General features: G+C 66.3%; 53 protein-coding genes, 3 pseudogenes and 2 other annotated features (2 of these 58 only partly in view). Of the genes and pseudogenes, 20 read left to right on the plus strand and 36 right to left on the minus strand.

Annotated features, from left to right (window positions below; translation table 11 throughout):
- The 12 genes from ABC728_RS08475 to ABC728_RS08530 form a co-directional block, all read right to left on the minus strand.
- A protein-coding gene (locus ABC728_RS08475) for an SDR family NAD(P)-dependent oxidoreductase (protein WP_416622049.1) crosses the window boundary here: on the minus strand, positions 1-437 show its 5' portion. The gene continues 325 nt to the left of window position 1, outside the view; the window shows 437 of its 762 coding nt (coding positions 1-437); it begins with the start codon at positions 435-437; its stop codon lies beyond the left edge, outside the window.
- A gap of 9 nt (positions 438-446) precedes the next feature.
- Complete coding sequence (locus tag ABC728_RS08480) at positions 447-1,619, minus strand: acetyl-CoA C-acetyltransferase (protein ID WP_416622048.1); 1,173 nt, start codon at positions 1,617-1,619, stop codon at positions 447-449.
- 77 nt (positions 1,620-1,696) lie between these two features.
- Complete coding sequence (locus ABC728_RS08485) at positions 1,697-2,668, minus strand: amidohydrolase family protein (RefSeq protein WP_416622047.1); 972 nt, start codon at positions 2,666-2,668, stop codon at positions 1,697-1,699.
- Positions 2,661-4,277, minus strand: a complete 1,617-nt coding sequence (locus ABC728_RS08490; RefSeq protein ID WP_416622046.1) for an AMP-binding protein — start codon at positions 4,275-4,277, stop codon at positions 2,661-2,663. The genes ABC728_RS08485 and ABC728_RS08490 overlap by 8 nt, the downstream gene beginning before the upstream one ends.
- A 4-nt stretch (positions 4,278-4,281) precedes the next feature.
- Entirely contained in the window at positions 4,282-5,091 is an 810-nt protein-coding gene (locus ABC728_RS08495; RefSeq protein WP_416622045.1) for an enoyl-CoA hydratase/isomerase family protein, read from the minus strand.
- Positions 5,075-5,905, minus strand: coding sequence for an SDR family NAD(P)-dependent oxidoreductase (locus ABC728_RS08500; protein WP_416622044.1), 831 nt, complete (start codon positions 5,903-5,905; stop codon positions 5,075-5,077). Before ABC728_RS08500 ends, ABC728_RS08495 begins: the two co-directional genes overlap by 17 nt.
- Positions 5,905-6,657 (minus strand): SDR family NAD(P)-dependent oxidoreductase, encoded by a 753-nt coding sequence (locus ABC728_RS08505; RefSeq protein ID WP_416622043.1) that lies wholly within the window; start codon positions 6,655-6,657, stop codon positions 5,905-5,907. The genes ABC728_RS08500 and ABC728_RS08505 overlap by 1 nt, the downstream gene beginning before the upstream one ends.
- On the minus strand, positions 6,654-7,412 hold the full coding sequence (locus ABC728_RS08510) for an SDR family NAD(P)-dependent oxidoreductase (protein WP_416622042.1): 759 nt from the start codon (positions 7,410-7,412) through the stop codon (positions 6,654-6,656). The genes ABC728_RS08505 and ABC728_RS08510 overlap by 4 nt, the downstream gene beginning before the upstream one ends.
- Positions 7,409-8,164 carry an SDR family NAD(P)-dependent oxidoreductase gene (locus tag ABC728_RS08515; RefSeq protein ID WP_416622041.1) on the minus strand — a complete coding sequence of 252 codons (756 nt, stop codon included), beginning with the start codon at positions 8,162-8,164 and terminating at the stop codon, positions 7,409-7,411. Before ABC728_RS08515 ends, ABC728_RS08510 begins: the two co-directional genes overlap by 4 nt.
- Positions 8,161-9,180, minus strand: a complete 1,020-nt coding sequence (locus ABC728_RS08520) for a hypothetical protein (protein WP_416622040.1) — start codon at positions 9,178-9,180, stop codon at positions 8,161-8,163. Before ABC728_RS08520 ends, ABC728_RS08515 begins: the two co-directional genes overlap by 4 nt.
- Positions 9,181-9,203: 23 nt before the next feature.
- Positions 9,204-9,623: a Zn-ribbon domain-containing OB-fold protein gene (locus tag ABC728_RS08525; RefSeq protein WP_416622039.1), complete on the minus strand. Its 420-nt coding sequence runs from the start codon at positions 9,621-9,623 to the stop codon at positions 9,204-9,206.
- Between the two features lie 2 nt (positions 9,624-9,625).
- A complete protein-coding gene (locus ABC728_RS08530) occupies positions 9,626-10,765 on the minus strand; it encodes a thiolase family protein (RefSeq protein ID WP_416622038.1) in 1,140 nt (379 codons plus the stop codon).
- Between the two features lie 192 nt (positions 10,766-10,957).
- Between ABC728_RS08530 and ABC728_RS08535 the strand changes: the two genes are divergently transcribed.
- Complete coding sequence (locus ABC728_RS08535; RefSeq protein WP_416622037.1) at positions 10,958-12,625, plus strand: CocE/NonD family hydrolase; 1,668 nt, start codon at positions 10,958-10,960, stop codon at positions 12,623-12,625.
- On the opposite strand, the gene ABC728_RS08540 is transcribed toward ABC728_RS08535, so the two are convergent.
- Entirely contained in the window at positions 12,617-13,321 is a 705-nt protein-coding gene (locus ABC728_RS08540; protein ID WP_416622036.1) for a TetR/AcrR family transcriptional regulator, read from the minus strand. The two genes, ABC728_RS08535 and ABC728_RS08540, sit on opposite strands and share 9 nt — an antisense overlap.
- Positions 13,322-13,544: 223 nt before the next feature.
- On the opposite strand from ABC728_RS08540, the gene ABC728_RS08545 reads away from it, so the two are divergent.
- Both ABC728_RS08545 and ABC728_RS08550 read left to right on the plus strand, forming a co-directional pair.
- On the plus strand, positions 13,545-15,722 hold the full coding sequence (locus ABC728_RS08545; RefSeq protein ID WP_416622035.1) for a TonB-dependent receptor: 2,178 nt from the start codon (positions 13,545-13,547) through the stop codon (positions 15,720-15,722).
- A gap of 1 nt (position 15,723) precedes the next feature.
- Positions 15,724-16,542 (plus strand): alpha/beta fold hydrolase, encoded by an 819-nt coding sequence (locus tag ABC728_RS08550; protein WP_416622034.1) that lies wholly within the window; start codon positions 15,724-15,726, stop codon positions 16,540-16,542.
- A 372-nt stretch (positions 16,543-16,914) separates the two neighbouring features.
- Here ABC728_RS08550 and ABC728_RS08555 read toward each other — a convergent pair.
- The 10 genes and pseudogenes from ABC728_RS08555 to ABC728_RS08600 form a co-directional block, all read right to left on the minus strand.
- Positions 16,915-18,135: pseudogene (locus ABC728_RS08555) on the minus strand (IS256 family transposase).
- A gap of 132 nt (positions 18,136-18,267) precedes the next feature.
- A protein-coding gene (locus ABC728_RS08560; RefSeq protein ID WP_445376347.1) for an IS3 family transposase occupies positions 18,268-19,496 on the minus strand; the annotation gives its coding sequence in 2 pieces (ribosomal slippage) (positions 18,268-19,202 and positions 19,202-19,496; 1,230 coding nt in all).
- Positions 19,099-19,215: a sequence feature (AL1L pseudoknot), on the minus strand. (Overlaps the previous gene by 117 nt.)
- Positions 19,497-19,935: 439 nt before the next feature.
- A complete protein-coding gene (locus tag ABC728_RS08565) occupies positions 19,936-20,424 on the minus strand; it encodes a MarR family winged helix-turn-helix transcriptional regulator (protein ID WP_416621901.1) in 489 nt (162 codons plus the stop codon).
- 73 nt (positions 20,425-20,497) lie between these two features.
- Positions 20,498-21,256, minus strand: coding sequence for a 2-keto-4-pentenoate hydratase (locus tag ABC728_RS08570; protein WP_416621900.1), 759 nt, complete (start codon positions 21,254-21,256; stop codon positions 20,498-20,500).
- Positions 21,257-21,415: 159 nt separating this feature from the next.
- Positions 21,416-22,213, minus strand: coding sequence for a 2-keto-4-pentenoate hydratase (locus ABC728_RS08575; protein ID WP_445376402.1), 798 nt, complete (start codon positions 22,211-22,213; stop codon positions 21,416-21,418).
- Between the two features lie 8 nt (positions 22,214-22,221).
- Positions 22,222-22,908, minus strand: a complete 687-nt coding sequence (locus tag ABC728_RS08580; protein WP_292905334.1) for a class II aldolase/adducin family protein — start codon at positions 22,906-22,908, stop codon at positions 22,222-22,224.
- A complete protein-coding gene (locus ABC728_RS08585) occupies positions 22,898-23,803 on the minus strand; it encodes a VOC family protein (protein WP_416621898.1) in 906 nt (301 codons plus the stop codon). The genes ABC728_RS08580 and ABC728_RS08585 overlap by 11 nt, the downstream gene beginning before the upstream one ends.
- Before the next feature lies 1 nt (position 23,804).
- Complete coding sequence (locus ABC728_RS08590; protein ID WP_416621897.1) at positions 23,805-24,341, minus strand: VOC family protein; 537 nt, start codon at positions 24,339-24,341, stop codon at positions 23,805-23,807.
- A 174-nt stretch (positions 24,342-24,515) separates the two neighbouring features.
- Positions 24,516-25,988, minus strand: a complete 1,473-nt coding sequence (locus ABC728_RS08595; protein WP_416621896.1) for a 2-hydroxymuconic semialdehyde dehydrogenase — start codon at positions 25,986-25,988, stop codon at positions 24,516-24,518.
- Positions 25,989-26,475: 487 nt separating this feature from the next.
- A complete protein-coding gene (locus ABC728_RS08600; protein ID WP_445376348.1) occupies positions 26,476-27,243 on the minus strand; it encodes a GntR family transcriptional regulator in 768 nt (255 codons plus the stop codon).
- 192 nt (positions 27,244-27,435) lie between these two features.
- Between ABC728_RS08600 and wrbA the strand changes: the two genes are divergently transcribed.
- From wrbA to ABC728_RS08660, 12 genes are all read left to right on the plus strand, one after another.
- Positions 27,436-28,035, plus strand: coding sequence for an NAD(P)H:quinone oxidoreductase (wrbA, locus tag ABC728_RS08605; protein ID WP_416621894.1), 600 nt, complete (start codon positions 27,436-27,438; stop codon positions 28,033-28,035).
- 19 nt (positions 28,036-28,054) lie between these two features.
- Positions 28,055-28,372: a 2Fe-2S iron-sulfur cluster-binding protein gene (locus ABC728_RS08610; RefSeq protein WP_292905342.1), complete on the plus strand. Its 318-nt coding sequence runs from the start codon at positions 28,055-28,057 to the stop codon at positions 28,370-28,372.
- A 12-nt stretch (positions 28,373-28,384) separates the two neighbouring features.
- Complete coding sequence (locus ABC728_RS08615) at positions 28,385-28,567, plus strand: tautomerase family protein (RefSeq protein WP_416621893.1); 183 nt, start codon at positions 28,385-28,387, stop codon at positions 28,565-28,567.
- 161 nt (positions 28,568-28,728) lie between these two features.
- On the plus strand, positions 28,729-29,184 hold the full coding sequence (locus ABC728_RS08620) for an SRPBCC family protein (protein WP_416621892.1): 456 nt from the start codon (positions 28,729-28,731) through the stop codon (positions 29,182-29,184).
- Between the two features lie 11 nt (positions 29,185-29,195).
- Complete coding sequence (locus tag ABC728_RS08625) at positions 29,196-29,597, plus strand: nuclear transport factor 2 family protein (RefSeq protein ID WP_416621891.1); 402 nt, start codon at positions 29,196-29,198, stop codon at positions 29,595-29,597.
- A gap of 17 nt (positions 29,598-29,614) precedes the next feature.
- Positions 29,615-30,157, plus strand: coding sequence for a VOC family protein (locus tag ABC728_RS08630; protein ID WP_416621890.1), 543 nt, complete (start codon positions 29,615-29,617; stop codon positions 30,155-30,157).
- On the plus strand, positions 30,151-31,314 hold the full coding sequence (locus tag ABC728_RS08635) for an epoxide hydrolase family protein (RefSeq protein ID WP_445376403.1): 1,164 nt from the start codon (positions 30,151-30,153) through the stop codon (positions 31,312-31,314). The genes ABC728_RS08630 and ABC728_RS08635 overlap by 7 nt, the downstream gene beginning before the upstream one ends.
- Positions 31,315-31,494: 180 nt before the next feature.
- The gene (locus ABC728_RS08640; protein WP_416621888.1) at positions 31,495-32,682 is read left to right on the plus strand and encodes a cytochrome P450; all 1,188 of its coding nucleotides are present in this window, start codon (positions 31,495-31,497) and stop codon (positions 32,680-32,682) included.
- Between the two features lie 91 nt (positions 32,683-32,773).
- Positions 32,774-33,670, plus strand: coding sequence for a fumarylacetoacetate hydrolase family protein (locus ABC728_RS08645; RefSeq protein WP_416621887.1), 897 nt, complete (start codon positions 32,774-32,776; stop codon positions 33,668-33,670).
- Positions 33,671-33,684: 14 nt separating this feature from the next.
- A complete protein-coding gene (locus tag ABC728_RS08650; protein WP_416621886.1) occupies positions 33,685-34,146 on the plus strand; it encodes an HtaA domain-containing protein in 462 nt (153 codons plus the stop codon).
- Entirely contained in the window at positions 34,143-35,075 is a 933-nt protein-coding gene (locus tag ABC728_RS08655) for an alpha/beta fold hydrolase (RefSeq protein ID WP_416621885.1), read from the plus strand. The genes ABC728_RS08650 and ABC728_RS08655 overlap by 4 nt, the downstream gene beginning before the upstream one ends.
- A gap of 25 nt (positions 35,076-35,100) precedes the next feature.
- Entirely contained in the window at positions 35,101-35,865 is a 765-nt protein-coding gene (locus ABC728_RS08660) for an SDR family NAD(P)-dependent oxidoreductase (RefSeq protein ID WP_416621884.1), read from the plus strand.
- A gap of 88 nt (positions 35,866-35,953) precedes the next feature.
- Here ABC728_RS08660 and ABC728_RS08665 read toward each other — a convergent pair whose 3' ends face one another.
- From ABC728_RS08665 to ABC728_RS08675, 3 genes are all read right to left on the minus strand, one after another.
- The gene (locus tag ABC728_RS08665) at positions 35,954-37,009 is read right to left on the minus strand and encodes an MBL fold metallo-hydrolase (protein ID WP_416621883.1); all 1,056 of its coding nucleotides are present in this window, start codon (positions 37,007-37,009) and stop codon (positions 35,954-35,956) included.
- A 165-nt stretch (positions 37,010-37,174) separates the two neighbouring features.
- Positions 37,175-39,520, minus strand: coding sequence for a TonB-dependent receptor (locus ABC728_RS08670; RefSeq protein WP_416621882.1), 2,346 nt, complete (start codon positions 39,518-39,520; stop codon positions 37,175-37,177).
- A 261-nt stretch (positions 39,521-39,781) separates the two neighbouring features.
- Entirely contained in the window at positions 39,782-41,026 is a 1,245-nt protein-coding gene (locus ABC728_RS08675) for an NAD(P)/FAD-dependent oxidoreductase (protein WP_416621881.1), read from the minus strand.
- A gap of 329 nt (positions 41,027-41,355) precedes the next feature.
- Here ABC728_RS08675 and ABC728_RS08680 point away from each other — a divergent pair, with 329 nt between their 5' ends.
- From ABC728_RS08680 to ABC728_RS08690, 3 genes are all read left to right on the plus strand, one after another.
- Positions 41,356-42,126 carry an SDR family NAD(P)-dependent oxidoreductase gene (locus tag ABC728_RS08680; protein ID WP_416621880.1) on the plus strand — a complete coding sequence of 257 codons (771 nt, stop codon included), beginning with the start codon at positions 41,356-41,358 and terminating at the stop codon, positions 42,124-42,126.
- Between the two features lie 35 nt (positions 42,127-42,161).
- Positions 42,162-42,689, plus strand: coding sequence for a nuclear transport factor 2 family protein (locus tag ABC728_RS08685; protein ID WP_416621879.1), 528 nt, complete (start codon positions 42,162-42,164; stop codon positions 42,687-42,689).
- A gap of 396 nt (positions 42,690-43,085) precedes the next feature.
- Positions 43,086-43,997, plus strand: a complete 912-nt coding sequence (locus ABC728_RS08690; RefSeq protein WP_416621878.1) for a LysR family transcriptional regulator — start codon at positions 43,086-43,088, stop codon at positions 43,995-43,997.
- Here ABC728_RS08690 and ABC728_RS08695 read toward each other — a convergent pair.
- The 7 genes and pseudogenes from ABC728_RS08695 to ABC728_RS08725 all read right to left on the minus strand — a co-directional run.
- Positions 43,957-45,138 carry a TrbI/VirB10 family protein gene (locus tag ABC728_RS08695; protein WP_416621877.1) on the minus strand — a complete coding sequence of 394 codons (1,182 nt, stop codon included), beginning with the start codon at positions 45,136-45,138 and terminating at the stop codon, positions 43,957-43,959. The two genes, ABC728_RS08690 and ABC728_RS08695, sit on opposite strands and share 41 nt — an antisense overlap.
- Complete coding sequence (gene trbG / locus ABC728_RS08700; protein ID WP_416621876.1) at positions 45,135-46,118, minus strand: P-type conjugative transfer protein TrbG; 984 nt, start codon at positions 46,116-46,118, stop codon at positions 45,135-45,137. The genes ABC728_RS08695 and trbG overlap by 4 nt, the downstream gene beginning before the upstream one ends.
- On the minus strand, positions 46,115-46,804 hold the full coding sequence (gene trbF / locus ABC728_RS08705; protein WP_416621902.1) for a conjugal transfer protein TrbF: 690 nt from the start codon (positions 46,802-46,804) through the stop codon (positions 46,115-46,117). Before trbF ends, trbG begins: the two co-directional genes overlap by 4 nt.
- Entirely contained in the window at positions 46,804-48,054 is a 1,251-nt protein-coding gene (gene trbL / locus ABC728_RS08710) for a P-type conjugative transfer protein TrbL (protein WP_416621875.1), read from the minus strand. The genes trbF and trbL overlap by 1 nt, the downstream gene beginning before the upstream one ends.
- Entirely contained in the window at positions 48,051-48,311 is a 261-nt protein-coding gene (gene trbK-alt, locus ABC728_RS08715; protein ID WP_416621874.1) for a putative entry exclusion protein TrbK-alt, read from the minus strand. Before trbK-alt ends, trbL begins: the two co-directional genes overlap by 4 nt.
- Positions 48,312-48,322: 11 nt before the next feature.
- Entirely contained in the window at positions 48,323-49,048 is a 726-nt protein-coding gene (gene trbJ / locus ABC728_RS08720; protein WP_416621873.1) for a P-type conjugative transfer protein TrbJ, read from the minus strand.
- Positions 49,045-49,914, minus strand: a pseudogene (locus ABC728_RS08725) (TraG/VirB4 family ATPase); the annotation flags it as partial. The gene trbJ and the pseudogene ABC728_RS08725, both read right to left, overlap by 4 nt.
- Before the next feature lie 120 nt (positions 49,915-50,034).
- Here ABC728_RS08725 and istA point away from each other — a divergent pair.
- Positions 50,035-51,123, plus strand: a pseudogene (gene istA / locus ABC728_RS08730) (IS21 family transposase); the annotation flags it as partial.
- Between the two features lie 49 nt (positions 51,124-51,172).
- A protein-coding gene (locus ABC728_RS08735; protein ID WP_445376347.1) for an IS3 family transposase occupies positions 51,173-52,401 on the plus strand; the annotation gives its coding sequence in 2 pieces (ribosomal slippage) (positions 51,173-51,467 and positions 51,467-52,401; 1,230 coding nt in all).
- Positions 51,454-51,570, plus strand: a sequence feature (AL1L pseudoknot). Its footprint overlaps the gene before it by 117 nt.
- Position 52,402: 1 nt before the next feature.
- Here the strand turns inward: ABC728_RS08735 and ABC728_RS08740 are convergent.
- The 3 genes from ABC728_RS08740 to ABC728_RS08750 all read right to left on the minus strand — a co-directional run.
- Positions 52,403-52,654: a hypothetical protein gene (locus ABC728_RS08740; protein WP_445376349.1), complete on the minus strand. Its 252-nt coding sequence runs from the start codon at positions 52,652-52,654 to the stop codon at positions 52,403-52,405.
- A gap of 381 nt (positions 52,655-53,035) precedes the next feature.
- Positions 53,036-54,031: a pyridoxamine 5'-phosphate oxidase family protein gene (locus ABC728_RS08745; RefSeq protein WP_416621302.1), complete on the minus strand. Its 996-nt coding sequence runs from the start codon at positions 54,029-54,031 to the stop codon at positions 53,036-53,038.
- 214 nt (positions 54,032-54,245) lie between these two features.
- A protein-coding gene (locus ABC728_RS08750; protein WP_416621301.1) for a TonB-dependent siderophore receptor crosses the window boundary here: on the minus strand, positions 54,246-56,106 show its 3' portion. Its footprint extends 278 nt past the window's final position; the window shows 1,861 of its 2,139 coding nt (coding positions 279-2,139); its start codon lies beyond the right edge, outside the window; the stop codon is at positions 54,246-54,248.

Below are 56,106 nucleotides of genomic sequence, written 5' to 3' on the forward strand. Positions count from 1 at the left end.
GACGCAGTGTTGATGATGACGCCCCGCTCCTCCCCGATGGGATCGGCACCGGCCAGCCGCGCCGCAGCCTTCGACAGCAGGTTGAAGCTGCCGACAAGGTTGATGTCGATGATGCGCCGGAAATCCGCCAGCGGATGCGGCGTGCCGTGCCGGTCCACGGTCTTGATGGGCGGCCCGATCCCGGCGCAGTTGACCAGGATGCGCGCCGTGCCGTGCAGCCCCTCCGCCGCCGTCAGGGCGGCGTCGACACCATCGTCATCGGTGACGTCTGTCTTGAAATAGGCGCCCCCCACCTCAGCGGCCAGATCGGTGCCCAGCGCGTCGTTCAGGTCCAGGATGGCCACCCGGGCGCCGCCGGCCGCCAGCCGCCGCACCGTCGCCGCGCCCAGTCCCGAGGCGCCGCCCGTGACGATGGCGGCGATGTCCTTCAGTTCCATGTCTGATCCTCACATCGCTTCGATGATGGTGACGTTGGCGATACCGCCCGCCTCGCACATGGTCAGCAGCCCCCGCCGTCCGCTCCGCGCGGCAAGCGCATGGACCAGCGTGGCCATCAGCTTGGCCCCCGTGGCGCCCAGCGGATGGCCAAGCGCGATGGAGCCGCCATTGACGTTCAGGCGGGCAGGGTCGGCCCCCGTCGCCGCCAGCCAGGCCAGCGGCACCACGGCAAAGGCCTCGTTCACCTCGAACAGGTCGATATCATCGATGGACAGGCCGGCCCGCTGCAGCGCCTTGCGCGCGGCATGAATCGGTTCCTCCAGCATGATGACGGGATCGCCGGCCGTGACGCAGAGATGGCGGATGCGGGCCAGCGGCGTCAGGCCATGCGTCTTCAGCGCCGCGCCGCTGGCAATCAGCAAGCCGGCGGCCCCGTCGCAAATCTGGCTGGCATTGGCGGCCGTCACCGTGCCGCCCGGCGTCAGGGTCTTCACCCCCGCCACCCCTTCCAGGCTGGCATCGGCGCGCACCCCTTCGTCACGGGCATGCAATTCGGCCGTTCCGTCGGGGCCGGTGACCGGAAGGGGGATGATCTCGCGCGTGAAGGCCCCCGCCGCCGTGGCCTGTGCGGCCTTGCGATGGCTGTCCACGGCGAACGCATCCAGTTGCGCCCGGCCGATGCCGTGGCGTTCGGCCATCATCTCAGCCCCCGTGAACTGGCTGAAGGCGTCAACGCCAAAGCGCGCGCGGATGCTGTCGCTCCAGGGGGAGCCATAGCCATGGGCCTCGGCCAGGGTGGTGGCCGTCAGCATGGGCACCCGCGTCATGGATTCCACGCCCGCCGCGATGACCAGATCCTGCGTGCCCGACATCACCGCCTGGGCCGCGAAATGCACCGATTGCTGGGAGGAACCGCATTGCCGGTCGATATTGACGGCCGGAACGCTGGCCGGCAGCTTCGACGCCAGGACGCAATTGCGCCCGATATGGAAGCTCTGCTGCCCCACCTGGCTGACGCAGCCCATGATCACATCATCGATGGCGGCGGGGTCCACGCCCGTGCGGTCCACCAGCGCGTCCAGAACGGCGGCGCCCAGGTCGGCGGGATGCCAGTCCTTCAGACGCCCGCCCCGCCGCCCGCCGGCCGTGCGAACCGCGTCCACGATATAAGCCTCTGCCATCTCACATCCTCCATCGGCAGGCACCAGGGTCCGCAGGCGCATCCGCGCACCCGCCGCCACCGCGCCATCCCTGTCAATCAAAGCGGCCGGCCGGCCCCGGCCAGCAGCCGCGCGGCATTGCCGTGCAGCCATTCATCGGCCACCCCGTCCGGCAGGGGCAGGTCCGCCACCTCCGCCGCCAGGGCCGCCGCGTCCAGCCGCGACACCCAGAAGGCGGACCCGAACATCACCCGGCCCCGCAGGGCGCCGCCCGCCTGCAGCAGCACCCCTTCCCAGCCCGATCCGGCACGCGCCATGAAGCGGGGCCGGTGGCTGGAAAATTCCAGACAGACGTTGGCATGCCTTTGCAGGATGGCCACGCTATCCGCCATCCACGGCCAGCCGCCATGACCGATCACGATACGCAGATCGGGAAAGGCGGCTGCCACCCGGTCGATATGCCGGACATCAGAAATATCCAGGGGCAGCGTATTGTTGAAATTCTGCCCGGCATGGATCCAGACCGGCAAGCCCAGCCGGCTGGCCGTGCGATAGATCGGGTCCAGGCTGCGGTCCGACGCGCACACACCCTCCCAGAAGGGGGAGACGGAGACGCCGCGCATGTTCCATTCCGCCGCCGCCCTTTCCATCTCGCGCGCCGCCTGGGCCGGTGCCCGCAGCGACACGCCGGTCCAGGCGGTCAGCAGGTCCGGCGCCTTGGCCGCCAGCGCCGCGATCGACCGGTTGGCATCCACCCCGCCGCGCCCGCGCCAGGGAAAGCCGTGCAGCACCTGATGGCCGATACCGGCCGCCCGCAGACGCTCGATATAGGTCTCGTCGGCGATGTCGAAGCCGGTGCCGGCATCGATCAGATGATGGACCGCCGCCAGCGGGTCTGCCGCCAGACGGCGCAGATAATCGCCCTCCTCCACCCCGGCGCGCCGCGCCAGGGGGGCGGAGAAGCGCCGCAGATAGTCGGGTGCCGCAAGGGCGAAGCCGGTCAGGTAGGCTTCCCACACCTCCCGGTCGCCATGCACGGCACAGATATCGATCACGGGCCGTTCAGCCACCGATCCTCTCCCCCTTGATGATCAGCCCATGGGCCTCGCGGTCCCAGGTGTCGGGCGTGCGCCCCTCGGCCCGCAGGTCGGGCTTCTGGATCTTGGCCGTCGGCGTCTTGGGCAGTTCGGCCATGACCCGAATGAAGCGCGGCACCATGTAATAGGGCATGCGGTCGCGCAGATGGGCGATCACCGCGAACGGGTCGATCGCATGGCCGGGTGCCGGCGACAGCGCCACCATCACCTCGTCCTCGCCATAGTCGCTGGCCACCGCATAGGCCGCCGCCTCGCGCACCGCCGCGTGCGACAGGCATTCGCGCTCCACCTCGTAGGAGGAGATGTTCTCCCCCCGCCGGCGGATGGCATCCTTGGCCCGGTCCACGAAATAGAACTCGCCGTCGTCCGACTGGCGGAACAGGTCGCCCGTGTGGAACCAGCCATTGCGCCAGGCCGACGCCGTCGCCGTCGGGTTGTCGGCATAGCCGTGCGAGAGCGACCAGGGACGGTCCGGCCGGATCAGCAGTTCCCCCACCTCCCCCGCCGCCACCGGCCGGTCATGGGCGTCGGCCACCCGCAGGGTCACACCGGCCCGCGCCCGGCCACAGCTTTCGGCATCGGCCGGGTTCAGGGGGGACAGGATGGGAACCGCAATCTCCGTCATGTTGAACAAGGTGCGGGTTGCCACGCCGAACCGCGCCGCGAAATCCCGCGCGGCGGTGCCATGCGGCAGGATATAGGCCCAGCGCAGACCATGGTCGCGGTCACCCGCATCCGGCGGTTGCTTCACCAGGAAGGTGGCCATGGCGCCCAGCAGCGTGCAGCAGGTGGACCCCGTCTGCCGCACCATGTCCCAGAACCGCGCCGTCTCGAACCGTTCGGGCAGGGCGATGGACCGGCCCAGCAGCAGCGTGCCGATGGTGCCAATGGTGCCGCCGGCATGGAACAGCGGCAGGGTAATCAGATAGCGCAACCCCTCTGCATCGACATCCTCGAACGCGGCCAGTGCCGCCGTGGCGCCATGGCAATAGGAACTCAGCACCCCCTTGGACGGGCCGGTGGTGCCCGAGGTGTAGATGATGGCCTGCTCATCCCACGGCTCGATCGGCGTCGCCAGCCGCAGCAAAGCTTCATCGATGTCGCCATCCAGGCTCGACCGGCCCCGGTGCGGGCCTTCATCCCCTACCGCGTCGATCAGCACGACCCTGACCGCCGGGTCCAGCCCCACATCGGCCAGGCGCGGCGCCAGGCTGGAATGGCAGACCAGGACGCGGGGCCGGGCGATGTCGATGGCATTGCGCAGCAACGATCCCTTATAGGCCGTGTTGATGGGCGTATAGACGGCCCCCAGCCAGTTGGCCCCGAACCAGGTGCAGAGCGCATCCGGACCATTGGGCAGCCAGGACATCACCCGATCGCCGCGCCCCACGCCCAGCCGGGCCAGCCCGGTGGCGAACCGCCGGGCACGGTCGGCCGTCTCCCTGAAGCTCCAGCGCGCACCGCCGGGAAAGACCGCATAGGTCTGGTCCGGCCGTTCCGCCGCCCAGCGTTCCAGCACATATCGCAGCACGATCCTGTCGCGGTCGGGGACGGCCGGGTCGGTCCAGCTCCAATCGTTCATCTCGTCAGGTTCCCTTGAAGGCGGCCGGACGCTTGTCGATGAAGGCGCGCGCACCCTCCCGCGCGTCCCCGGCCTCGAAAAAGCAGCGCTGATGCGCAGCTTCCTGGAGTGCCGCGCGTTCGTCCAGCCCGCGTCCACGCGACGCGCCCAGCAACCGCTTCTGCATGGCGATGACGCGGGTCGGTCCGTCCGCCAGTTGCCGCGCCAGTTGCCCGACGCGGTCGGTGAATTCCGCATCCTCGAACACATGGCTGGCCAGACCGATGGAGCATGCCTCCACCGGATCGACGGCGCGACCCGTGGCAAAAATCTCGAAGGCGCGTGCATGGCCGACCACATGGCCCAGATAGGCGGCATTGCCTACCTGCGCGATGCGGACCAGGCCGCTGCCCATCCGCGCCGACCGGGCCATGCAGCGGATGTCGGCGGCACAGGCCAGTTCCGTGCCAGCACCGAAGGCCGGGCCGTTGACAGCCGCGATCACCGGCTTGGGACAGCGGGTGATCAGGGCCGCCACCCGCATGTAGAGGCTGGACCGGTCGGCCGGATCGACGGCGGCGCGCGGATGGTCCATGTCGCCATCCAGGAAGGCCTTCAGCCCCGCGATATCATCGCCGGCGCAGAAGGCACGGCCGGCCCCGGTCAGCACGATGGCCCGCACCGTCCCGTCCTGTTCGGCCGACCGGAAGGCGCGCAGCAGGTCCAGGCCCAGTTCCCGGTCGATGGCGTTCAGCGCCGCCGGCCGGTTCATGGTCAGCCACAGCACCCCGCCATCGCGGCGCTGGAGAAGGACGGCTTCATCCGCGTTTTGCATGAAGGCTCCATTGGTTGGGGGCGTCATCGGGGGCACGGCTGAACCAGCGGGGATAGCCGTGCAGGGTCTGGCCGCCATCGATAAGGATCTCCGCCCCCGTGATGAAAGCGGCGCGGTCGCCCAGCAGGAAGGCGGCCAGTTCGGCCACATCCTCCGGCCGGCCCAGCCGGCCCAGCGGCGTTTCCGCCACGACATCGCCGTTGATGCCGGGATCGGCCAGCAGACCCGAGGTCATGCGGGTGGTGATCACCCCCGGCATGATCAGGTTGGACCGGATGCCGTGATGACCCAGCTCGCCGGCAAGCGTCCGCGACAGCATGCGCAGCCCGGCCTTCGAGGCACCATAGGCCCCGAACAGTTCCGCCGCGTGCGCCGCCGCCGTGGAAGCGTTGAAGACCAGCGCCCCGCCGCGCGCACCCTTCGCGATCAGCCGCGCGGCCCCCTGGGCAATCAGGAAGCTGCCCGTCAGGTTGACATCGACATGCCGCTGCCAGTCCGCCGCCGTCACCTCAAGCAGCGCGCCATAGCGGCCGATACCGGCATTGATGAAGGCACCGTCCAGCCCGCCCAGCCTCTCCGCCAGGGTAGCGAACAGCAGGTCGACATCACCCGCCTCCGTCTGGTTGCAGGCGATGGCCACCACCTCCGCCCCCGACGGGTCCAGGTCTGACGCCAGGGCGGCGATGGGGTCCAAAAGCCGGTCGGTCAGGCACAATCTGGCACCTCCCGCCCGCAGCAACCGGGCCGTGGCTTGCCCGATCTCCCCCGCCGCCCCCGTGACCAGACAGGTCTTGCCCGTGAAGTCCCGCGTCATCAAAGCCTCGCCCCGCCTGAGACATGGATGACTTCGCCCGTGATATAGGCGGCGTCGGGCGACAGCAGGAAGGCGACGACGGCGGCGATCTCCTCCGGCCTTGCGTAGCGGCGCAGCGGGATCTGCGCCAGCATGCGGTCGCGCAGGCTGTCCTGGCTGCCATCGGCCGGGTTGGTCATGTCGGTTTCCGTCATGCCCGGCGCCACGGCGTTGGCCCGGATGCCGTGGCGGGCCAGTTCAAGCGCCGCCGCCTTGGTCAGGGAAACGACACCCCCCTTGGACGCGACATAGGCTACCTGCTGCGTCATGCCCTTGTAGGACATGGACGCGATATTGACGATGCCGCCACCCCCGCCCCGCGCGATGCGGCCGGCCGCGAAATGTTTGGTCAGCAGGTGCAGTGACGTCAGGTTGATCTCGATCACCCGGTCCCAGTCGCTGTCGGGGAAGGTCGCCAGCTTCGCCTTGCTGACGATGCCGGCATTGTTGACCAGGGCATCGACGCCCTGGCCATGCGCCCATTCCATCAGCGCCGCGATCTGGTCACGGTCGCGCAGATCGGCGGAGAAATGCGCGGCGTTCATTCCGTCTGCCAGCGCCTCCAGCCGCTCCCCGTCATGATCGGTGAGCAGCAGACGGGCACCCCGCGCCGCCAGCACACGCGCCATCGCCGTACCGATGCCCCCGGCAGCACCCGTGACCAGCACGGTTTGCCCGTTCAACTGCCCGTTCAACTGATTGTCTGTTGTCATGGCCTGATCCAGCCTCCATCCACGAAAAGCGCGTGGCCCGTGACATAGGCGGCGTCATCCGACGCCAGCCAGACCACGGCCTCCGCGATCTCATCCGGCCGGGCCAGCCGCCGCAGCGGCAGGCTCCGTGCCATCTTCTCCGCCTGCTGCCGCAGGCCGTCATCGGCCCGCAGCATGTCGGTATCGACATAGCCGGGGCACACGCTGTTGACGCGCACCCCGCGCGGCCCCAGTTCCAGCGCCAGCGACCGGCCCAGCGTGATCAGCCCGCCCTTGGAGACGTCGTAGGAATACTGGTTGTGCATGCCATAGGCGGCGGCAGACGCGATGTTCACGACGGCCCCGCCGGCCCGGACCAGCGCCGCCTCCGCGGCGCGGACAAGCTGGAACGGGGCCAGCAGATTGACGGCCAGCACCTTGTCCCAATAGCCGCGCCGGTGATCGGCCAGCGGGGCCATCCGGCCGATGGCGGCATTGTTGACCAGGGCGGCCAACCCCCCATCACCGTCACAGGCCGCCGCGACGATGGCGACACAGGCCGCCTCGTCGGCGACATCGCCGGCAACGGCGAATGCATCCAGCCCTTCGCCACGCAGCAGGGATGCCGCCGCCGCAGCCGCGTCCTCCCCCCGGTCATTGACCGCGACGCGGGCCCCCCGGCGGCCGAAGGCGCGGGCGATGGCAAGGCCGATGCCGCGCGCCGCCCCCGTCACCAGAACGGGCCGGCCCTTCATGTCCTCTCCCATGTCCATCATCGCCGCATCCATCCCCCATCGACGAACAAGGTGTGCCCCGTCACGTAGGAGGCGCGGGGCGAGGCCAGCCAGGTGACAGCAGAGGCAACCTCCGCCGCCGTGCCCAGCCTGCCTGCCGGCAGGGTGCTGGCGAACCGTTCCGCCATCCCGGCCAGATCGGGCGTATCGCGCAGCATCTGTGTGTCGATGAAGCCCGGCGCCACGGCATTGGCGCGAACACCCCGGGGACCCAGCTCCATGGCGAGCGAGCGCGTCAACGTGGCCAGCCCCCCTTTGGAGGCGTCATAGGCGGCCTGCCCGGCGAAGCCGACGACCGCCACCGAGGCCAGATTGACAATCGCCCCGCCCGGTGCCGCCGCCAGATCATCGGCCAGCGCCCGCACCAGCCGGAAGGCGGCGGACAGGTTGATGTCCAGCACGCGATCCCATATCTCGTCATCATGGGCCCGGATGTCGCCCCGGAACTCGATCCCGGCATTGTTGACCAGCACGGCAACGCCGCCATGGGCCCGGCGGGCGGCATCGGCGATGCGTGCCGGTGCCTCACGGTCGCGCAGGTCGGCGACCAGCGTTTCCACGACCAGCCCCGCCTGCCGGCAAAGATCCGCACTTTCCAGCAGGCCTGGACCATCGCGGTCGACCAGCAGCAGCGGCGTGCCCTGGGCCGCCAGCCGTTCCGCCACGGCCCGGCCGATGCCGCGCGCGGCCCCGGTGACCACGGCCGGGCGGCCGTTGGGGATCACCGCGCTCATTCGAATACACCCAGCGGATGCTGATGCGTGCGGTAGCGTCCTTCACGGCGGACGGCCGTGGCATAATCCACGGGCCGCCGCCCCGCGATGGCGCGGCGCACCGATCCGGCATCCAGCGGCCGGTCCACGATGAAGGACATGGCATCCGACCCCGCCCCGGCGCCATAGGACAGAAGCCCGACCCTGTCACCCGGCTGCCGCCCCTCCAGCGACAGCAGCAGCGCCGCCAGCGGCGAGGCCGATCCCAAATCGCCCAGCATCGGCGCTATGGCACCGCCGCCGACCAGGGCCGGGTCGATCTTCAGGGCCTTGGCCAGCCTGTCGGCAGCCCGGCCGTCGGGCTGCTGTACCGCGACGGCATCGAAGCGGGCATCCGCGTCCAGCCTGCGGCCCAGCGCCGTCCAGGCCCCGCCCATATGCCGCATGTCGCCCAGGCCGCTGCCGGCAAGACCGGCACCGCCGGTACGCAGGTAATCGTCACCCTGCAACCGGAACCCGTCGGCCAGATCGGACGCGGTGGAGGCCAGCGCCTCGAACCGCGCCGCCACGTTTTCGGTGCCGACCAGCACGCACACGGCCCCCGCCCCGGCCGTCATCTCCAGCGGGTCGCCGGGGGCAGCGTGCAGGCACAGCGCGTCGGCGCCGACGGCCAGCGCCCGGTCGGACAGGCCGGCCTTCACCCAGGCGATGGCCAGGGCCAGCGCCGCCGTGCCGGACCTGGTTGCGAACTGCACATCCGTGGCGAAGACCGCCGGCGTCAGCCCCAGCATGTCCGCCAGGATGGCGGCCGCTGACCGGGACAGGAAGGGCGAGGTCTGCGTGCCGAAGAACACGGCCCCGACCGGTGCCGGCAGGGGGGCGAGGTTACGCCCCGCCTCTGCCGCCAGGGTGATGACATCGGCATCGGCGTCCAGCACCGTGCGCTCCCTCACCCCCGTCCTGGCAGCCGACGCCGATTGCCAGACAGCCTCGATATCCGTCGTGGCCAGCCGGCCAGCCGGGGCGGCGAAGGACATATCGATAATCCCCACCGGCCGGCTCATGACGCCACCTTGAACTTGAAACCATAGAGCGGCAGGCCCGACTGCTCTGGCCGCCATTTACGGACCACCATTTCCACGGGCTGGTCGGGGGACAGCTCCTCATATTCGGCATCGACGATTTCGGCCATCAGCACCGGTCCCTCCTTCAGGGCGATCATGGCGAAGGGACGGCGCGACCGGCCCCCATGGCCCGCCAGCGGCGAGTGATCCTCCGCCAGACAGACGATCCGACCCTGGCCGGAGAAGGCATGCGGCTCGGGCGTGCCGTCGCATTGCAAGCAGCGGCGGGCAGGCGGGAAGGCATAGGCCTGGCATTGCCGGCAATGGCTGCCCGTCAGGGCATAGCGGGCGGCCCTTGTCCGCCAGGCCCGCGCCGGGCCGGCCACGACAGGGCGGGCAGTGGTCATCTGTGTCATGGTCAGGTTCCTGTCAGCACGGCGACGGCGGAAAGCGCGTTGTTCCCGCCCATCGACTGGGCCACCCCGATCCGGGCGTCGGCGATCTGCCGTTCCCCGGCCTCCCCGCGAAGCTGGGTCGCCGTCTCGCACAGGATGCTGATGCCGGTGGCACCCGTGGGATGGCCCAGGCCGATGCGCCCGCCATCGGTGTTGGTGGGGCAATGGCCGCCGGGTGCGGTCTCCCCCGCCGCGACGGCGCGCGCCGCCTCCCCCCGCGGGAAGATGCCCAGCCCTTCCAAGTGCAGCGATCCCATCACGCTGAAGCAATCATGCACCTGGGCCAGATCGACATCGCCGGCACCGATGCCCGCCGCGCGATAGGCGCGCTGGGCCGCCAGTGCCGTGGGCACCGCCTCGGCGATATCCTCGCCCCCCGGCCAGGCGCCGAACTTGGCCCCCATGGCGTTGGGGCCGGTGGCCGCCGCCACGCCGGCCACGCGGATGGCGCGGCGGTGGCCGGCGGTGGCGCGCGACAACACCAGCGCCGCCGCCCCGTCGCAGCCCCTGGCGCATTCCGCCCGCGTGATGGGCCGGGATGCCCAGCCGGACCCCATGATGTCATCCATGGACAGGGCGGGCCGGCGGTAATCGATGGCATTGGGATTGCGGGCCGCGTACCAGCGGTCCTGCCGCACGAAGGCCGCGACCTGTTCCGGCGTGGCACCATATTTCTGCATGTAGCGGGCATGCATCAGCGCCATGGTGTCGACATAGTCGAACCCGGCCGGCGCCTCGAAATCCTGATCGGGATAGGACAGCAGCGCGTCGGACACGGAATAGACGTCGGACATCTTCTCCACGCCCATCACGATGACATAGTCGCTGCGGCCCGAACGGATCATGTCCACCCCATGCAGGAAGGCCATGGTTCCCCCCGCGCAGGCGCCCACCACCTGGGCATAGGAACCGCCGGTCAGCCCCAGTTCCTCAGCCGCCAGCGGCCCCAGATTTTGCTGTTCGAACGCCTCCGGGCAGGTGACGGACACCAGCCCGCCCCCGATGGCCGCGCGGTCGATGCCGGCATCGGCGATGGCGCGGCTGCCCGCCTCGAAGATCAGATCCCGCCAGCCCTGGTCGGCGCGATAGCCATGTCTGGCCATCCCGACCCCGATGATTGATGCCTCTATGGCCATTGCTGTCACCCTCAATGGTTGAGGTTGGTCGTGTGGCCGGCGGCTCCCGCCTTCATGCCGGCTTTTTCATTTATATGAACGATCGTTTGTGTATATTCTGGAAATGACGTTGTCAAACGCCTTTTTCCCGGCAAGGATCAAAGAAAGGGAGAACCGCCGATGGACGGGTTTCAGGTCGAGCGCGATGTGGTGATGGCGATGCGGGACGGTGTGCGGCTGCGCGCCGATATCTGGCGACCTGTCACCGACCGGCCGGTATCGGCCATCCTGTTCCGCACGCCATACGACCGGCGCGCCTTCAATGCGGATTTCCTGCGGCCGCAGGACACGGCGGCGGCCGGATTCGCGGCCATCGTGCAGGATACGCGCGGCCGCTTCGGTTCCGAAGGCGACTGGAGGCCGCTGATGTGGGAGCAGGAGGGCGACGACGGTCACGACAGCGTGGAATGGATCGCCTGCCAGCCCTGGTGTTCCGGTGCCGTCGGCATGTCGGGCCCGTCATATCTGGGGATCACCCAACTGGTCACGGCGGCCCGACGACCGCCGCACCTGCGGGCCATCGCGCCGGCCATCGCCTCCTTTGCGCAGGGCGAGCAGGTGGAGATGGGCGGCGGCTTCCGCCTGGACCATATCCTGTCCTGGGTGGCGTTCATGGCGCTGGACTGGATGCAGCGCCGGCAGGCATCGGGCGCACCCCTGCCCGAGGACGCCGTCGCCGAGGTGCTGCGCGCCGCCCAGAACCCGCGCGCGCTGATGGATCATCGGCCCTTGCGGGATATCGGGCTGTTCCGGCTACCGGGCTTTCCCATCCGCTTCGACGATCTGGCCAACCCGGCCAATGCTGCCCGCATCCTGCCGGACATCACCGATATACCCACCCTGCATATTGGCGGCTGGTACGATGTCTTCGCGCAGTCGACGGTGGCGATGTTCCGGCAACAACGGGCGCTGGGCCGCGGCGATGCCCATCTGGTCATGGGCTGCTGGAGCCATGGCGGCAATCTGCCTTCCCAGCATGGGGAGGTGAATTTCGGGCTGGCCGCCTCCGGCGCCGGCGCGCGAATCGCCGAACGGCACATCGCCTTTTTCCGCCGCTACCTGGACGGGGCGGATGTGGCGATCCCACCCGTGCGCTATTTCCTGGCCAATGCCGGGGAATGGCGCGATGCGGCGGCCTGGCCGCCCGCTGACACCGTGACGGTCGATATCCCCCTGTCCGGTCCGGGGGAGCATGCCTACCGCTACGACCCGGCCGACCCAACCCCTACGGTCGGCGGCCGCACGCTGGGCCTGGGCGGGCTGGCCATGGGTCCCATCGACCAGCGCCGGCTGAACGGGCGGGGTGACCTGCTGCGCTATGCCACCCCGCCCGTCCCGGCCGACCTGGACCTGATCGGGCCGGTGGAGGCCGCCCTGACCTTCTCCTCCTCTTGCGTCGATACGGACGTTGTCTGCCGGCTGCTGGACATCGCGCCGGACGGAACGACGCTGCCCGTCACGGACGGGACGCTGCGGCTGCGCTATCGCGCAGGGTTCGACCGGGAAGTACCGTTGGTCCCGGACCAGCCTGTCGCCATCACCATTCCCATGGGGGACATCGCCTGGCGGCTGCGGACCGGCCACCGGCTGGGCCTGCAGGTGCAAAGCGCCAACTATCCCCATCTGGACCCGAACCTGAACGACATGTCGCCCCTGGGCACAGGCACGGCTGGCATCGTGGCCGACAACCGGGTGCATGATGGCGACGGGGCCTCCGCCATCCGCGTCACCACGGCCCGCCCACTGCCGTCCCCCCTTACCCTGCGGCCGGAACCGGCGTCAGGCTGACGCGACCCCGGCGCCCACCAGGCGCAGGGCATATTCGGCATAGGCGCGCTCCACCTCCCCGCTGCTGAGCGCGCCGTTGGAACGATACCATTCGGCAACGCGCAGGCACATGTCGCCGATGGCGATGGCGGCGATCTTGGCGGCGGATTCCGTACCGACGGCCGGCAGCACGAAGGTACCGGCGCGCTGCCCGTCCTCGATGACCTCCTCGAAGATCCGGCGCAGGCGGATGCGCTCCGCCCGCATCACGGACAGATGCGGCTCGGGCAGGGAGGTATATTCGGCATTCGCAACCAGGGCGAAAACCTGATGATGCGTATGGAAGCGCACATAGGCCGCCACGATGACCCGCAGGCGATCGGCCGCGCCATCGGATGCGGCCTGCAGCGCGTCCGCCATCATGCGGCCGACCGTCTCGTGCCCCTCCTCCACGATCTCCCGCAGCAGAGCCTCCTTCGTGGCGAAATGATTGTAGAAGGCAGCGGGGGTCAGCCCGCAGGCATCGACGATGGTACGGATGGATGTCGCCTCATAACCGTGCCGGAAGAACAGTTCGGAAGCGATGCGCTTGATCTGCGCGCGCGAATTGTTGCGCCGGCGATCGACCGGGCCGCCATCTTCGGCTTCCCGTGGCGGGGGGGCGGCCCCATTCTGCCGGCGCGATGCTGTCGATCGGGGGGAGGTCGGCGATTTCATCTCGTCTCAGCGATACCGGATCGGTTCAGGGGGACCCGGCAACAGGTCCCAAAAGGCTGATCGGAGCCTGTGGGAACAGGCCCGGACGCCCTGATTCATGGGATGATAGCCGAAGTTGCGCAAGGATTTTCGATATCCGACCACCGGCGTATGCAGACCCGTTGACATATATGCGAACGATCGTTTATGTATTCTGGACAAAATAAATAGCCCGAGGGAGGTCATGGTGAAACAAGCCCGTTATCTGTGCGTGGCGGCCCTGCCGCTGGTCCTGTGCCCCGTTGCGGCGCACGCGCAGGAGGATGTGCTGGCGGAGATCATCGTCACGGCGCGGCGCGTCAACGAACGGCTGCAGGATGTGCCGGTCGCGGTCACCGCGGTCAGCGGAGAGACACTGGACCGCCGGCTCAGCGCCAATATCGCCGACATCCAGTCACAGATTCCCAACGCCACCTTCTATGCGTTCGGCGGATCGAACAACAATGCCTCGGTCTATATCCGCGGCGTCGGGCAAAGCGACCAGTTGTTCATGTTCGATCCCGGCGTGGGCATCTACCTGGATGACGCCTATATCGGCCGGGCCCAGGCCGCGCTGTTCGAGACGGTGGACATCGCCCGTGTGGAGGTGCTGCGCGGCCCACAGGGAACGCTTTATGGCAAGAACACCAGCGGCGGTGCCCTGAAGGTCCACACAAGAGACCCCGACCTGTCGGAGGCCGGCGGCCAGATCACCCTGACCGGCGGGTCGAAATCCCTGTTCTCAGGCAAGGCGTCGCTGGACGTGCCGCTGGTGGAGGATCGTGCCGGCATCCGGGCCAGCATGCTGCGCGTTACCCGCGACGGGTTCGTCGACAACCTGCTGACGGGCAAGGATTTGCAGGACCGCGATTATATCGGCGGTCAGGTGACGGGGCTGGCCGAACTGACTGACAGCCTGACGGCGCGCGTCACCTTCGACATCATGCGTGACCGGTCCACGCCGGCCGCCCCCACGCCGATGGTCGCGGTGGCCTTTCCGCCCAACACCCCACCCTTCACGCCACAGCTTCCGCTCCGCCCCCGTGAGAGCCGGGCCGACACGCCCGTGCGCAATGACCAGGACAGCTACGGCTTCAATGGACAGCTTGCCTGGCGGGGCGACAGCCTGGAGGTGAAGTCGATCACCTCCTACCGCAAGCTGGAGTTCGCGCAGGCGTTCGACTACGACAGTTTCCCCTATCTGCTGATGTCGTCCAACCAGGACCAGGAGACCAGCCAGTTCTCCCAGGAATTCCAGACGAATTTCGAGATCGGACCGGACCTGTCCTTTGTCGGCGGCCTCTACTATTTCAAGGAACATACGCAATCGGTGATCGGCGTGCCCAACACGCTGCCCTATCAGGCCGCACCCGGCTTCTACGTGCCGATCGCCAACAATTACATCCAGACCACGGACCTGGAGAACCGCAGCTATGCCGCCTATCTCAACGCCGTCTGGCAGGCGACGGACAGGCTGTCGATCAGCGGCGGCCTGCGCTTCACGCGCGACAAGAAGGATTACGTGTCCAGTCTGGTCAATGATGTGTTCCCCACGGCCAATTTCGCCTATGATCTGGGTGACGGCTGGTCACGCTGGCTGCCGCGCATCGGCCTCGACTACAAGCTCACGCCCGACCAGATGCTCTATGCCAGCTATGGCACGGGGTTCAAGAGCGGCGGGTTCAACCCGCGCGCGGCGAACGCCGCCGTGGCGACCCCCTACACCCCGGAAACCAGCGAGACCTATGAGCTGGGCTACAAATCCAGCCATCTGGACCGGCGGCTGACCCTGAACACGGCCCTGTTCTACAACCGTTTCAAGGATTACCAGACCAACCTGCTGGCCTTTGTCGGCACGCCGCCCAGCCCGACCTCCTATTTCACCAATGCCGGCCGCTATTCCTCCTGGGGGGCGGAAATGGAATTGACGGGGCGTGTCACCGACGGGTTGACCCTGTCGGGGCAGGTTTCACTGTTCCGTGACAGGTTCGCTTCCTTCACCAACCCGATCATCGGCGATTTCGCGGACAAGACGCTGCCCAACGCTCCGAAATTCACGGCCAGCCTGAACGCGAACTATACGCTGCCGCTGGGCGACGGCCGGGCGCTGGAACTGGATGGCGACGTGGCCTACCGCTCCGCCACCTTCATCAACATCCTGAACAGCCCCCTGCTGCACCGCGACGCCTATACCATCGCCAATGCCCGCCTGGCCTTTTCGATGCGGGACGGGGACATCCAGCTTTTCGCCGGTGTCCGCAACCTGACGGACAAGACCTACATCGTGGATGGCGTGAACTATATCGGCGCCACCTACAATTTCCTGTCCTATTATTATAACGAGCCGCGCACCTTCCAGGCCGGCCTGCGGTACCGGTTCTGACATGGCCGTGGCATCGGAGACCCATCACATCTTCGACACGGGGGATTGCCATATCCATTACTGGATCGGCGGTCCCCCGGATGCCCCTCTGGTCGTCCTCACACCCGGCGCCTTCACGGACCACCGGATGTTCGATGATCAGGTGGCGGCCCTGCAGACCCGCTATCGCACCCTGCGCTGGGACCCGCGCGGCCATGGGCTTTCCCGCCCCTATGGACGGCCGTTCGCGACCGGCCTGGCGGCCGACGACCTGAATTCCCTGCTGGATCATATGGGCGAGGAACAAGTGGCGCTGGTCGGCCAGTCCATCGGCGGCAATGTCAGCCAGGAGATGCTGCGGCGCCATCCGCAGCGATGCTGGGCGGCGGTGCTGCTGGGCTGCACCTGCAGCACCATCGGCCCGACCCGCGCTGAACGGTGGGCCTTGCGCCTGTTCCCCCTGCTGATGCGGCTTTATCCGGTGGCAAAGTTCAAGCAGACATCGATGGAGAAATCCGCCATCAAGCCCGCGGCCCAGCGCCGGCTGCAGGAGATGATCGCCCCGCTCTCCCGCAGCGACATCCTGGCCATCTGCGGCGGCATCGCCGGCGCCGTGCATGACGTGCCCGGATATGCGATCCGGCACCCGATCCTGATCGCCCGTGGGGAGCATGAGGCCCTGGGCAACATCCGTCAGATCATCCCGCGCTGGCTGGCCCGTGATCCCCAAAGCCGTTTCGTCGAGATCCCGGACAGCGGCCATGTCGCCAACTGTGACAACCCGGACGGGTTCAATCAGGTGATGATGGCCTTCCTCGATGCGAACCTGCCGTCGTCATAGGGGGGCTGATCACGTCAGAGCCGACTGACCCGCGCCGGGCGAACGAAATCCTGCGCAAGGCGTCAGCGTATTTTGATGATGTGCAGGGCCTCACCCCACGAGGAACATCGTGGGATACGCATTTCTCAGCGAATGAGCAGACCGTTCATGCAGATATTCCATCGAGTTGGCTCTGATCCGGCCAAGAACGTCTTCCAACCGCATGCAACCATGGAGGAAGGTCAGCCGCGCCAAATTCCTCTCGCGCGGATCGCCACCACAGCATAGCCATGACATGAGGCAACGCCGGTGCCGGCTTGATCCCACAGGGGGGCGGAGCTGGTCATTCCGAGGGACTATCAGGAATTCCGTGCTCGGCTGGGCGGTTTGAAATCAGGCGTTCATCGCCTTTGTGAACCTGTCGCCGAACAGGACGGCCATCTGCGCCTTGGCTGCCGTCCATTCACGTGCGGGCATCTTCCATTCTTTCTCGGCCCTGTTCAAGACCAGGAACAGCAATTTCAGCGCCGCCTCGTCATTGGGGAAATGCCCCCTGGCGCGGACGGCCCGGCGGAGCTTTGAATTCAGGGCCTCGATGGCGTTTGTTGTATAGAGTATGCGCCTGACCTCGCGGGGAAAGGCAAAGAACGGGATGACCTCCTGCCAAGCACGGCGCCAGGCCTTGCCGATAGCCTCATATTTCTGACCTCAGGGGCCTTCCTCGAATTCTGTCAGTGCCGCTTCGGCGGCCTTGTCATCCAGGGCGTCATAGACCTTCTTCAGGGCGGCGGCGACCGGCTTGCGGTCCTTCCAGGAGGCGAACTCCATGCTGTGGCGCAGCAGATGGACGATGCAGGTCTGCACGCTCGTCTCCGGGAAGGCGGCAGCGATGGCCTCGGGAAAGCCCTTCAGCCCGTCGACCACGGCCAGCAGGATGTCCTCCACGCCCCGGTTGTTCAGCTCGTTCAGAACCCGCAGCCAGAATTTCGCCCCCTCGTTCTGCTCAATCCACAGGCCCAGCACCTCCTTGGTGCCGTCCGCCCGCACGCCGATGGCGATGTGGATCGCCTTGTTGCGCACCAGACTTTCGTCCCTGATCTTGACCCGCAGCGCGTCCAGGAAAACCAGGGGATAGACCGCTTCCAGCGGCCGGGTCTGCCAGGCCGCCACCTCATCCAGAACCGCGTCCGTCACCGCTGAGATCAGGTCCGCCGACACCTCGATCCCGTACAGTTCCCGCAGATGGCCGGTAATTTCCCGCGTCGACATGCCCGGCGCGTACATCGAGATGATCTTGTCGTCGAACCCGGGGAACCGGCGCTGATATTTGCCGATCAACTGCGGATCGAAGGTCGAGGCCCGGTCACGCGAGACCGACAGTTCCACTGACCCCGTATCCGTCAGCACCGTCTTGCGGCCGTAGCCGTTGCGGCGGTTGCCGCTCTCGTCGCCGGCAAGATGGTGGTCCATCTCCGCCTTCAACACCCGCTCCGCCAGCGCCTTCTTCAACTGGTCAAGCAGGCCGTTCTGGTCAAAAGCGGCCTTCGCGTCGCCGCCAGCCAGCAACTGGTCCAGAAGAGCGTCGGGGATAATCGGTTCCTTGCGTCGTGCCATTGTGAAGCTCCTTTCGCATCACTATGGCCCAGCCGAGCACGAAATTCCCGATAGTCCCTTGTAGAACGCAGCCCACCCCGCCAGTTGACGGTTTGAACCGCGCCGGGATTGTCGGCGGCAAAAGTTCGTGAGTCATGCTGCCATTTGCTGAATGCTCACGGCGTCATGATAGCGTTGTTCGGCCTCTGCGGGCGGGATATTTCCGATAGGCTCGAGCAGGCGTCGGTTGTTGAACCAGTCGACCCATTCGAGGGTTGCGTATTCCACGGCTTCAAAGGATTTCCACGGTCCTCGCCTGTGAATGACCTCCGCCTTGTAGAGGCCGTTGACGGTTTCGGCCAAGGCATTGTCGTATGAATCGCCGACGCTGCCGACCGACGGTTCGATGCCGGCCAGCCCCAGCCGCTCGGTGTATCGGATGGACAAATATTGGCTGCCCCGGTCCGAATGGTGAACCAGTCCGGATTTCCCCTTCGGTCGGCGCTGGTGCAGGGCCTGCTCCAGGGCATCCAGGACAAAACCGGCGTCGGCCGTCCGGGACACTCGCCAGCCGACGATCCGCCGGGCAAAGGCGTCGATGATGAAAGCCACATAGACGAACCCGCTCCAGGTGGACACATACGTGAAATCAGAAAGCCACAGTTGATCGGGCCTGTCCGCCCGGAATTGCCGGTTCACCCGATCCAGCGGACAGGGTAAGGCCTTGTCGGCAATGGTGGTTTTCACCGGCTTTCCACGGATGGCACCGCGCAGGCCCATCTCCCGCATCAGCCGCGCGACCGTGCAGCGCGCCACCTGGATGCCCTCGCGCTGCAACTGCCGCCACACCTTGCGCACCCCATAGACCTGGAAATTCTCTTCGAACACCCGGCGGATAGCGGCCTTCAAGCCGATATCGCGCTGTGCCCGCGCCGGCAGTTTGGCCCGATCAGCGGCGCGGGCCGCATGCCGACGCACAGTTGACGGGGCGATTGGCAAAACCTCGCAAATCGGCTCGACCCCGTATTCCTGGCGGTGGGCATCGATGAAGCCCAGCATCATTTCTGTCGGCGGTCGAGCTCCGCCATCGCGAAATATGCCGATGCCTTGCGCAGGATCTCATTCGCCTGGCGCAGCTCACGGATCTCCCGCTCCTGCGCCTTCAACTTCTCCAGCACATCCAGCGGAATGCCAGCACGGCTGCCGCTTTCTACCTCGGCTCTCTTGACCCATTCATTCAGCGTGTGCGCCGAACACCCGATCTTGGATGCCACGGATGAAACTGCCGCCCATCGCGACGGATGATCCTTCTCGTGGTCCAGCACCAGCCGAACAGCCCGCTCGCGGACCTCAGCCGAAAATTTGTTCGTTGTCTTGCTCATCGTAGCCCCATCCTCTCAGGAGTTGGAGCCGCCGACAATCCCGGACCGGTTCAGTTACCTGCGGGGTCTATGGCAGGTTGGCCCAGAAACGACGAAAGCCGCTGATCTCTTGCGAGTTCAGCGGCTTGAGCATTGGATGCGGGGGCAGGATTTGCTCTCCATTTGCGACCCACAATTAGGGAGTGCCGAATGCTGAAACTGCTGGCTGCCGAAAACCGCAACGGGCTATTTCGTGTTGCAGCGTAGCTTGTCCGAGACAGCAAACCCAACGCGGGGTCATAGTACCCGGACAGGTGCAACAAATGTCGCGGGGGGTAGCGGCGAATACCGCCTGTGCGGCGTCCAAAGCGCCTTCCCGTTCAGCCACAGCCAACCGGACTAGCGTATCAAGAGGCAAATCTCTGTCCAGCAAAAGCTGATGGCTGACACAATGGCGACATCAGATGCTTCCGTCCTCGGAGACATCCTGACCCGGATCCGCGTCAATCCCAGCCATGAGGCGAAGGCAGCGCAGGAAGATCTCGCGATCGACCGGGGACAGCGGGGCGATGATCTGGCGCTGGGCCTCCTCTACCCTGGGCAGACGCTCGGCCAGGAGGACGCAGCCCCCCTCGGTAATCTTCATCACCCACGCGCGGTTGTCCTGCGGGTCGCGCTCGCGCTCCACCCAGCCGCGTGACACCATGCGCCCGATCATCTCCTTCATCGTGCTCTTATCGATGCCCGTTGCCTCCACCAGGTCGCTCTGGGAGGCACCCTGCTGTTTGGCCAGAGCCACCAGCAGGGCAATTTGCTGGCGCGTAACATCGTCGCCCACGACGCGCACAAAAATCTCGTACGAGCGCTGGTGATTGCGCCGCAACAGATGGCCGGGTGCCTCCAGGAGCGAAAACATCTGCAATCTTCTCCTGAACTCGATCTTGTCCACGTGCTCCTCGTCCGTCCCTGGAGACATGCGCCCGTACCTTACCGGGGCCGGACCGGGAAATCCAACAAGGCGATCATCCGACCCGGAATTCCACCCTGCCCAGCCGGCTGACCACCAGCCGGACATGGTTGCCAACGGACAGGTGCTCCGCCGCCGTCGCCCCGCCGGCCATCACGATGTCGCCGGCCCCCAGCGATTCCCCCGCGTCATGGGCCAGCCGGGCGGCCGCCACCAGCGAGCGCAGCGGGTTGCCCAGGATGGCGGCGGAAGACCCGATCTGCCGGGGCTGACCGTCGATCTCCATGATCATGCCCAGGTTCGACAGGTCGATGGCGGGATCGGCCCAGGGACCGATGACGAAGCCCGACGAGGAACTGTTGTCGGCGATGACGTCGGTCAGGGAGAACTTGAAATTCTCATACCGGCTGTCGATGATCTCAAGCGCCGCCGCCACGCCGCCCACCGCCGCCAGGGCGCCGGCCGGCGTCACGGTGCGCGGCAGGGGCGCCTTCAGCAGGAACGCAATCTCCGGTTCTACCCTCGGGTGGACATAGGCGGAGAAGCGGACGGCCCCGCCATCCTCCACCAGCATGGCGTCGGTCAGCCGGCCCCAGATCATCGCGTCGACACCCATCTGGGCCATCTTGGCGCGGCTGGTGAAGCCCATCTTGATGCCCACGCGGCGCTCGCCGCGGGCATAGCGGCGCGCCATGGACGCTTCCTGCACGCGATAGGCATCCGCCACCGACAGCGTATCGCCCAGTTGCGGCGTGGCGGTGGCGTTGAACATGGCGGCATCCAGCCGCGCGGCGATTTCCATCAGGTCGGACAAGGTCGAACCCCTTTTTGTTCCCGGATTATTCCCAGGTCCCGGTGATCGGAACCGATCACCGGCCTCAATCGCCGGCGCCACCATCCGGTGGCTTGGCTACGCTCCACGAGGCGCGCGGCGGCAGTCGCCGCCGAACCAGGTCCCGATGAGTACCACTCATCAGGACTTGGTATTTTCGGCGAAGGAAACACGGACGGGATCGAACCCCTCGATCCGCGCCTCCACGAAGTCGCCCGGCTCCACCGCCACCATGGGCCCCAGGGCGCCAGCCAGCACCACATCCCCTTCGTTGAGGGGACGGCCCAGGGCCGCCATGCGCCGCGCCAGCCAGGCCAGCGCGTGCAGCGGGTTGCCGAGGCAGGCGGCACCGGCCCCGAAGGAGACCTGATCGCCATTCCTCTCCAGCACCATGCCGCACAGCCGCAGGTCGACCGCCGCCAGCGGCACGGGCCGGGTGCCCAGCACGAACAGGCCGGAAGACGCGTTGTCGGCCACGGTGTCGACGATGCCGATGTCCCAGCTGGCGATGCGGCTGTCCACGATCTCGATCGCCGGCAGCACATGGGCCACGCAGCCGATCAGTTCCGCAGCCGTCAGCCGGGCGGTGTCCACCGGCCGGTCCAGCACGAAGGCGATCTCCGCCTCCACCTTGGGCTGGATCAGCTGGCCTGCCGGTACGACGGCACCATCCTCCACCTCCATGTCGGCGAACAGATGGCCGAAATCCGGCTGGTCCACGCCCAGCTGCCGCTGCACGCTGCGCGCGGTCAGGCCGATCTTGGCCCCCACCACGCGGCGGCCCTGCCGTTCCCACCAGGCGGTGTTGGCCGCCTGGATCGCATAGGCGTCGTCGATGGTGGCGTCGGGAAAGGCCCGGCGCAGCGCCGGCATGGGCGCCCCCGTCTCGTGGCAGCGCCGCAGGGCGGCCGCCTGTTCGTCGCGCGCGACATCGCTCATCGCGCGGTTCAGTTCTGCAATTGCCATTCGGAATCTCCGGCGCACAGGAAGTGCCACATGCGTTCGAACAGGCCGCCGGTCCCCACGGCGCGCTGCGCCGCCTCGTCGGCCGTATAGGGGATGGGCTCCGCCCCGCCGGCGGCAGCCGGCAGCAGCGCGATCTCCAGGCGGGCGGCATCCTCCAGGAAGAAGGCCAGGCAGGCCGCCTCCATCAGCGAGGCGCCGGCGGTGACGGCGCCATTGCCCCGCAGCACGATGGCCCGCCCCGGTCCCAGCATCCCGGCCACGGCCCCGGCGCTGTCATCGTCGCGGACCAGAGCGGTGCCGGGCCACAGGGGCGGACACGGCGAGAAATAGGCGCCCAGCCCGTGCAGGACGCGCGGCGTCCGGCCCAAGGCCGACAGCGCCATCAGGGCCGGCGACTGGAACCGGCAGATGCCGCCGACATCGGGCCGTCGCCGGTAGATGGCACGGTGCATGCGCACCTCCGGCAGCGCGCGGGACGGCAGCGGACCGTCCAGCGGCACCGCCACGCCGGGATCGCCCACCGCCACGCTGCCCAGCGGCTGCGGCGGCGACACCAGGAAATGGCCACCATCGACACGGGCGCTGACATGGCCATAGGCATGGGCCAGCCCGTGCCGCCCCAGCGCCCGCGCGGCCAGCCGCACGGCCAGGGCGTTGTCAGGCGGCATGGGGTGCCGCCTTCTCCCCCGCCTTCACCACCGCGCTGAACTCGCTGATGTCGGGGACGGAGCCCCAGCTGCAGAAGCTGGCCTTGGCCTTGGGGAATTGCCGGGGGACATAGGTCTTCTCGTCCTCCGCCGTGATCAGGCGCACGCCGGTGGAATATTCATAGACCATGCCGTCCGGCCCGTAGAAATACAGGAACCGCGCGCCCGAGGTGGGGTGCCGGCCGGGGCCGAAGGCGATGCGAACATTGTTGTCCCGCAGGAAGTACCAGGAGCGCATGATGTCGTCATGGCTCTCAGTCTGGAAATTGATGTGCTGGACGCCGGCATAGGTGGACGGGAACAGGGCAATCTTATGATGGACCTCGTCGATGCGTAGCAAGGCCGCATCCCCGATCCAGTCGCTGACCTTGGCGCTCATCAGCCTGGTGTAGAATGCCTCGTCCTGGCGCGGGTCGGACGTGCGCAGGCCGACATGGCTGAAATCCGTGATACCGGCATCGCGGGTGGGAAAATAGCGCCGGCCGCTGGCCGCCGGGCGGGCTACCAGGTCGATATTGTTGCCGGTCGGGTCCTGGATGGTGATCAGGCCGCCGACGCGGCGCTGCTCGCGCTCCTCCGACGTACCGTGGCGAACCGTGACGCCAGCCTGCTCGAACATCACGGCGGCGGTTTCCAGCGCCTCCATGCTCTTGACCTCGAACCCCAGCACATGGCCGGAATTCACCCCCTTCGTATAGACAAGGTTGTGGTCGCGGTTGTCCCCGCGCAGATAGGCGCAGGTGGCGTCCCGGTCCACCAGTTCCAGGCCCAGGATGCGCGTGGCGAACTCGACGCTCTCGTCCAGGTCCGACACGCCGATGCGGACATAGCTTATGTCGTGAAGGTCGGCACCCATCTCAAGCCTCCCCGTCCGGGCCGGCACCGGCGCCGGTCTTGGGGCGCTGGAACTTGCGGCTCATATGGCCGGCCCCTTCCTGGTCGCCCATCTCGAAGCCCCAGGAATAGCCACCCTTGGGGTTGGACAGGATCTCCCAGGCATTGTCGTCCAGGTCCCAGAAATAGAAGCAGTAGGTGCCATGCTGGACCACGGGCTTGGTGATCTTGTGCAGGCCCCATTTCTCAGCATTGGCCTTCACCAGTTCCCAGGACCGGTCCACGTCCGCGTCCGTGGGCACGTCCAGGCCATTATGGTTCAGGAACGGCATCTCGCCCTCGGCCTTGCGCGGCCCCTGGACGACTACGATGATCTGGTCCCCGCCCAGGCGCGCCCAGAAGGAGACGTTGGCCATCTGCACCGTCTCGAAGCCTAAGAATTCCTCGAAGAACTGGCGGGTGCGCTTGATGTCCTTGCATTCCAGCGTCGCGTGCGAATAGAAGCGGGTGTTCAGGACCGGTTCCACCTTTTCGCGGCTGGCCTCGGCTATTTCCGTCATTCTCATGTCCTCCCTCGGTTGCGGCCTTATGCCATGTCCCGGCGATCGCAACCGATCCCCGGGCCTCAATCGCCGGTGCCCACATCCGTGGGCTTTGGATACGCGGCCTGTGCCGAGCGGCGGCAGTCGCCGCCGAACCTGATCCCGGTAAATTCCACTCACCGGGATCAGGTATTACAGCCGGATGCAGATATTGGTCGGCTCCGAATAGAAGTTGACGGAATGCACGCCCCCTTCCCGGCCCACGCCCGACAGTTTGGCGCCGCCGAAGGCCGTCCTCAAGTCGCGCAGGAACCAGCTGTTGACCCAGCAGATGCCCACTTCCATGGCGGCCGCCACGCGGTGGCCGCGCGACAGGTTCGTGGTCCAGATGGACGCCGCCAGCCCGTATTCGGTATCGTTGGCCATGCGCACCGCCTCCTCCTCGCTGTCGAAGGGGATGATGGCGGCGCAGGGGCCGAACAACTCCTCCCGGCAGACGCGGGCGTCATGGGCCAGGCCGGTCCACAAGGTGGGCTCCACGAAGAAGCCGCCCGCCGCCTCTCCCGACAGGGCCGGGATGCCGCCGCCGGTCACCACCTGCGCCCCATCCTCCACGGCCATGCGGTAATAGCCTAGCACCTTCTGGCGATGCTCATCGGAGATGAGCGGCCCGAAATCGACACCCGCCTCCTCCGGCAGGCCGGGCTTCAGCGCCTCGGCCCGGGCCTTCATGCCACGCACGAAGGCATCGAACACCGGCCGCTCCACATAAATCCGCTCCGGCGCCAGGCAGATCTGGCCCGTGTTCAGGAAGACCGCCCGCGACAGGCCGGCCACGGCCGCGTCCAGGTCGGCGTCGGCGAAGACGACGGCCGGGTTCTTGCCCCCCAGTTCGAAGGACAGCGCCTTCACCGTGGGGGCCGCCGCGCGCATGATGGCGGCACCGGTGCGCGTCTCCCCCGTAAAGGTGATGGCGCGCACGCCGGGATGGCTGGTCAGGAACTCCCCGGCGCTGTCGGGGCCGAAGCCGTGGATGACGTTGAACACGCCATCGGGCATACCGACCGCGCTCATCACCTCGCCCAGCAGGGTGGTGGTGGACGGCGTCTCCTCCGACGGCTTCACCACCACGGCATTGCCGCAGGCCAGGGCCGGCGCCACCTTCCAGGTCATCAGCAGCAGCGGCAGGTTCCAGGGGGAGATCACACCCACCACACCCAGCGGCCGGCGTACCGCATAGTTTAGCGCCCTGCCCCCGTCCGGGGTGTCCATCTCGAAGCTTTCGGCGGGCAGGTTGGCGATGACATCGGCGAAGACGCGGAAATTGGCAGCACCCCGGGGAATATCCAGGTGATGGGCCAGGCCGTGCGGCTTGCCTGTGTCGGCGATTTCGGCCGCCAGGAAATCGTCGAACCGCTTCTCGATCCCCTCGGCCACGGCGACCAGCATGGAACGCCGCCGCGCCAGCGTCATCCGCCCCCATTCCCCCTCCACCGCCCGGCGCGCGGCGGCCACGGCGGCATCGACGATGGGGCGGTTCGCCTCATAGGCAATTGCATGCACTTTACCGGTCGCGGGATCGACCACATCGAAGGGTCGGCCGCCATCCACGAAGCGGCCGCCGACATAGTTCCGCAAATGCCGGGTCTCACTGGAAAAGGCCATCGAAACATCTTTCCTATGACAGGGCCTATTGGGATGTATACGTCCCATTACGGCGTGACGCAAGCTGAAAGTGTACGCACTTATGAAGGGCGTGATGGGATGGAGGTAATGGGGGCGACTGCCCCTCCCCTTCATCCCGGCGAAGGGCCGGCGGGAGGCCATGGGCACCAGATTTCAGCTTCTCCAACCGTCACCCCGGCGAAGGCCCACACGCGCTAAGTTAAGTGATTGAGCAGACCAATTCCGCTCTTACTACCGTCACCCCGGCGAAGGCCGGGGCCCAGCATAAGGCGCGATCAGCGCCGATATGGGTCATGTTGCGGCTGACGCCGCTCTACGCCTGGACCCCGGCCTTCGCCGGGGTGACGGTGGAGAAAGCCGGGAAGAAGGTGCCCATGCCCCACAGCGGGGTGAAAGGCGCAAGCAGGGAAGCGGGTGCGGCCATGGACGGCACCCGTGGGACGCACAGCCCACCGTCAGGCGCGCGTCAACGCCGCCCGTCGGCCACCGCGACGCCGCGCGCGCCGGCGATGGCGAAATGCAGGCTGTCGCGCAGGCGGGCCGTGTCATATTCCGGCGCCAGCGCCGCCAGCAGTTCCAGCGCCGTGCGCGCCAAGTGTCGCGCCGCCAGCTCGCCGGCCAGCGCCGCATCGCCCTTGGCGATGGCATCGAACAGGCTGCGATGTTCAGCCTCCCCGCGCTGCCACCAGCCGGGCAGATGCGCCCCCTTGTTGGCGGACTGGTAGCGGGCCGACCGCAATTCCAGCCCGGCCAGATCCTCCGTCATGGAGGAACCGGATTCCGACACGATCAGCTGGTGCAGACGGCGGTGCAGCGTGCGCCAGCATTCGAAATCGCGGTGACTCTCCTCGCTCTCCAGCCCGCGGATCGTCTCCTCCAGCCGGACCATCAGCGGCGGCGTCATGCGCCGGGTGGTGATGGCCACGCCCAACGCCTCCAGCAGGACACGCTTCATATAGAGCGCTTCGATATCCTTGGGGTCGAAGCCGACCACCCGACTGCGGTGGTTGGGTTCCCCCACCAGCAGCCCGCCCTCCTGAAGCATGCGCATCGCCTCGCGCACGGGCGTGCGGCTGACATCGAAGACCCGCGCCACCTCCACCTGGGACAGGATGGTACCGGGCTTCACGTCGCCGGACAGAATCAATTCCCGCAAACTTTCATACACTTCCACCGCCGTGCGGCGTTTGTCGGCCTTGTCAATGGGCTGAAAGATGGCGGGTTCGAGTGTCATGATCGGAACGTAACCGGCGGCTCCGCCGACGTCAAGGGCTGGCATCGCCTGCCGTCCGCTCTCCTGGCAGCTACAGAAAAGGACGTATAAGTCTTATTGACAAGAACTCGTCGCGCATCAATAGTGTGTCCACTTTTACCGATCCCCGCGCCCATCGGGCGCCCCGCCCCCCCCAATCCAAGCGGAGCCCTTATGACCAAGGTCCTCGTCCTCTATTATTCCACCTATGGCCACACGGAGACGATGGCCGCCGCCGTCGCGGAAGGGTGCCGCGCGGCCGGCGCCGTCGCCGACCTGCGGCGCGTGGCCGAGACGGTGCCGGACGACATCGCCCGCGGCGCCGGCTTCAAGCTGGAGCAGACGGCGGTCGTCGCCGACATCAACGAGTTGCCGGACTATGACGCCATCATCGTGGGTGCCCCCACCCGCTTCGGCCGCATGCCGGCGCAGATGGCGCAGTTCTGGGACCAGACCGGGGGGCTGTGGATGAAGGGCGCCCTGATCGGCAAGATCGGCGCCGCCTTCACGTCCACCGCCACCCAGCATGGCGGGCAGGAGACGACCCTGTTCTCCATGCTGACCACGCTGCTGCATCACGGCATGCTGATCTCCGGCCTGCCCTATTCCTTCACGGGCCAGATGGGCCTGGAGGCGGTGAAGGGCGGTTCGCCCTATGGCGCCTCCACCATCGCCGACGGCGATGGCAGCCGCCAGCCGGGTGCCGCGGACCTGGATGGCGCCCGCTTCCTGGGGCAGCATGTGGCGACACTTGCCGGCCGCCTGGGCAAATAACACGAAGGGGAGGAAACGAATGGCCGTTTTGAATGTCAGGACGCGCGACGGACAAATTCACCAGGTCGAGGCTGAGGCCGGCGTCAGCATCATGGAGAGCATCCGCGCGTCCGGGATCGACGAGTTGCTGGCGCTGTGCGGCGGCTGCCTGTCCTGCGCCACCTGCCACGTCTTCGTGGACGAGGAATTCGCCGCCCTGCTGCCGGGTCCCGGCGAGGAGGAAAGCGACCTGCTGGAAAGCGCCGACAACCGCAAGGCCAATTCCCGCCTGGCCTGCCAGGTGATGTTCGGCGACGGCATGGACGGCCTGACCGTCACAATCGCGCCGGACAGCTGAGGAGGTGCCGCCATGCCGCTGATCAATGTGCAGATCATCTCCGGGCGCACCGACCGGCAGAAGCGCGACCTGATGCGGGGCCTGGCCCAGGCGGCCATGGACGCGCTGGATGTGCCGGAGAAATCCGTGCGCGTCATCCTGACCGAGGTGCCCGCCACGCATTGGGGCATCGGCCTGACGACCAAGGCCGACTAAGCAGGTTCCTCCAGGCCGGGCCATGTGTGGCCCGGCCTGGAGGAACCTGCCGCTCCCATGGTTTGCAGATTTTCCGAGCCCGCCCATCTGTGGGCGGCGTTCGGAAAATCTGCTTAGCAGGCCCCGGCCTGAACCAGACAATCCATCCAAGGAGGAAGCCCATGTTCACCCTGTCCCATGCCATCGCCGTCAACCCCGAAGGGGCCGAGATCATCCTGACGCAGGAGGAGGTCTGGCGCGGCCTGGAAATGAAGGCCGAGAACGCCCTGCCCTTCGTGCCCGGCATGGCCAAGTGCGAGGTGCTGGAGCGCGGCGAGGGCTGGCTGCTGCGCGAGGTCATCTTCAAGGGACACCAGGTGCAGGAGAAGATCCTGTTCCGCGCGCCGACCCAGGTGCATTTCGAGCGCATGGACGGCGGCGGCTTCATCGAGAACACCATCAGCACGTCGGACAACGGCCTGCTGCTGACCTTCACCTTCGGCCTGGTCTTCCCCGGCTGCCCCGAGGGCTCGCAGGCGGAGCGCGACCATGGCGAGAGCATGAAGGGCGACTATATCGGCGCCGTCGCCGCCACCCTGGCCAAGGTCCGCGCCATGAAGCTGGCCGGCACGCTGTAAGGGGGCGGACCATGACCAACGGGACGTACACCGCGTCGGCACCCGCCGGCGCGGAAGATTGGGTGTCGGCCTTCTTCCGCACGGCGGACGCCTGCGATGCCGACGCACTGGCCGCCTCCTTCGCCGAGCGTATCGACATGCGCTTCGCCAACAATCCCCCCGCCACCACGCGGGAGGAGGCACGCGACGGGCTGCGCGCCTTCCTGACCCACCTGACCGGGATGCGGCACGAGGCGCATGCGCGCTTCACCGATGGTGAGGGGGTCGTGCAACTGGCCACCGTCACCTACATCCTGCCCGGCGGGCGCGAGGTGCCGCTGCCAGTGGCCAGCCATCTGCACCGCAACGAGGCGGCCTTGATCGACCGGCTGTGGATCTATATCGACCTCGCCCCCCTGTTCGCGCACCCGTGAAAACCCAGGGGAATGACATGACGGCCAACAGCATCCGCGGCATCGACCATATCGGCCTGACCGTGCCGGACATCGCCAGCGCCGAACGCTTCCTGATCGACGGGCTGGGGGCGCAGTTCATCTATGAAACGCTGAACCGGACCATGCCGCCCTTCGAGGGGCCGGCCGTGGAACACATGATGCAGGGGCCGCCGGGCCTGCGCATCGCCGTGATCCGCATGTACAGGATGGCCAACGGTCCCGGCATCGAGCTGTTCCAGTACGACCAGGTGGCCGCGCCGCGCCCGGCCCTGCGCGGCTGCGACACGGGCTGGCAGCATGTCGCCCTTTATGTGGACGACATGCAGGCCGCCATCGACCGGGCCGTGGCCGCCGGCGCGGAACTGCTGAACCAGCCCTGGGACCTGATCGCGAACGAAAGCGGGCCCGGCAACCGCTTCTGCTTCCTGAAGGCCCCGTTCGGTGCCCTGATCGAACTGATCACCTTCCCGTCGCCACAACCCTATGAGGGGACGACGGAACTGCGGCGCTGGAAACCGCCCCTGGAGAAAGCATCATGAGCGCCCTGCGTCCCTTCCAGATCCGGATCGCCGATGCAGAACTGGACGATCTGCGCGACCGGCTGCGCCGCACGCGCTGGCCCGGACCGGAAACGGTGACCGACGACAGCCAGGGGCCGAAGCTGGCCGCCCTGCAGGCCCTGCACCTGCACTGGCTGACCCGTTATGACTGGCGCCGGTGCGAGGCCCGTCTGAACGAACTGGAACAGTTCCGGACGGAGATCGACGGCGTCGACATCCATTTCATCCATGTTCGCTCGCCGGACGCGGATGCCACGCCGCTGCTGCTGGCCCATGGCTGGCCGGGATCGGTGCTGGAATTCCTGGACTGCATCGGTCCCCTGACGGACCCTGCCGCCCATGGCGCCGAGGGCGCGCCGGCCTTCCATCTGGTCATCCCGTCCATGCCGGGCTTCGGCTTTTCCGGAAAGCCGGCGGGCACCGGCTGGCATATCGGGCGCATCGCGGCCGCCTACGCCACGCTGATGGCCCGGCTGGGCTATGAGGGCTGGGTCTGCCAGGGCGGCGACCTGGGCAGCGCCGTGGCGGAGGCCATCGGCCACATGCGCCCGCCCGGCTGCCTGGGCATCCACCTGAACATGTCCTTCTTCCAGCCCACGCCGGCCGAGATCGCGGCGGCCGACGCGCAGGAACGGACCTGGTTGGCCCGGGCGCAGCGCTTCTTCGCCGAGCAGTCTGGCTATTTCGAGCATCAGAGCACACGGCCGCAGACCATCGGCTATATGCTGGCCGACAGCCCCGTGGGCCTGGCTGCCCTGATGTACGAGAAGTTCAGCGAGACCAGCGACCATGAGGGCGATGTCACCAAGGTCCTGTCCATGGACCGGATGCTGGACGGGATCATGCTGTACTGGCTGACCAATTCCGGTGTTTCGGCTGCCCGCCTCTATTGGGAACTGCGCCGCGCCATGCCGCCGGCTCCGCCTCCGCCTGTCGAACTGCCTGCGGCCTATAGCGGCTTCGCCGGGGAGACGATCCTGGCTTCCCGCCGCTGGCTGGAGGCACGGTTCACGCGCCTGGCCTATTACGCGACCGTGGCACGCGGCGGGCATTTCGCGGCCTGGGAACAGCCGGGCCTGTTCGTGGCGGAACTGCGCGCCATGCTGCCGCATCTGCGGGCGGCGGCCGGTCGCTAGTACCGTTGGCCCGTGCCCCGCGGCGGACGTTGCCGCCGAACCGGAACCCGATGAGTTCTCCTTATCGGGATACACAATTCCCCATTCCGATCCGGGAGTCCCGCATGGCGGTGCCGAATCTCCTGGACAGTCAAAAACACATGTGGATACACTTTAACAAGTTTCGTCGGGAGGAAAAGCATGGTTGAGAATTGGCGACCCACCGAGGCGTTCGAGGCGCTGGCCGACGGGCGGGACTGGGACGGCAGCCGCGTCTATGCGGACCTGCTGTCGCGCGCGCCCGTGGCCCTGATGGAGGGCAAGGGCGGCGGCAACAACATGTGGGGCATCTTCAGCGCCGCCGAGATCGAGCGGGCGGCCACCGACCATGCCACCTTCAGCAATGTTACCGTGCCGGAGGGCGCGCCGCGCATCCTGCCGCTGATGGTCGATCCGCCGGAACACACGGGCTATCGCCGCGTCATCAACAAGTTCTTCATGCCCGGCCCCATCAAGGCGATGGAAGAGAAGATGCGCCCCGTGGCCGTCGGCCTGATCGACGGGATGATCGCCAGGGGCACGGCCGATTTCTCCCAGGAATACGCCTACCAGATTTCCATGCGCACCCTGTGCAGCTTCCTGCGCGTGAAGGAGGACTGGTCGATCTATAATGACTGGTCGCGCGAGATGGAGGAGGCCACGGGGGCCGGCACCGTGGGGGCCGGCAAGGACCTGCCGCAGGAACTGGTCATGCGGGTCTTCCCCTATATCCAGGGCCTGATCGCCGAACGCCGCGCCAACCCGTCCGACGACGTGATCAGCGGTTTCGTGACGGAGGAGGTGAACGGCCAGAAGCTGGATGACTTCACCATCACCCAGCTGGTCATGGCCATCATCCTGGCCGGCAAGTCGACGGCGGCCAGCGGCATGGGCAACATCGTCCTGCGTCTGGCCCGCGAGCCGGAGATCCAGCAGTTCCTGCGCGAGAATCCCGACCGCATCCCCGACGCGGTGGAGGAAGGGCTGCGCCTGGAATCCCCGCAGCAGGAAATGCCGCGCAAGGCCACCCGCGATGTCGAGGTGGCGGGCGTGACCATCCGCAAGGGGGATTCCGTCTTCCTGAACTATGGGTCGGCCAACTTGGATCCGACCCGCTGGGAGGACCCCGGCAAGTTCATCCTGGACCGCCCGCGCCGCCAGCATTTCGCCTTCGGACGCGGCATGCATACCTGCTTCGGCGCACCATTGGGCCGCATGCAAATGAAGATGACGCTGGAAGAACTGCTGAAGCGCACGAAATCCTTCGAACTGGCCGGCCCGATCCAGCGCCATACCTGGCCGCGCCTGTCGGTGGAGCGGCTGCCCCTGCGCTTCGTCCCCGCCGGCTGAACCATTTGAACCCATGCATGGCGCCTGTCCGACCGTCCCGGCAACGGGGCGGAAGGATGCGTGCGCCCCGAACGAACGAAGTGGATATGCCATGAGCCGCTTTTACCGCCTGGCCGTGATCTCCCATGCCGGGCAACCGCTGGCCGTCGTGGAGCAAGAAGGCAGGCTAGTTCCCGTCGCCGCCATCCTGGGCGAAGCGCCGGGTCCGCTGACCGGCCTGGGCCCGCTGCTGGCAGACTGGCCCCGCTGGTCGGCCGCCATTGAGGCCGCGTTGCCGGCCGCCGATGCCTTCGCTGACGCCATCCAGGCGACGGACGCGAAGTTCCTGCCGCCCGTGGCGGTGCCCGGCAAGCTGGTCTGCATCGGCGCCAACTATCATGATCACATCAACGAGATGCCGATCCCGATGGTGCCGAAATACCCGTTCAGCTTCATCAAGCCGCACAACAACACCCTGCGCGGCTCCGGCGCCCCCGTGAAGGCGCCCCAGGGCGTCGCCATGATGGATTACGAGGCGGAACTGGGCGTGGTCATCGGCGTGGAATGCGCCAACGTGCCCGCCGCCGAGGCCCTGTCCGTCGTTGCCGGCTATCTGAATTTCAACGATGTATCGGCCCGCGACTGGATCGAGAAGCGCCCGCCCATCGGCGTCGACTGGGTGATGCACAAGGGCTTCGACGGTTTCGCGCCCGTCGGCCCCTATCTGGTCCCCGCCCGGTTCGTGCCCGATCCGCAGGACCTGCCCATCCGCCTGTCGGTGAACGGCCAGACGCGGCAGGATTCCTCCACGGCACAGATGGTGTTCGGCGTGGCCCAGTGCATCGAGCACCTGTCGCGGATCATGACGCTCTATCCCGGCGACATCATCGGCACCGGCACGCCGGCCGGCGTCGCCCATGGGCGCAAGGACAAGGCCTATCTGGCGCCCGGCGACATCATCCGGATGGAGATCGGCCCGCTGGGCGAACTGGTGACGCCGGTGATCTGACAGGAGTGCATGCCATGGCCCAGGCCGGTCTTCTCTGGTCGATCAAGCGATCCTTTGCCGCCTATGTGGCGCGGCTGCCCGATGGCCGCCTGAGCCTGGATGACGGTGTCCGGCCGGCCGACGGCGACCAGCTGTACTTTGCCTTGGACGCCGGCGCGCACGATCTGTCCTTCGCGGGCGCCGTACGCTTCACGGGCCATTTCGGCATGCTGTCCGTCACCATCGCGGCACCTTCGCTGCTGCTGGACGCGCCGGAGTTGCGGGGCACGATGCTGGCCGGGCTGGGTGGCGCGGAACGTCGACCGCTGGTGCATTTCCGCTGTCGGTACAGCGACGACGCAATGCGTCTCCTGGCCGGCGACGTCCGTCTGGCAGCCGATGCCGTCGCCCTGTTCGGCGGCACCTATGGCGAGGGCGAGTGCTTCGATGATTTCGAGGTGCTTATGCCCGGTTCCGGCGAGGAGCGTGTTCAATGACCGGCAAAACCATGCCCGTCACGGGGAAGGGGACGGTCACCGGCGTTCCCGACCTGCCGCCCGGCTTCACCGACCTGTTCACCAGCGTCCGGGTGGATAGCGGCCGTCTGTGCCATCACGTCGTCCAGGGCGGCGATGGGCCGCCGCTTTTGATGCTGGCCGGCTGGCCGCAATGCTGGTTCGCCTGGCGCCACCTGATGCCGGCACTGGCTGCGCACCGGCGGCTGGTGGTGGCCGATCCGCGCGGGGTCAACCTTTCCGACAGACCGATGGACGGCTATGACAGCCGCAGCCAGGCGCTGGACATGTTCGCGCTGATGGATGCGCTGGGATATGGAGAATTCGATTTCCTGGGACACGATATCGGCATGTGGACCGGTTTCGCCATGGCCCGGAGCGCGCCGGAGAGGCTGCGCCGTCTGATCGTGGGTGAAGCCATGATACCGGGCGTCTCAGCTTCCCCGCCGCTGCTGCCGGCGGACCGGTTTCCCAGCGACCTGCTATCGCATTTCAATTTCAACCGGCTGCGCGGGGTCAACGAGCTGCTGGTGTCCGGCCGCGAGCATATCTATTTCGGCCATCAGTTCGCCACCAAGGCCGGACGCCCGGACGCCCTGTCCGCTCCGGCAAAGGAATTCTATATCGATCTGCTGCGCGACCCCGATGCCTTGCGTGCCAGTTTCGAATTCTACCGCGCCCTGGATATCAGCATTCCGCAGAACCAGGCGTGGCGGACCGGACCGAAGATCACCATTCCCGTCGCGACCTTCGCCGGGCGCCTGTGCGTGGGCGATGGGGTCGAACTGGAATGGCGCAGCATCGCCGAGGATGTGACTTCGCTGGTCATCGAGGATTGCGGCCACTATCCGGCCGAGGAAAAGCCCGAGGCGCTGCTGGCCTTCGTCGATGCCTTCCTGCGCCAGCCTTGAACATAAAGAGACGGGAGGAAACAGCGTGACACCGCTTCATTGCAACAAGCAGGGCAAGGTCGCCCTGATCACAGGTGCGGCCCAGGGCATCGGCCGCGCCTTCGCGGAGCGCCTGGCCGCCGAGGGCGCTACCGTCGTCGGTGTCGACCGCCAGGACATCCAGGGGTTCGAGACCGCGCTGAAGGATCTCGGCGCCGGCGACGCACACTATGCCCGCGTCGATGTGACGGACGAGGCGGCGGTGGAAGCGCTGGCGGCGCAGGTGCTGGATCGGTTCGGCCGCTGCGACATCCTGATCAACAATGTCGGCTTCACTCCGCGGGAACCGCTGGAACAGATCACGCTAGCGCAATGGCGGCTGGTCATGGCCGTCAATGTGGAAAGCTTCTTCCTGACCTGCCGCGCCTTCGTGCCGGCCATGAAGAGCAATGCCTACGGGCGCATCGTCAATATCTCCTCCGACACGGTCGGGCTGGTGATCGACGGCTTCGCCCATTACATCGCCTCGAAGGGGGCCGTCATCGGGCTGACGCGGGCGCTGGCCAGCGAGTTGGGGGAATGCGGCATCACGGTGAATTCCATCGCGCCGGGCCTGACCAAGACGCCCAACACCTTCTCCATGTTCCCAGACGGCAAGATGTTCGACCTGTCGGCCCAGGCCCAGGCCATCAAGCGTCCCTCCACGCCTGGCGACCTGGTCGGCGCGATGTCCTTCCTGACGTCGGACGATGCCGCCTTCTTGACCGGCCAGACCCTGATCATGAATGGCGGCCAGTTGCGCGCACTGTGATGGCCGTCCAAGTGACGGAAAAGGCAGGGCGTGACCCGACGGGTCACGCCCTGCCTTTTCGATGACATGTCGGATGATGCGGCGGCCCTCACGGGGCCGGTGCGTCCTCCGCCCCGACGGTGAGTGTCAGCAGGTCCCGGCCGACCACGACGGGACCGTCGAAGCCCTTCGACACGCCGGTGCCCAGCGCTTCGGTCTGGACCGGGTCCAGGTCCGGGTTGGCGATGTGGGACAGCACGACCTTCTTCACCCCGGCGTCGCGGGCGATCCGGGCCACGGCGTCGGGCGACAGGTGCTCGCGCTCCATATGCGCGATGATGCCCTTGTCGGCGCCCGGCGGCAGCGACGCAGCCCTGGCGACGAAGCGGGCCATGGCGGGGATGTCGATGATCTCGCTGACCAGTAGGTCGCTTCCCCTGGCTAGGTCCGACACGGCCTTGCCGGGTCCCGTGTCGCCCGTGAAGGTGACGGAACCGAACCGGCTGTCCACGCGATAGGAGAAGGAGAGATGGCGGCCCTGCGGCCCCTCCTTCAGCGCCACCGCGTCGTAATGCGTGTTCTCCACGGCGGTGACCTTGATCTTGTCATCCTGGTAGATCACGCCCGGCAAGGCGTTGACGGCCGCCGCCACCGCCGCCACGGGCGGGGTCTTCGGCGCCTGGGCGCGCAGCGTCTCTGTCGGCCAGGTGGCGAAACCGACGGCACCGTCCGTCATCTCCGCCGTGCCCGGCGGGCCGACCAGCCGCAGGGCGGGCAGGGGCATCCCAGCCATCAGGTAGCTCCACCGGAACATCAACAGGCCGGGAATGCCGGCCGTATGGTCGGTGTGCAGATGGGTGATGAAGACGGCGCGCAGGTCGCCCGTGGTCACACCGGCCTTGGCCAGCTGTCCCACGGTCCCCTCTCCCGCATCGATCAGATACGCGCTGCCATCCACCAGCAGCAGGTTGGCGGGCTGTGCCCGGTCGGGCCGGGCCAGGGGGCCGCCGGCCGTGCCCAGCAGCGTCAGCACCATGGCATTGCGCGAGCGGGCCAGCACCGGGTTCTCCACCGGCGCGGGCTCCTTCACGGCCGGTTCGGTGGCGCGGCCGGATGCCGGGGCCAGAAGGAGGGCCGCGGCCAGGAACAGGTGGGATGATTTCATGATGAGCTTCCGGATCGGTAATATCGGCCATCACGCCGGTGAGGGCTGAGAGGGATGATCTGAGGCCGAACGGATTTCATGGCATGGCTTCGCATGTCTCCCCCATTTTCGGGGGGAGACACGCAGGAGCCATCCTGGGGCAATTCCCATCAGGCCCCAATCGCCTTAGAACTCGAACCCCACGCGGACGCCGATCTCCCGGCCCAGCGAATAGACGCCGGTCTGGGCATCGCCGCTGAACGGCGACAGGGTGGCGAATTCCAGGGTGCGCTTGTCCGTCAGGTTCTTGGCGAACAGTGACAGGGTGGTCGACCCGTTGCCCAGCTTCACGCCGACATGCGCGTCGATCTTGGCATAGGCGCCCTGCCGCTGCAGCGGCTCGTTGTTGGGCGAGGCGTTGTAGCCGGACCGGGCGAACAGGGTGACGCCACCGACCATGTCGGTCTCCGCGCCCACGGGATGGGTGTAATCGACCGACAGCGCCCCCGTCCATTTCGAGCTGAACTGGGTGGGCGCACCGGACAGGCTCTGCACGCAGCCATTGGGCGTGCCATGGACTGCCGCATGCGCCAGCTTCTGCTCCAGCGTGCAGGGCTGCCCTGGATAGTCCAGGTACTTGGCGTCCAGATAGGCGGCGGAGCCGCTGACCCGCATGCCCCGGATCGGGACATAGTTGACGTCAAGCTCCAGGCCCTGCGTCCGCGCCTTGCCGACATTGGTGACGACGAAGCTGACCGTCTCGAACTGCGACGCCTGCAGGTCGGTGAAGGTGGTGCGGAAGGCCACCAGCGAGTAGTCCAGCCGCCGGTCCAGCAAGGTGCCCTTCAGGCCGGCTTCCACGGATTCCGCCCGCTCCGACGCGAACTGCGCGCCGGCCGGGGTGGGACCCGCCGCGTCCCCGGCATAGAAGTAGTCGAAGCCGCCCGCCTTCTGCCCGCGCACATACTTGAGGAACAGGTTGCTGTCGGGGGTCAGCTCGTACTGGATGACGGCCTGGGGCTGGAAGAAGCTGTCATCATATTCCAGGCCGGTGAAGACATGCGGCGGCACGCCGTTGTTGAGTGCCACGAACAGCCCGTCCAGCATGCGGTTGACGGACAGGATATCGGCCCGGCTACCGAAGGTCTTGCCGGGCACGACCATGCCGGGCACCAGGAACTGATCCGCCCGCTTATCGATCCAGCTCTGCCGCGCGCCCAGTTCCAGGCTGAACCGGTCGGTGAAGTGGTAGGTGACGTCAGCGAACAGGGAATAGCTGTTGGTGGTCTGGTCGAGATTGTTGTTCAGCGAGAAGGCGCTGAGCCCGCCGAACCCGTTCATGTTAAAATCGATGGCCGACCAGACGTCGAACGTATCGCGCTGGTAATAACCGCCGGCCGTCACATCCAGCTTGTCGAAGCTGCCCGTGTAGCGCAGTTCCTCGCTGAACTGCTTGTACCGGTAGGTCAGGAAGGCGTTCAGGACGGGCACGGGCGAGGCCGACGGCAGGGACTGCGCGAAATCCAGCGTCCGGAAGGCCGTGGTGGAATCCAGCGAGCCCTTGCCCAGGTCGTAGCTGATATCCGCCTGGTAGGTCTGGTTCTCCAGGCCGACGAAGGCCTTCTGGAAGAAGGGTGCCCCCTCCGACGTGATCGCCGTGCGGCCGTCGAACCGGGCATCGTCGAACATCAGGACCCGGCCGAAGGTCGGATGCGGGAAGATCGGCTGGCTGATGGCCTCGGCCCCCACCCCGCGCTCCTTCACGCGGCCATATTCGGCCTTCAGCGAGACCGTGAGATCGTCGGTGAGGTCAGCCTGGAGGATGCCGCGCAGGCCGTGGTTGCGCAGTTGCGGTTCGTCCCGGTCGGTCAGTAGGTTGTAGGTCGGGCCGTTGTCGCGGTTCTGGAAGAAGCCGGACAGGCGCAGGCCGACATCGGGCGTCAGCGGGATGGTGACGCCGCCCTGCGCCGTCACTTCGTCATGGTAGCCCTCGTAGCTGACGGAACCGTCGGCCGCGAAATCCGCACCGGGCTTGCGCGTGGTGATGTTCAGCGCGCCGGCCGTGGCGCTGTTGCCATACAGCAGGACCTGCGGCCCCTTCAGCACCTCCACTCGCTCCACATCGAACATGGGCAGGCGGATATCCTGGTCGCGGCCATAGGACACGTTGTCGATGAACTTGCCCACCGCCTGATCGAAGGAGATGTTGTTGCCCGAGCCGAAGCCACGGATCAGCGCGAAAGGCAGATTGGAGCCCGTGGAGACCGTGAAGTTCGGCACGCGCGAACTGAGGTCCACGACCTGATTGATCTTGGCCTCGGTCAGCAGGTCGCCGCCCAGCGCGGTAATCGACACGGGCACGTCGCGCAGGTTTTCCGTGCGCTTGCGCGCGGTGACGACAATGGGCTCAAGCTCCAGTTCGCCGGCCAGGGCGCTGCCCGCGCTGTCAACTCCGGCGGGCGCCTCCTGGGCCTGGACAGGGGCGATGGCGATGGCCGTCCCCAATAGCAGGCAATGGCGGAACCTCTTCATGCTCATATCCTCCCCTAGATCTTCATGTGTTATTGCTTGGAAGCCGGTTACCCGGAATTGAGACTTATACGTCCTATCAGCGCGCACTTTTGAGGTGAGTCCTGGCATCTAGCGCATCAGTGTATCCATATTACCGGAACCGACCAGACAAGACCTCATTTCGTTCTCGCGATTCAAAGACCATAGGCATACAGCCGCACTCAACCCAGCAAAGTCATAGTGTATCCAGTTTTGCAGGTCAAGTCCAAGCTGGAACGCTGGTCAGGCGACCTGCGCCGGTGCGGCCGCCAGTTGCTTCAGCGGGATGCCGGGATCGGCGAGAAGGGCTGGCGACGCCAGGGACTGCCCGACGACCAGGGCCTTGCCCTGGACATAGTCCCTTGTGGCGTTGACGCAATCCAGAGCGATGACCCTGCCCTGCCGCAGGTAAATCAGCGTGAAACCACCCGTGGCCGGATCACCGCGCAAGACGGTGGCGTCATGCCCGGCAGACAGGCCGACGGTCTGTAATTTCAGATCGTACTGGTTGGACCAGAACCAGGGCACGGACCGGTAGCAGGCGTCGCCACCCGTCAGCACCCTGGCCACCACGGCCGCCTGGTCGTTGGCATTCTGCACAGATTCCACACGGATCCAGGCGCCATCAGCGAAGGGGTTCGCATGCAGCGCGCAATCGCCGATGGCAAAGATGTCGGGCAGGCTGGTGCGACATTGAGCGTCGACCTCCACCCCATTGCCCCCGCGCGCGCCGGCCGCGATCAGCGGGGCCACTGCCGGCACGATGCCGATGCCGGCCACCACCATGTCGCAGGCAATGCGTGAACCATCGGCCAGACGCACGCCGGTCACCCGCCCTTCCCCGCCTTCCAGTTCTGACAGGACGGCGTTCAGGCGGAGATCGACGCCGTGGGCCCGATGCTGGGCCTCGAAGAACCGGGACAGCGCCTCTCCCGCGACGCGGGCCAGGACGCGGTCCTGCGCCTCCAGCACTGTGACGCGCTTGCCCCGCTTCACCAGCACGGCGGCGGCCTCCAGCCCGATATAACCGCCACCTACGATGACAACCCGGTCCACGCCGGGCAGTTCGGCTTGCAGGCGGTCGATATCGGCGCGCGTACGGATGGTATGGATACCGCCCAGCTCATGCCCCGGACAGGAAAGCCGGCGGGGAGCGCCACCGGCCGCCCAGACCAGGCGGCCATAGCCGACCGCCTCGCCATCATCCAGGGTCAGCGCGCGGCCGACCGGATCGACGGCGGCCACCCGCCGGCCCAGCAGCATGTCGACCGAGCGTTCCCGCCAGAATCCGGCGGGGCGGATCAAGATGCGCTCGAACCCCTTCTCGCCGGAAAGATACTCCTTCGACAACGGTGGTCTTTCATAAGGGAGTTCGCGTTCATCCCCGATGATCGCAACGCTCTCCCCGAACCCGTTCTGGCGCAACAGGGCTGCGGTCTGCGCCCCGCCATGCCCGGCGCCCACGATTACGACATCAAAACTCTTCATCGATATGCCCCTCCGGGCCTGCGGTTTGAGAGCCAGCGGCACACCATCCGGATGTCATTTCCGGCCGCGCCCGCAGCTCCAATAATGTATCCACATCTGGTGTGACGCAATATCATTATCCAGAACACATCAGCTTCCCTAAAGGCAGAATGAGCATACATCTATCTGATAAAAAACAAAATTTCTCAAAATTCCGGCAGGTTTCATGGCCGGATCATAACTCAACCCCTGGAACCAGATTGACGTTCACGTATCAACCATGACATAAGTGCATCCAATATAGGGCTCATGCCGTTGTGACGGCGCCCCCTGCCCCCATGGAGATGCCAATGCGACCAGTGACGGGCCGGCTAGCCGGGAAAACCTGTATCATCACGGGCTCCGGCGGCAGCATCGGACGCGCCTCCTGCCTGCGCTTCGCGGCGGAAGGCGCCAACGTGGTGGGGTGTGACATCGACCCGCAAGGCGCGGAGGAGACCCTGCGGCAGGTGCAGGCGCAAGGCGGCAGCATGATTTCCGTCAGCCCGGCCGATCTGATGCGCGCAGAGGATTGCGAGCGCGTCGTCACCGCCGCAATCGGGCATCACGGCGGCATCGACGTCCTGTTCAACAATGGCGCCATGGCCTATTTCGCCTGGATCGAGGAGATGGACGACGCCACATGGGCGCGAACCATCAACCAGGAACTGGACCTTGTGTTCCGCATGACACGCGCCGCCTGGCCGGCTCTGAAGAAGCGCGGTGGCGCCATCGTCAACAACGCTTCTATGTCGGCCTGGGTAGGGATTGAGCGGCTGCCGGGGCTGGCGCACTGCGCGGCCAAGGGCGGAGTGCTGGCCATGACCCGGCAACTGGCGATGGAAGGCCGCCACCATGGCATCCGCGTCAACAGCCTGTCGCCAGGCACCATCGAGACGACGCAGACGCGCATGATCAAGGAAGATCCCGACTGGTCGCGCGTGCAGTTGGGTCGCGCCATGCTGAACCGGATGGGCCAGCCGGAGGAGGTGGCCAGCGTGGCCGCCTTCCTGGCCAGCGAGGATGCCAGTTACGTGACCGGGGCCGACATCGCCGTGGATGGCGGCGTGCGGGCCTGGTGACCGAATTTCAAAAAGCAACGACAAGGAGGAACGATATGACCAGGGATGAGATGGTCGTGAACCTGTGGGAACGCGAAGCGGTTAAGAAGGTGATGCTGCGGTTCGGCCGCGCCTTGGACACGGGCGACTGGGCTGCCTACCGGTCCTGCTTTACCGACCCCATCACCGTCGATTTCCAGCGCCTCACCGGTCAGCCCATCGTGCAAGTCGACCCGGACCTGTTTACGCTGTTCGCCAGCCAAATCCTGGCCCCCGTCCGGCGCCACCACAGCTACTCCAACTGGGACATCAATGTGGAGGGCGACCATGCAGACGCGCTGGTCTACATGACCTCTCGCCACTGGAGGCAGACCGATTTCGGTGCCTCCGAAAATGCGCAATATGGCTGGTACGAGGTCCGGTTCATCAAACAGGGAAACGACTGGCTGATCACCCGCCTGAAACATGATTTCCAGTGGATCGGCGGCAACGCATCCCTGTTCGACCTGAATGATCCCTCGTTGATTGATACAATGGGGAAGCTCTTCAATGAGGATACTATACTCGCAGGGGCTACCACCTGAGACCAGACCCTGGTGATTGGACCTCACCGGGGTCTGGTTCGGCGTGGCTGTAACCTCGCATCTCGTGGCGCGTAGCCCAGTCGGACTCGGCTGCTGGTCGATGCAATTTGGGCGCGATGACAGGAAGAATTGCAGTCACACTTTATACGCCCAGGGACTATCACCTTCCGCATTTCGAACGCCTCGATGCAGTTGCACGCCAGCAGGTCGCGGGCGTGGGCAGGTCGCTTAACATCACCCCGCAACGAGCCAGAACCTCCGTTCGCAAAATCAACCCGATGTCCCATTTGTTTCAACGACGGACAGAATCACGCCAGCGTCACCGCCTGCAACCCATTTCCTATCTCATTGAACCAGTTCAATACCCTCCCGGACAGACACTTAGATAGGAAGATAATGATCGACCTCCGCCATCTGCGTGCAGCTGTCGCTGCCATGGAGCAACGAGGTCTTCGTCGCGCAGCAGAGACTTTGAGTGTCCAGCAATCCACTCTGAGCCGGTCGATCCAGGAATTGGAGAGCCACCTGGGCATCACCTTGTTCGAACGTTCGAACAAGGGTGTCAGGCCGACGCCGATGGGGCTGACCTTTCTGCGCGCCGCCGCGCAGGTGTTGCGGAACATAACGGAAATCATTGATGCAGCCCGCAAGGTCGGCAAGGGCCAAGCTGGCCGTCTGACCGCCGGGCTCTGCACCTCCTTCGCGAGCAGCCCACTGCGGCCGATACTGCAAGAATTCCTTCTGCGCTTTCCAGACGTGGAGCTGGGCATCAAGGAGGGCAGCCGCCGTCAATTGCTGGAAGGACTGGCGATCTACGAAATCGATATCGCATTTCTGCTTGGGCAGGCGCCAGTGGACGATTGCAGCCTGCTACCCCTGTGGACCGAGCAGATTGTAGCGGCACTGCCCGAACAGCACCTGCTTGCCGGACGTTCACAGCTTTCCTGGCCGGACCTGAAAGGCGAAACTATTCAGATCAGCCGCCGCGATCCCGGCCCCGAATTGCTGGACCTCCTGAAAAGCAAGGTTGTCTCTCCCGGCGATGCTTTGGGTATCTGTCAGCAAGATGTCAGCCTTGAAAGCCTGCTGACGCTCGTCGGCATGGGGAGAGGCGTCACGCTGCTGACGGAAGCCTATGCCGGCTTGCAGGTGCCTGGCGTGGTCTACCGGGAGCTCCATGATGGTACCAGTCCGACACTTGTTCGCAGCAGCGCCTATTGGAACGAGGCCAATGACAACCCGGTCCGCAAGCGCTTCCTGACGCTGCTCAAGGAACGGTATCCGCCCTGGAAGCCGAATGGCGGTTGATCCCATTCGCGATCAGGGGCTCCAGCACAAGGTCACGGGTCACCATCACCTTGACCGGAAAGCCCGGCCGGATGGTCAGTGTGGGCTGGATGGAGAGCTGGCGGCGGACAATTTCCTGGCCGGTCTGGCTGACGGTGTCCTGGCCGCCCCTGCGCAAGGCGTGGATGAGCGCGCTTTCCTCATCATCCACGCCGGCATCGGCGCCGATGCCCAGCAGGGTGGACAGCAGCGCCGCCTTGAACAGTCCGCCCCAATGATAATCGGTGTCATCCTCCAATCCGGCCTGCCCCTGCGGATCGGTGCCGGGAAGCCCTTCCAGCAGAAGCGACCGGCCATCCGGCAGGATCAGGCGCGTCCAGGCCAGCAGCAGCCGGCTCTGGCCGAAGGCAACCTGGCTGTCATAGCGCCCGACCAGCCGTGCCCCCTGGGGAATGAGGAGATGGCGGCCTGTCAGACTATCATGGACGTTTTCGGTCACCTGGGCGGTGACCTGTCCCGGCAGGTCGGACCGGATGCCAGTGACAAGGGCCGCCGGAATGATGGCGCCAGCCTGGAGCAGGTATGGCGATGGGGGATCGGCCAGACGTTCGCGGCTGACAACCTGCTGGTCGACCGGCGCGTCGAGGAAGGCCTGCTGCCGATCCGGTGCCAGCGTCGGCGCTGCGCTGCCGCCATCGGAAATGGCTGATGCAGTCTGCTCCGGCCTCGTGGTCTCTTGGGACCGACTGTTGCCGCCGACAAACAGGCGGCTCATCCGGGCCGCCTCCTGTTCCTGGATCAGCGGCTGCTGTCGCGGATCGGGCAGAGGCATCGCCGATGCTGCGTCCGCCGACGCGCCCTGTTGCAAGGCGAGCAGCGGCCGGCCCAGGTCGCCCGGCAGCGGCGGACCCAGCTTGGGGACGTCACCATAATCACGCGGCAGACCCGCGATGCCGTCCGCCGTCGCGTGACTGTCGATATTGTGCCGGTTCGGCAGGATCTCCTGACGCCGCTCGCGCAGCGTCATGACCAGGATGGCGCCCAGTGTGAGCCCTGCCACCAGGGCCGCCAGCAACACCACCCGGCGCGACAGGCGGACAACGCGCGGCGGATCCGGCCGCAGCCGTAGGTCCACGGGCTCCATCGGTGCCGCCCCGCTCATGACGGCCGCTTCCCGTCTCTGCGGGCGATGCGGACCACCTGCTGCGGTTCCGTCCCCAGCCGCAGTTCCGCCGCCGCAAACAGCCGGTCGATGATCATGTGCCGGCCCCGCACCCGGTAGTTCACCAGTTCGCCCTGTCCCTCCGGTCCGATGACCAGCAGCGGCGGCATCTCGCCCTGGGCGATGCCGGCGGGGAATTCGATGAAGACCTGCCGGCCATCATCATAGGCGCGCAGCGGCCGCCAGGGCGGTTCGTCGCCATCAATGACGTAACGGAAATTCAACGCCGTCACGTCGATGCCGCTGGCGACGGGATCAGCCGCCTCGGCAACCTCGTTGCGGCGGCGGAGCACGATAAGCTGGTCCTGCGGATAGAGCCAGGAGACCGAGGCCATGTAGGTCTCCTCCGTCGAGCGCAGTTCGAGATGGTAGGTGCGGCGGTCGGTGTTGATGACAAGGTTGGTGACCAGGCCGGGTCGGGTCGGCTTGACCAGGACATGGATACGCCTGGCCGCGCCGCTGCCGCTCTCGGTGTCGCCGATGATCCAGCGCACGGTGTCGCCGGCCGCCACCGGACCGCTGCCGACCAGGCGCTCGCCTTCCTGGAGAGCGATGTCCGTCACCTGCCCCGGGGCGGCGTAGAGCTGGTAGAGGGCGCCCTCGCTATAGGGATAGACCTGCATGGCGTTGATGTAGCCGTCCCGCACCGGCTCTATCCTGGCCGCGGCATTGGCCAGCGCCACCCGGCTGGCGGGATCGGGCAGCTCGGCGGTCACCGGCGCCGGCTTCAACTGCCCGGGCAGCGGCAAGGGCGTCGGCACCTCGACCAGTTCGACGGGCCGGGACGGTTCTGCCATTGGCGCGGCCGGAACGGCATCGTCATAGGCGATGACGGGGGGCCGGCGCGGCGGCGCGGTGCAACCTGCCAGGGCCGTTGCCAGCAGCAGGCAGCCCGCCAGGGGAAGTGTCGGCGGCATCATGGTGCAAGCTCCTTCGACCAGCTGAAGGCGGTGACATAGATGCCCAGCGGGTTCCGGCGCAGCCGGTCGGCATCGCGGGAGGGCTGGATCGTGATGGTGAGGATGGCGGTCCAGCGCTCCGTGGCCGCCAGGGCACCGTCGCGGTAATGGCGCTCGGTCCAGGCGACGCGGAAACTTTCGTCCGACGCGCGCAGCACGCTGGCGATGTCCACGGCGGCCTGCTGAGTGCCGACACGGCCGAACGGGTCGTCGGCGCGGGCATGGTCGTTGAGGGCGGCGGCCCCCCGGTCACTGGTGAACTCATAGGCGCGCAGCCAGTTCTGCCGCAGCACCACGGGATCGGCCGGCAGCGATCGCACCTGCTCGATGAAGCGGGCCAAGTGCCAGGCGACCTGGGCGTCGGTGGGACTATAGTCGGCGACGGCCGGTCCCACGGCCTGGGCGGCACCCTGGCCATCCACCTGCACCACCCAGGGGATGATGGTGCCGCGCGAGACCTGCCAGACAAGCGCGCCAGCCAGCCCCATGGCGAGGCCCAGGCAGCCGAAGGCCATCAGCCGCCAGTTGCGGGCCTGCACGCGGGCGGCGCCGATGCGCTCGTCCCAGGCCTGGGCCGCCCGTTGATAGGGCGTCTCGGGCTGTGGGGTACGGCCGTAATGCGCACTGGCACGGCGGAACGGGTTCATCATTTGTCATCCTGCTGGAGGGGAACCGAGGCCGAGCCGCCGCCGCCATCACCGGAAGCGACGCTGTGCGCAGCCAGGGCCGCTCCATGCGCCATGGTCTGCCGGCGCTTCATGGCCTGTGCCCAGGCCGGTGGGCCGGGTTCGGTAGTTGCAAACGCTGGGGATGGCGCCGGAGCAGTGCCACTGCCGGCCCGATAGCTGTCCCGCATGGCCGCACCGGCCCTGGTCGCCGCCTGGCGCAACGGTGATGTGGAAGCGGCGGCACCGGCCTTGCCACCCTGCCGGTAGGCAGTCTGGGCGCCCCCGGCGAGACGGGCGCCGCCCTGGGCCATGGCACCGACGGCGCGGCCGGCACCCGCCATGGCCGCCAGCCCGGCGCCCATGACAGCGGCAGCCCCCAGGCCACCGGCGGCCAGACCGGTGCCGACGGCAGCCCCGGCCCCGAGCTGCGGCGCCCCGGATACCAGGCCGGTGGCGATACCGGGCCCGAAGATGCCCAGCCCGAACAGAGACAGGGCGGCCAGCACCATGGACATGGCCTCGCCGATGGTCGGCTGCCGGCCGGCGAAATCGACGGCGAATTCCCCGAACAGGCCGGAGCCGATGCCGACGATGACGGCCAGGACCAGCACTTTGACGCCACAGGCGACGATGTTGCCCAGCACCTTCTCCGCCAGGAAGGCGGTACGACCGAACAGCGCGAAGGGGATCAGCACGAATCCTGCCAGCGTCGTCAGCTTGAACTCGATCAGCGTCACGAAGAGCTGGATGGCCAGCAGGAAGAACGCCGCCACCACCAGCAGCCAGGCCAGCATCAGCACGATGATCAGCACGAAATTCTCGAAGAAGCTGCCGAAGCCCATCAGCGCCTCGGCCCCGTCCAGCAGCGGCTGCGCCGCCGTCAGCCCGGCATCGGCCAGCCTTCCCGGTTGCAGGAAGCCGGCCGCGTCCAGGGTCGAGCCGCCGGCCTTCAGGCCCAGGCCCGTGAAGCTGTCGAACAGAATGCGGGCCAGCTGGTTGAAATTGCCGATGAGAAAGGCGAAGAAGCCGATGGAAAGCGTCTTGCGCACCAGCCGGTGCAGGATGTCCTCGTCTGCCCCCCAGGCCCAGAACAGCCCTGCCAGGGTCAGATCGAGGACGATCAGCGCCGAGCTGAGATAGGCGACCTCCCCGCCCAGCAGGCCGAAGCCGCTGTCGATATAGCGGGTGAAGACGGCCAGGAAATGGTCGATGATGCCGGTATTGTTCATGGCGCATCCCCCCGGCCCATGAACTGCCGCCGCATCTCCGCCCAGGTGCCCCGGCAACCCTCATCCTCTGCCGCCGCCAGCCCCAATTCACGGCAGCGCCGCAACTCGGCATGCAGGGCCGCGACCTCCGGTGCCACGAGCGTTGCTGTCGGTGGCGGCGGTTCCGGCCGCCGGGCCAGCAGGCCTGCCCCGACCGCGCCCAGCATCAGCAGGGCCGTGTACAGGCAGAGCAAGGCGACGATCCTGGTCCCGCGCATCCTGGCCTCCCTCATTCGGTGAACATGCGGACGGGCTGGGGCTGATAGGGTTCGATCTGCCGGAAGCGCCGATACTGTTCCCGTGCCTGGAGCGCGTCGCTCGCCAGCCGGGCCTGCGCCAGGGCGTCGGCCCGCGCATTGGCCGCCAGCAGGGCCGTGAGGTCGGCCAGCTGCTGCGACTGCACGGCCAGCAGCTGGTTACCAGCCTGCGCCGCCTGCAGGCCGCCGACGGCCGACTGGCTGGCATCGACCAAGGTGCTGGTGCGGGCCTGCACGGTCGCCAGGTTCTCCACGGCACCGGCCCCGACAGTCAGGGACTGGCGGTATCCGGTCAGCGACAGGTCCCAGCGGTGGCGGGCATCGGCCAGCAGCCGCGCATCCGGCAGGGCCGGATCAATGCGGTCGGGATAGGCCTCATTGAATTGCCGCTCCAGCGTCTCGACATTGTAGGTGATGCCGTTGGCCCGGTGCAGCAGCCCCTGGATGCGGGCGAAGGTGCCGTCGATGTCGGTTTGCAGCGACAGCGGCAGGCCGGCCAGATGCCGGGACTGGTTCAGCAGCATCTGCGCCTGGTTGCGAAGGGAAGCCACCTGGTTATGGATCTGTTCCAGGGCGCGGGCCGCCTGCAACAGGTTCTGGGCATGGTTGCTGGGGTCGTAGACGGTGAGGCCGGATGCCTCCGCGCCCAGCGCCAGCGAGACGGCAGCGGCGGCCAGCCAGCGGTGACAAGCTCTCATGATGCATCCTCCCCATCGGCCAGCAGGTCGGCGGCCCAGTCGAGGCCGCGCCGGCGTAGCCAGGCCGCGGCGAAACCGGCCTTGTCCTGGCGGGCCAGCGTCTCGGTGATGGCCGCATGGTCGGTCCTGGAGGAGACGGCCGTGAAGGCCAGGGCCACCTCGCCCAGCGCCAGCTCGAACAGCCGGTTGCCCTGGGGCGACTGGCAGTAATAGTCGCGCTTGGGCGTGGCCGCGGCGATGATGCCGACCTGCCGGGTGTTCAGCCCGAAACGGCGATAGATGCCGGCGATCTGTGGCTCCAGTGCCCGCTCGTTGGGCAGGAACAGCCGCGTCGGGCAGCTCTCGATCAGCACCGGCGCGATGGGGCTGCGCTCGATATCGGCCAGGGACTGCGTGGCGAAGATCACGGCGGCGTTCTTCTTGCGCAGGGTCTTCAGCCATTCGCGCAGCTGGCGGGCGAAGCCCTCCTCCTCCAGCACCAGCCAGCCCTCGTCGATGATCAGCAAGGTCGGACGCCCGTCCAGCCGGGCCTCGATGCGGTGGAACAGATAGGTCAGCACCGGCAGGGCGGCGGCCGTGCCGATCAACCCCTCGGTCTCGAAGGCCTGGACATCCGAAGCACCCAGACGCTCGGCCTCGGCATCCAGCAGCCGGCCATGAGCACCGCCCAGACAATAGGGCCGCAGCGCCTGCTTCAGCGGTGCCGCTTGCAGCAGCGCCGCCAGCCCGGTCAGGGTCCGCTGTGCCGGCGGCGCCGAGGCCAGCGAAGCCAGGGCCGACCAGACGTGCTCGCGCGCGGCCGGATCGACTTTGATGCCCTCCTGACGCAGGATCTGCTCGATCCAGCCGGCGGCCCAGGCCCGCTCCACTGCCTGTTGATTTCCACGCGGGATTGACCCGGGATGGCGGCTTATTTCCATTGAGAATTGACCCATGTGACCGTTCCCCCTTCGCGATGAGCGACGGGGGGCACTGGAGTGATCGACATGGGACTTTTGAATGTCATCCGCCGTTTGGCCTTGCGTGAGAAGGTTGCAATCCGGGAGATTGCGCGTCGGACCGGCCTGTCGCGGAATACCATCAAGAAGTATTTGAACGCGGGGACGATCGAGCCGAAGTTCTCGACACCAGAACGTCCCAGCAAGCTGGACCCGTTCGCCGACAAGTTGGCAGGCTGGCTCAAGGCCGAGGCCTCCAAATCGCGCAAGCAGCGCCGAACCTTGAAACATATGCACGCCGATCTGATCGCGCTGGGGTTCACCGGTTCTTATAACCGTGTTGCGGCCTTTGCCCGTGAATGGCGCGCAGCGCGGCAACGCGAGCAACAGACAACAGGACGCGGCGTTTTCGTTCCGCTGAGTTTTCGCCCCGGCGAGGCCTTCCAGTTCGACTGGAGCGAGGATTACGCCGTGCTGGGCGGTCATCGTACCAAATTGCAGGTGGCGCATATCAAACTGGCGTACAGCCGGGCATTTTTGGTCCGCGCATATCTGCTGCAAACCCATGAAATGCTGTTCGACGCCCATTGGCACGGCTTCCGCGTCTTCGGCGGCGTGCCGGGGCGCGGCATCTACGACAATATGCGCACGGCGGTTGACCGCGTCGGGCGTGGCAAGGAGCGCCAGGTCAATTTGCGATTTCTGGCCATGGCCAACCACTATGTCTTCGAGCCGTCGTTCTGTAACCCGGCGTCTGGCTGGGAGAAAGGGCAGGTCGAGAAAAATGTGCAGGACGCACGGCCACGGCTATGGCAGCCGATGCCGGATTTCCCCAACCTTGCCGTGCTGAACGCTTGGCTGGAACAACGCTGTCTGGCCCTGTGGCGGGAGATTCCGCATGGCCATCTCGCCGGTACCCTTGCCGATATCTGGGCAGAGGAACGGTCCGCGCTGATGCCCGTGCCGCTCCCGTTTGACGGGTTCATTGAGCAGAGCAAGCGGGTCTCACCAACCTGCCTGATCAGCTTCGAGCGCAACCGCTACAGCGTGCCGGCCTCGTTCGCGAACCGGCCCGTCAGCCTGCGGGTCTATCCGGATCGGCTCGTTGTCGCGGCCGAGGGAAAGATCCTGTGTGAACCGGTCCGGGATTGTCGGCGGCTCCAACTCCTGAGAGGATGGGGCTACGATGAGCAAGACAACGAACAAATTTTCGGCTGAGGTCCGCGAGCGGGCTGTTCGGCTGGTGCTGGACCACGAGAAGGATCATCCGTCGCGATGGGCGGCAGTTTCATCCGTGGCATCCAAGATCGGGTGTTCGGCGCACACGCTGAATGAATGGGTCAAGAGAGCCGAGGTAGAAAGCGGCAGCCGTGCTGGCATTCCGCTGGATGTGCTGGAGAAGTTGAAGGCGCAGGAGCGGGAGATCCGTGAGCTGCGCCAGGCGAATGAGATCCTGCGCAAGGCATCGGCATATTTCGCGATGGCGGAGCTCGACCGCCGACAGAAATGATGCTGGGCTTCATCGATGCCCACCGCCAGGAATACGGGGTCGAGCCGATTTGCGAGGTTTTGCCAATCGCCCCGTCAACTGTGCGTCGGCATGCGGCCCGCGCCGCTGATCGGGCCAAACTGCCGGCGCGGGCACAGCGCGATATCGGCTTGAAGGCCGCTATCCGCCGGGTGTTCGAAGAGAATTTCCAGGTCTATGGGGTGCGCAAGGTGTGGCGGCAGTTGCAGCGCGAGGGCATCCAGGTGGCGCGCTGCACGGTCGCGCGGCTGATGCGGGAGATGGGCCTGCGCGGTGCCATCCGTGGAAAGCCGGTGAAAACCACCATTGCCGACAAGGCCTTACCCTGTCCGCTGGATCGGGTGAACCGGCAATTCCGGGCGGACAGGCCCGATCAACTGTGGCTTTCTGATTTCACGTATGTGTCCACCTGGAGCGGGTTCGTCTATGTGGCTTTCATCATCGACGCCTTTGCCCGGCGGATCGTCGGCTGGCGAGTGTCCCGGACGGCCGACGCCGGTTTTGTCCTGGATGCCCTGGAGCAGGCCCTGCACCAGCGCCGACCGAAGGGGAAATCCGGACTGGTTCACCATTCGGACCGGGGCAGCCAATATTTGTCCATCCGATACACCGAGCGGCTGGGGCTGGCCGGCATCGAACCGTCGGTCGGCAGCGTCGGCGATTCATACGACAATGCCTTGGCCGAAACCGTCAACGGCCTCTACAAGGCGGAGGTCATTCACAGGCGAGGACCGTGGAAATCCTTTGAAGCCGTGGAATACGCAACCCTCGAATGGGTCGACTGGTTCAACAACCGACGCCTGCTCGAGCCTATCGGAAATATCCCGCCCGCAGAGGCCGAACAACGCTATCATGACGCCGTGAGCATTCAGCAAATGGCAGCATGACTCACGAACTTTTGCCGCCGACAATCCCGGCGCGGTTCAAACTCAGTTCAAAGGGCTCTCCTTGATGGACTACTATGCTCAGATGAGGAACGCCGACCCAGGTTCCGGAATTGGCCGGAATATCGAACTCACCAACGATCAGTCCTCGATGGGCAATGCGCTTGCCAATCCTCACCGACAACGGCAAAAGATCAGAGGAGAAGTCCAATACGACACGTCCGGTTCTGGGCTTTGAAGACAATTCAGTCTCCATTTATCGATTTTAGCTTGTATGAAAATTATAAAATCCCGTTCCAGACGCCGTCCGTGCTAAACATGCGATGCAGTCCCGGCTCTCTGATCAACGCGATCTCCTCGGCCAGGACGTAGGCAGCACAATGGGCTCCGTCGAGCAGCAGATTCCCGGCATACGCAATCCACCTGATCGACAAAGCACTGGGCAGGTAGAGCCCCCAATTTGAAAGCCTGTCCGAGGGCAGCCGCGTCCGTCTGCCGGCCAGCACGGCGGCTGTCCTGGCTGCGGGACCGGTCCTTTGGGGGTCATGCCACTATCGGCGTGTTGCGGCCTGCCCCGAGGTTGAAGCGGCTCGCCGAGGCGAAACGCCTCTCACCCACGGCTCACATCACGCCTAGATCAGTAGAGATTGGTCTTGTAATCCTTCGCCAGTTCGCGTTCGACAAGCCCTGGCACCGACATCACATAGCCGGCCAGCTTCGCACCGACCGCCTTGGACAGCTTGAGGTGGCCGGCAGCGATCTTGCCGGCCTTCAGCCCCTCAGGTGGCGGCGGAGCCGGCCAGGCCGCTGCCCGCCGCAACGCTGGGCTGTCGCGCAGTTCGATGCGCGCATCGTCGACCACGGTTACAAGCTGTGGCACCTTATCGCCGACAGTAAAGGCCTCGCGCTCGGACAGATCGTCCGTGATCCCCGCGCGGCCGCGGACGATGATCAACTGATGCAGCCCGGGCACGATCAGGGCCGCTGCGACACGCGGCTGCTCAATCATGTTGCGGAAACTGTCGATCCGCCGGTTGCCGGGACGATCGGCGAAGCGGATCGCGCCATCATCCAGCCGAACCATCAGGCCGGCCGGATCCCCCTTGGGGCTGAGGTCAGCGTTCGCATGGCTGTCGCAGGTTGCAAGGGCCAGGAAACGGCACGCGCCAACGAGCGCATCCAGCGATACCTCATCGGGCTTCGCCGACATAGGCGACCAGAAGTCCGATCGGATCAACGCCTTGCCGCAGTGGATGTAGCATTCGTCGATCCTCACCCTGATCTCGCTTTGGTCGTTCGACGCGACACGACCGTTAACCCGCATGATCTCATTGAGACCGGGAACCAGGAAGATTGATCCGAACCCGGTCCCGGGCACCAGACATCCGGCCTCATCTAGAGAGGCGGCGGGCAGAATGAGCGTAGCCTGATCGCCGGTGGCCCAACCCGGGGCGTCGCCGCCGATCACGACATCGACATCGTCATCGTGGGCAACCGACGCGACCATTATGACGGACGCCGCCAGCCAGGAGAGCGCTCCGGGATCGAGATGGTCTATGGTCTTGGCCATCACCATCGTCGGCGGTGTCCCGATGACAGCTTCCAGGTGATCGCGTGTTGTCAGCAAAGTCATCACAAGCCCTACGTCACTGAATTATCTTCCTCCACTTTATCGGATCGCGCCTGCCCAGACTTCCTTCAGCGCGCCAAAAGATCATTGGATGCCGCCACGCGGGCCCGCAGATCTGCTTGAGATATATTTGAAGGGCGACGGGGCCGAGCAAGCGGGGTATTATCCCGCCTGTCAGCCCCACCAACCCTTGCGCGCTTCCTGGAATTGACGGGGCTTAAAAATCGACCGCAAGCGATGCCGTGATGCTGCGCGGCGCACCCGGGATGAGCAAACTGCTGGGCATCCAGTATTTTTTGTTGGTCAAATTATTGACCGCGACCCGCGCGGTGACAGGCGTTCCATTTGCGTCAAAGCGGTAGCGGGCGCCAGCGCCGAGCGTGAAGAAATCATCGATCGAAAGCGAGTTGTCGGTATTGAACGCACTGCTTCCGGTATAGTTGAGCGTGGTGTTGATCGCAAACCCGTCCAGGGCGGGCGGCGCATACTCCGCCAACAGCTTGGCCTGGAACTCGGGCACTGCTGGTGGTTCCTTGCCAACCAGGGCAGGGAGCCCGTCGTGGATCTTGGCGTCGAGCAGTTGAACGCCGCCGACAAACCGCCACGCCTCCCCGGCGTGGCCCGATACCGACAACTCGACGCCATCATGGCGCTGCGTCCCGTCCTGGACATAGAGGGGCAACTCGCCAAGCCGGGTCATCAGGAACTCAAAGGAGCGCTCAATCCGGAACGTGGCGGCGGACGCGAGCAGCGCCCCGACCTGCACCTTGACGCCGACTTCATACTGCCTGCTGACCATCGGCTGCATGACCTCCCCGACATTCGCCGATCCGGCCGGAGCGGTACCGCCCGCCTGGAGCGATTCCGAATAGGAGACATAGCCGGTGATTTTCTCCGTGGGCTTCCACAGCAGCGCTGTGGTTGGCGTAAACTTCTCACGCTCGTCCCGCCGCGTGACCGCGCCAGCAGGATTGAGGTTGGTCTGTTCGCGCCAGATGTAGCGACCGCCAAGCAGCACCTGCAAGTGATCGCCAACGCTGATCGTATCGCTGAGGAAAGCGGCCTTCTCCGTCAGATTCTGCGAGCGATAACCGCGCTTGAGGCTGGGAAGCTCGAAGCCGGGGTCAGCGATGTCGGGAAAGTCCTGGTAGATATTGCCACCAGGCAGGAACGTGCCGGTGGTGCTGAGACCATTGCTCGCGCGCCCTGCGAGCGTCTCCTGCCGTTGGCCATAGAGACCAAGCGTGATCGCATGATCAAGCAGCCCCGTTTCAATCGATCCGGAGATGCGAAGCTGGCCGGCCTTGGTGACAGTGCGCTGGTTGACCTTGAAATTGCCATAGAGCGTATCGCCGACACCATTGGTGAGGAGCCGCGCCGTGTCGTAGAAGGAAAAGACGTTGCGGGTGAGTGCGCCGTCAAGACGGGCGGTCCAGTCACCACCGATTTGTTGGATGACCGCAAGGTTGCCGCTGTCGATTTCATAGCGATAGCCCCCGAACTTCGCGCCCAATCTCGTCGTTCCGGAGATGGGATCAGGGATGGCAAGCCCGGGCGACAGTTGGATGCCGAACGCGCTGCCCAGCAGCTTGCGCCGGCTGTGCTGGCCGTCGAGCTGGATCGTCGTGGTCGGTGTCAGTTGGAAATTGTTGTTGAGGCCGATCGAATGGCGGCGAACCCCGGTGTCGAGATGGCGGTTTTGGCCACGCTCGCCGGCAGCATTCAGGCGTGTGCCGAAACGACCATCGGTGGTCGAGTAACCGGTATCGACATGGCCGCGATAAAGGCTGTCTTGGGTATAGCCGACTTCTGCCGACAGGAAAGGCTGTGAGCGCGGCCGCTTGCTGACGAAATTCACGATGCCGCCGGGCGAAGTGAACCCGAACAGGAAGCCCGCTGCGCCCTTGAGAACCTGCACGCCGTCGTAAAGCTCCAGCGGTGGGTCCGAGCGGCTGCCGCCGAGACCCGGGACCGAGTCCATGTAGTAGGTCGAGACCGAGAAGCCGCGCAGGAGGAAATTCGTGCCCTCAGTTACATCCGCGAGGGAGGTCGTCGCCGACGGTTCCAGACGCAGCATG

This window comes from Niveispirillum fermenti, from assembly GCF_052474395.1.

Bases quoted from the DNA above. Each gene is read 5' to 3' on its own strand.
- ABC728_RS08480 (WP_416622048.1), bottom strand. From the start codon at position 1,619: ATGGCAGAGGCTTATATCGTGGACGCGGTTCGCACGGCCGGCGGGCGG.
- ABC728_RS08490 (WP_416622046.1), bottom strand. From the start codon at position 4,277: ATGAACGATTGGAGCTGGACCGACCCGGCCGTCCCCGACCGCGACAGG.
- ABC728_RS08495 (WP_416622045.1), bottom strand. From the start codon at position 5,091: ATGCAAAACGCGGATGAAGCCGTCCTTCTCCAGCGCCGCGATGGCGGG.
- ABC728_RS08500 (WP_416622044.1), bottom strand. From the start codon at position 5,905: ATGACGCGGGACTTCACGGGCAAGACCTGTCTGGTCACGGGGGCGGCG.
- ABC728_RS08505 (WP_416622043.1), bottom strand. From the start codon at position 6,657: ATGACAACAGACAATCAGTTGAACGGGCAGTTGAACGGGCAAACCGTG.
- ABC728_RS08510 (WP_416622042.1), bottom strand. From the start codon at position 7,412: ATGATGGACATGGGAGAGGACATGAAGGGCCGGCCCGTTCTGGTGACG.
- ABC728_RS08515 (WP_416622041.1), bottom strand. From the start codon at position 8,164: ATGAGCGCGGTGATCCCCAACGGCCGCCCGGCCGTGGTCACCGGGGCC.
- ABC728_RS08520 (WP_416622040.1), bottom strand. From the start codon at position 9,180: ATGTCCTTCGCCGCCCCGGCTGGCCGGCTGGCCACGACGGATATCGAG.
- ABC728_RS08525 (WP_416622039.1), bottom strand. From the start codon at position 9,623: ATGACACAGATGACCACTGCCCGCCCTGTCGTGGCCGGCCCGGCGCGG.
- ABC728_RS08530 (WP_416622038.1), bottom strand. From the start codon at position 10,765: ATGGCCAGACATGGCTATCGCGCCGACCAGGGCTGGCGGGATCTGATC.
- ABC728_RS08535 (WP_416622037.1), top strand. From the start codon at position 10,958: ATGGACGGGTTTCAGGTCGAGCGCGATGTGGTGATGGCGATGCGGGAC.
- ABC728_RS08540 (WP_416622036.1), bottom strand. From the start codon at position 13,321: ATGAAATCGCCGACCTCCCCCCGATCGACAGCATCGCGCCGGCAGAAT.
- ABC728_RS08545 (WP_416622035.1), top strand. From the start codon at position 13,545: ATGGTGAAACAAGCCCGTTATCTGTGCGTGGCGGCCCTGCCGCTGGTC.
- ABC728_RS08550 (WP_416622034.1), top strand. From the start codon at position 15,724: ATGGCCGTGGCATCGGAGACCCATCACATCTTCGACACGGGGGATTGC.
- ABC728_RS08575 (WP_445376402.1), bottom strand. From the start codon at position 22,213: ATGAGCGATGTCGCGCGCGACGAACAGGCGGCCGCCCTGCGGCGCTGC.
- ABC728_RS08580 (WP_292905334.1), bottom strand. From the start codon at position 22,908: ATGCCGCCTGACAACGCCCTGGCCGTGCGGCTGGCCGCGCGGGCGCTG.
- ABC728_RS08585 (WP_416621898.1), bottom strand. From the start codon at position 23,803: ATGGGTGCCGACCTTCACGACATAAGCTATGTCCGCATCGGCGTGTCG.
- ABC728_RS08590 (WP_416621897.1), bottom strand. From the start codon at position 24,341: ATGACGGAAATAGCCGAGGCCAGCCGCGAAAAGGTGGAACCGGTCCTG.
- ABC728_RS08595 (WP_416621896.1), bottom strand. From the start codon at position 25,988: ATGGCCTTTTCCAGTGAGACCCGGCATTTGCGGAACTATGTCGGCGGC.
- ABC728_RS08600 (WP_445376348.1), bottom strand. From the start codon at position 27,243: ATGACACTCGAACCCGCCATCTTTCAGCCCATTGACAAGGCCGACAAA.
- wrbA (WP_416621894.1), top strand. From the start codon at position 27,436: ATGACCAAGGTCCTCGTCCTCTATTATTCCACCTATGGCCACACGGAG.
- ABC728_RS08610 (WP_292905342.1), top strand. From the start codon at position 28,055: ATGGCCGTTTTGAATGTCAGGACGCGCGACGGACAAATTCACCAGGTC.
- ABC728_RS08615 (WP_416621893.1), top strand. From the start codon at position 28,385: ATGCCGCTGATCAATGTGCAGATCATCTCCGGGCGCACCGACCGGCAG.
- ABC728_RS08620 (WP_416621892.1), top strand. From the start codon at position 28,729: ATGTTCACCCTGTCCCATGCCATCGCCGTCAACCCCGAAGGGGCCGAG.
- ABC728_RS08625 (WP_416621891.1), top strand. From the start codon at position 29,196: ATGACCAACGGGACGTACACCGCGTCGGCACCCGCCGGCGCGGAAGAT.
- ABC728_RS08630 (WP_416621890.1), top strand. From the start codon at position 29,615: ATGACGGCCAACAGCATCCGCGGCATCGACCATATCGGCCTGACCGTG.
- ABC728_RS08640 (WP_416621888.1), top strand. From the start codon at position 31,495: ATGGTTGAGAATTGGCGACCCACCGAGGCGTTCGAGGCGCTGGCCGAC.
- ABC728_RS08645 (WP_416621887.1), top strand. From the start codon at position 32,774: ATGAGCCGCTTTTACCGCCTGGCCGTGATCTCCCATGCCGGGCAACCG.
- ABC728_RS08650 (WP_416621886.1), top strand. From the start codon at position 33,685: ATGGCCCAGGCCGGTCTTCTCTGGTCGATCAAGCGATCCTTTGCCGCC.
- ABC728_RS08655 (WP_416621885.1), top strand. From the start codon at position 34,143: ATGACCGGCAAAACCATGCCCGTCACGGGGAAGGGGACGGTCACCGGC.
- ABC728_RS08665 (WP_416621883.1), bottom strand. From the start codon at position 37,009: ATGAAATCATCCCACCTGTTCCTGGCCGCGGCCCTCCTTCTGGCCCCG.
- ABC728_RS08670 (WP_416621882.1), bottom strand. From the start codon at position 39,520: ATGAAGAGGTTCCGCCATTGCCTGCTATTGGGGACGGCCATCGCCATC.
- ABC728_RS08675 (WP_416621881.1), bottom strand. From the start codon at position 41,026: ATGAAGAGTTTTGATGTCGTAATCGTGGGCGCCGGGCATGGCGGGGCG.
- ABC728_RS08680 (WP_416621880.1), top strand. From the start codon at position 41,356: ATGCGACCAGTGACGGGCCGGCTAGCCGGGAAAACCTGTATCATCACG.
- ABC728_RS08685 (WP_416621879.1), top strand. From the start codon at position 42,162: ATGACCAGGGATGAGATGGTCGTGAACCTGTGGGAACGCGAAGCGGTT.
- ABC728_RS08690 (WP_416621878.1), top strand. From the start codon at position 43,086: ATGATCGACCTCCGCCATCTGCGTGCAGCTGTCGCTGCCATGGAGCAA.
- ABC728_RS08695 (WP_416621877.1), bottom strand. From the start codon at position 45,138: ATGAGCGGGGCGGCACCGATGGAGCCCGTGGACCTACGGCTGCGGCCG.
- trbG (WP_416621876.1), bottom strand. From the start codon at position 46,118: ATGATGCCGCCGACACTTCCCCTGGCGGGCTGCCTGCTGCTGGCAACG.
- trbF (WP_416621902.1), bottom strand. From the start codon at position 46,804: ATGAACCCGTTCCGCCGTGCCAGTGCGCATTACGGCCGTACCCCACAG.
- trbL (WP_416621875.1), bottom strand. From the start codon at position 48,054: ATGAACAATACCGGCATCATCGACCATTTCCTGGCCGTCTTCACCCGC.
- trbK-alt (WP_416621874.1), bottom strand. From the start codon at position 48,311: ATGCGCGGGACCAGGATCGTCGCCTTGCTCTGCCTGTACACGGCCCTG.
- trbJ (WP_416621873.1), bottom strand. From the start codon at position 49,048: ATGAGAGCTTGTCACCGCTGGCTGGCCGCCGCTGCCGTCTCGCTGGCG.
- ABC728_RS08740 (WP_445376349.1), bottom strand. From the start codon at position 52,654: ATGGAGACTGAATTGTCTTCAAAGCCCAGAACCGGACGTGTCGTATTG.
- ABC728_RS08745 (WP_416621302.1), bottom strand. From the start codon at position 54,031: ATGACTTTGCTGACAACACGCGATCACCTGGAAGCTGTCATCGGGACA.